Source organism: Streptomyces sp. NPDC031225 (genome assembly GCF_055570355.1).
The window spans coordinates 1-57,671 of record NZ_JBVIHJ010000023.1; the positions used below are offsets into that span (position 1 = coordinate 1).

Consider the following 57,671-nt stretch of genomic DNA (forward strand, 5'->3'; position numbering starts at 1 on the left):
CCCCCCCCCCCCCCCCCCCCCCCCCCCCCCCCCCCCCCCCCCCCCCCCCCCCCCCCCCCCCCCCCCCCCCCCCCCCCCCCCCCCCCCCGGGCCGGGTTCTGGCACAGTCGGCCCATGAGCGACTTCTCCGCCAAACCCGTGCTGACCGGCGACAGGACCGTGCTGCGACCGTTCACGGAGGCGGACGCCGAGATCATGGCGGAGATCATCGAGGACCCCGAGGTCGTCCGCCTCACCGGGCCGCCCACCGGCGACCTCACCCTGGAACGCCTGCGCTCCTGGTACGGCTCCCGGTCCGCCCAGCCCGACCGGCTCGACCTCGCCGTCACCGACCGCGCCGACGGCGAACTCGTCGGCGAGGTCGTCCTGTACGAGTACGACGCCCACGCCCGCAGCTGCACGTTCCGCACCCTCATCGGCCCCCGGGGGCGCGGGCGCGGCCTGGGCACCGAGGCCACGCGGCTCGTGGTCGGATACGGCTTCGAGCAACTCGGCCTGCACCGGATCGAGTTGGAGGCCTACGGCCACAACGCCCGTGCCCTGCGGGTCTACGAGAAGGCCGGGTTCGTGGTCGAAGGGGTGCGGCGGGAGGCCGATCTGCGGGACGGCGAGTGGGTGGACTGGGTGGTCATGGGCATCCTCGACCGCGACTGGGCCGCCCTCAGCGCCACGGCTCGATGACCGTCACCCCCGCTCCCGGTGCCGTGCCCATCGCCGCCAGGGCGTCCGGGACCTCGTCCAGTGAGATCGTGGACGTGACGAGCAGGTCCGGCCGCAGGACACCCGCCCGGACCAGTTCCAGCATCGGCGGATAGGCGTGGGCGGCCATGCCGTGGCTGCCGAGGAGTTCCAGTTCCAGGGCGATCGCGCGGGCCATCGGGACCGGGGTCGTACCGTCCGCCGAGGGCAGCAGGCCGACCTGGACGTGCCGGCCGCGGCGGCGCAGGGAGTTGACCGAGGCCGCGCAGGTACTGGGTGAGCCGAGGGCGTCCAGGGAGAGATGCGCGCCGCCGCCGGTCAGGTCGCGGATCGCCGCGGCCGTGTCCTTCACGCCGGTCGCGTCCACGCACTCCGTCGCCCCGAACTTCCTTGCCAGGGCGAGGGCCTGGGGCGACACGTCCACCGCCACCACCCGGGCTCCCGAGGCCGCCGCGACCATCACCGCGGACAGGCCCACCCCACCGCAGCCGTGCACCGCGACCCACTCCCCCGCGGTGACTCCGCCCTGCTGCACCACCGCTCTGAACGCCGTGGCGAAACGGCAGCCCAGCGAGGCCGCCGTGGTGAAGGACATGTCCTGCGGTACGGCCACCAGGTTCACGTCGGCGTGGTCCAGCGCCACGTACCGGGCGAAGGAACCCCAGTGGGTGAAGCCGGGCTGGGTCTGGTGCTCGCAGATCTGGTGATCGCCCGCGGCGCACGAGGCGCAGGTGCCGCAGGCGCAGACGAAGGGGACGGTCACCCGGTCGCCGGGCCGCCAGGAGCCGACCAGGGGGCCGACCGCTTCCACGACACCGGCGAGTTCATGGCCCGGGACGTGCGGGAGGACGATGTCCGGGTCGTGACCCTGCCAGCCGTGCCAGTCGCTCCGACACAGGCCGGTGGCCTCCACGCGGACCACCGCACCGTGGTCCGCCGGGTGGGGGTCGGGGACCTCACGCACCTCCGGAGGCTCGCCGTACCGTTCGAAGACCACCGCTCGCATGTGCCGTCCCCTCTCCGTTTTCGTCTGCGGGTCCATGGTCGCCGGTCGCGCGGGCCGTGCGCGCTGTCATGCCGGTGCGGTCGCCGGGCGGGCGGGACCTCGCTTGGAGAAATACCCCCTAGGGGTATAGGGTGTGCATCATAGACCTTGCACACCTCTCATGAGTCATGAGGAGAACGACATGACCGCACAGACCGACACCCCGGGTTCCGTCACCGCCGTCTACAAGGTGAGCGGGATGAGCTGCGGACACTGCGAAGGAGCCGTCTCCGGTGAGATCTCCGAGATCGACGGGGTCGAGTCGGTGAAGGCGGTCGCCTCCAGCGGGGAGGTCACGGTGGTCTCCTCGGCACCGCTGGACGAGGAAGCCGTACGGGCCGCGGTGGACGAGGCCGGGTTCGAGCTCGTCGGGCGGGCCTGAGGCCACCGGCCCGAGAGCCGCGGGAGGCCGCCGGGCGACTGCCGGCCTCGTCGTGGCCTGTCCTGCAGTTCCCCGCGCCCCGAAGGCGTAGCTCAACCGTCTGTGGAGAGTCACCCGACATGTCCAGCACCACTCAGGCTCCGGCAACACCGGTCACCGATGTCGAGCTCGTCATCGGCGGGATGACCTGTGCCTCCTGTGCGGCCCGGGTCGAGAAGAAGCTCAACCGGATGGACGGGGTCACTGCCACCGTCAACTACGCGACCGAGAAGGCCAGGGTCAGCTACCCGGCCGGGGTGGAGGTCGCCGATCTGATCGCGACCGTGGTGAAGACCGGGTACACGGCCGAGGAACCCGCGCCGCCCGCACCCCAAGAGGCCGCGGAGGTCCAGGAGGCCCCCGAGCTCACCGCTCTCCGTCAGCGGCTCGTCGTCTCCGCCGCTCTGGCTGTCCCCGTCGTCCTGCTCTCCATGATCCCCGCCCTCCAGTTCGACAACTGGCAGTGGCTCGCGCTCACCCTCGCCTCGCCCGTCGTCGTGTGGGGCGGATGGCCCTTCCACCGGGCCGCCTGGACGAACATGAGGCACGCAGCGGCCACCATGGACACCCTGGTCTCGGTCGGCACCCTCGCCGCGTTCGGCTGGTCGCTGTGGGCGTTGTTCTTCGGGGACGCGGGGATGCCGGGCATGCGGGAGGGGTTCGAGTTCACCGTCGGCGGCATGGACGGCGCCTCGACGATCTATCTCGAGGTCGCCGCCGGAGTCATCACCTTCATCCTGCTGGGCCGCTATCTGGAGGCCCGCGCCAAGCGGCACGCGGGGGCCGCTCTCAGGGCGCTGCTGGAGCTGGGCGCCAAGGACGTCTGCGTGCTGCGCGACGGGCGTGAGGTGCGGATCCCGGCGGAGCGGCTGGGCGTCGGGGACCGGTTCGTCGTACGGCCCGGGGAGAAGATCGCGACCGACGGCACCGTCGTCGAGGGCGTGTCCGCGGTGGACGCGTCCATGCTGACCGGCGAGTCGCTGCCGGTGGACGTCGGCGTCGGCGACGTCGTCACCGGCGCGACCGTCAACGCCGGCGGGCTGCTCGTCGTGGCGGCGACCCGGATCGGGGCCGACACCCAGCTCGCGCGGATGGCGAGGCTGGTGGAGGACGCGCAGAACGGCAAGGCGGAGGTGCAGCGGCTGGCCGACCGGGTCTCCGCGGTGTTCGTGCCGGTCGTCATCGTCATCGCGGTCGCCACCTTCGGCGGGTGGCTCGGCGCCACCGGGGACACCGTCGCCGCGTTCACGGCCGCCGTCGCCGTGCTGATCATCGCCTGCCCGTGCGCCCTCGGGCTGGCCACGCCGACCGCGCTCATGGTGGGCACCGGGCGCGGCGCCCAGCTCGGCATCCTGATCAAGGGGCCCGAGGTCCTGGAGTCCACGCGGCGCGTCGACACCGTCGTCCTGGACAAGACCGGCACGGTCACCACGGGCCGGATGGCCCTCCAGGAGGTCCACGTCGTCCCGGACGCCGACGAGAAGCAGGTGCTGCGGCTCGCGGGCGCCCTGGAGCACGCCTCCGAGCACCCGGTGGCCCGCGCGGTCGCCGCGGGCGCCGAGGAGCGGGTCGGGCCGCTGCCGCAGGCCGAGCGGTTCGAGAACGTCCCCGGGAAGGGCGTACGCGGGCGCGTGGAGGGCCGCGAGGTGGCCGTGGGGCGACTGTTCGACGTGCTGCCCGTCGAGCTGGCCCGGGCGAAGGAGGAGGCCGAGCGGGGCGGTCGTACGGCTGTCGTCGTCGGCTGGGACGGCGTGGCCCGGGGCGTCCTGGCCGTCGCCGACACGGTCAAGGAGACCAGCGCGGAGGCGGTGCGGTCACTGCGGGCGCTGGGGCTCACGCCGGTGCTGCTGACCGGGGACAACCGGGCGGTGGCCGAATCCGTGGCCCGGGCCGTCGGTATCGACCGGGTGGTCGCCGAGGTGCTGCCCGAGGACAAGGTCGACGCCGTACGGCGGCTTCAGGGCGAGGGCCGTGTCGTCGCGATGGTCGGTGACGGGGTCAACGACGCGGCAGCGCTCGCCGCCGCCGACCTGGGCCTGGCGATGGGGACCGGGACCGACGCGGCGATCGAGGCGGGGGACCTGACCCTGGTGCGCGGGGATCTGCGGGTGGCCGCGGACGCGATCCGGCTCTCCCGGCGCACCCTCTCCACCATCAAGGGCAATCTCGTGTGGGCCTTCGGCTACAACGTGGCCGCGCTGCCGCTGGCGGCGGCCGGCCTGCTGAACCCGATGATCGCGGGGGCCGCGATGGCGTTCTCCTCGGTGTTCGTGGTGACCAACAGCCTGCGGCTGCGTGCCTTCCGTTGAGGATCCTTTGACGGACCCCCTCTGGAGTCCCGGGCCACGCTCACATAAGCTCTTCACAAGACTCGCGCATCGTCCTTACGCTGGGGTCCCGTTCGCTGTACCCGGGCTCTTGCGTATCTAACGGACATTTGCAAGAGACGCAGATCACAGTGATGCGAACGTAACCATCGAAGGGCTTCGAAGGTCTAAGTTGGCGATGTCAGACAGCGTCTTGGGGGGCGTTGGCTGGCGTCTGAGGATGTCTTGGGGGACTTCCTCGGAGATGCGTTGCCGGGGCACGCACTTAGGGAAGCTTTGAGCGGCCCTCCCGACCGTGCGCTGTCCCGGCAGACCGCACACTGGAGTAGTACGAGGAGTTTTGCTCGTTCTGCTCAAACAGCGGTACCAGCAGTATCAAGAACAGCGATTCAGGCGCTGGTCTCTCAGACGCCCGGCCGGATCCCGTGGGGGGAATCCGCACCGGGACATGGGAAGGCGCCCTGGACGCCGGCCCGTGGGGGGACCGTCGCCAGGGCGCCTTCCGCTTTTCATTTCTACGAGCGCACACCGCACCCACCCAAGGGGCGCGGGGAACTGCGCGACCAGCCACAACCGGCCCGCAGCCGCCCACGCTCCTCAGACGGCAGTCTCCGGGGCGTACCGCACCCCCACCGGCAAGGTGTCAGCGCTCCTCGACCGGGACGAAGTCCCTCTCCACGACACCCGTGTAGATCTGGCGCGGGCGGCCGATGCGGGAACCCGGCTCCTTGATCATCTCGTGCCACTGGGCGATCCAGCCCGGCAGGCGGCCGAGGGCGAACAGGACCGTGAACATCTCGGTCGGGAAGCCCATGGCGCGGTAGATCAGGCCCGTGTAGAAGTCGACGTTCGGGTAGAGGCTGCGCGAGACGAAGTAGTCGTCGGAGAGCGCGTGCTCCTCCAGCTTGAGCGCGATGTCCAGCAGCTCGTCGGACTTGCCGAGGGCCGAGAGGACGTCGTGCGCCGCAGCCTTGATGATCTTGGCGCGCGGGTCGAAGTTCTTGTAGACCCGGTGGCCGAAGCCCATCAGCCGGACGCCCTCCTCCTTGTTCTTCACCTTGCGGATGAAGGAGTCGACGTCACCGCCGGAGGCCTGGATGCCTTCCAGCATCTCCAGGACGGACTGGTTGGCGCCGCCGTGCAGCGGGCCCCACAGGGCGTTGATGCCGGCGGAGATCGAGGCGAACATGTTCGCCTGGGACGAGCCGACGAGGCGGACCGTCGAGGTCGAACAGTTCTGCTCGTGGTCGGCGTGCAGGATGAGCAGCTTGTCCAGGGCCGCGACGACGACCGGGTCCAGGTCGTACTCCTGGGCGGGGACCGAGAAGGTCATGCGCAGGAAGTTCTCGACGTAACCGAGGTCGTTGCGCGGGTAGACGAACGGGTGACCGATCGACTTCTTGTACGCGTACGCGGCGATCGTCGGAAGCTTGGCGAGCAGCCGGATCGTCGAGAGGTTGCGCTGCTTCTCGTCGAAGGGGTTGTGGCTGTCCTGGTAGAACGTGGACAGCGCGGACACGACCGACGACAGCATGGCCATCGGGTGGGCGTCACGCGGGAAGCCGCGGTAGAAGTTCTTGACGTCCTCGTGCAGCAGGGTGTGCTGCGTGATGTCGTTCTGGAACACGGTGAGCTCGTCGGCCTTCGGCAGCTCGCCGTTGATCAGCAGGTAGGCGACCTCCAGGAAGGTCGAGCTCTCGGCCAGCTGCTCGATCGGGTAGCCGCGGTACCGGAGGATGCCGGCCTCGCCGTCGAGATAGGTGACGGCGGATTTATAGGCGGCGGTGTTGCCGTAGCCGCTGTCCAGGGTGACCAGACCGGTCTGGGCACGGAGCTTCCCGATGTCGAAGCCCTTGTCGCCGACGGTGCTGTCGATCACCGGGTAGGTGTACTCGCCATCGCCGTACCGCACTACTACAGAGTTGTCGCTCACGTCATCCCTCACCGACGTTGTGCCTCTTCTTCGAGGTTGCCCTGACTGTCTCTACCATCCCCCATTTGGCGCAGGAGAGTGCACTCGGGGTCGGCCGTTGGGCGTATCGGCGGCACTGAGTGCCGCCAACTTGCTCATCCTGCCCCTCCCCTGCCCCTTCCGGAAGAGCTCTGTGACCCACATGACTCATTTGATCGATCATTTTTTGTGAAGGCCCGACATTGACGGACCTCACCGGCCCGCGAGCCGGAAGTCCAGCGCCGTGCAGCGCCGTCCCGCCGACACCGTGCGCACCGCCTGGCCGATCGCCTTGCGGGAGCCGACGAGGACGACCAGCTTCTTCGCCCGGGTGACCGCCGTGTAGAGCAGGTTCCGCTGCAGCATCATCCATGCACTTGTGGTGACGGGGATCACCACCGCGGGATATTCACTCCCCTGGGAACGGTGGATGGTCACCGCGTACGCGTGCGCCAGTTCGTCCAGCTCGTCGAAGTCGTACGGCACCTCCTCGTCCTCGTCCGTCAGCACGGTGAGGCGCTGGTCGACCGGATCGAGCGAGGTGACCACGCCCACGGTGCCGTTGAAGACGCCGTTGGCGCCCTTCTCGTAATTGTTGCGAATCTGGGTGACCTTGTCGCCGACCCGGAAGACCCGGCCGCCGAACCGCTTCTCCGCGAGGTCGGGGCGGCCCGGGGTGATGGCCTGCTGGAGCAGGCCGTTGAGCGTGCCGGCGCCCGCGGGGCCGCGGTGCATGGGGGCGAGCACCTGGACGTCCCGGCGCGGGTCGAGCCCGAACTTGGCCGGAATCCGACGGGCCGCCACATCCACGGTGAGCCGGCCGACCTCCTCCGTGTCGTCCTCGACGAAGAGGAAGAAGTCCTTCATGCCGTCGGTCACGGGATGCTGTCCGGCGTTGATGCGGTGCGCGTTCGTCACGACGCCGGACTGCTGGGCCTGGCGGAACACGCGCGTGAGGCGCACCGCAGGCACCGGGCCGCCGTCGGCGAGCAGGTCGCGCAGGACCTCTCCGGCGCCGACGCTGGGCAGTTGGTCCACATCGCCGACGAACAGCAGATGGGCCCCGGGCGGCACGGCCTTCACCAGCTTGTTGGCGAGCAGCAGGTCCAGCATGGACGCCTCGTCGACCACCACCAGGTCGGCGTCGAGCGGGCGGTCCTTGTCGTAGGCCGCGTCGCCGCCGGGCTTCAGCTCCAGCAGGCGGTGGACGGTGGAGGCCTCGGCGCCGGTGAGTTCGGCGAGGCGCTTGGCGGCCCGGCCGGTCGGGGCGGCGAGGACGACCTTGGCCTTCCTGGCGCGGGCCAGCTCCACGATCGAGCGGACCGTGAAGGACTTGCCGCAGCCGGGGCCGCCGGTGAGGACGGCGACCTTCTCGGTGAGCGCGAGCCGGACCGCGGCCTCCTGCTCGGGGGCGAGTTCGGTGCCGGTGCGGGACCTCAGCCAGCCCAGCGCCTTGTCCCAGGCCACGTCACGAAAGGCCGGCATGCGGTCCTGGTCGGTGCGCAGGAGGCGCAACAGCTGGGCGGAGAGGGAGAGTTCGGCGCGGTGGAAGGGGACGAGGTAGATCGCGGTGACGGACTCCGAGCCGCCCTCGGGGCCCGGCACCTTCTCCCGTACGACCCCTGGCTCGCCGGAGTCCTCGTCGGGCAGGGCGAGTTCGGCCAGGCACTCGATGACCAGGCCGGTGTCGACCTGGAGGAGCTTGACCGCATCGGTGATCAGCCGCTCCTCGGGGAGGTAGCAGTGCCCCTGGTCGGCGGACTGCGAAAGGGCGTACTGCAGGCCCGCCTTGACGCGCTCCGGGCTGTCGTGCGGGATGCCGACGGACTGGGCGATCTTGTCGGCGGTGAGGAAGCCGATGCCCCAGACGTCGGAGGCGAGCCGGTAGGGCTGGTTCTTCACGACGGAGATCGAGGCGTCGCCGTACTTCTTGTAGATGCGCACCGCGATGGAGGTGGACACCTCGACGGTCTGGAGGAAGAGCATGACCTCCTTGATCGCCTTCTGTTCCTCCCAGGCGTCGGCGATCTTCTTGGTGCGCTTGGGGCCGAGGCCGGGGACCTCGATCAGCCGCTTCGGCTCCTCCTCGATGACCGTCAGGGTGTCCACGCCGAAGTGCTGGGTGATGCGGTCGGCGAAGACGGGTCCGATGCCCTTGACGAGGCCCGAGCCGAGATAGCGGCGGATGCCCTGAATGGTGGCCGGCAGGACGGTCGTGTAGTTCTCGACGGTGAACTGCTTGCCGTACTGCGGATGGGAGCCCCAATGCCCCTCCAGCCGAAGGGACTCGCCCGCCTGGGCGCCGAGCAGCGCGCCGACGACGGTCAGCAGATCGCCGCCGCCCCGGCCGGTGTCGACCCGGGCGACCGTGTAGCCGTTCTCCTCGTTGGCGTATGTGATCCGCTCCAGGACGCCCTCGACTACGGCCAGTCGTCGCTCGCCCGTGGAAGCCCCCGCCTGATTGGACATGATCCGACGCTACATGCGCGGTCTGACAGCCGGGAGCCCCGTTCGGCAATGCTCTCGCGCATCCTTCAGTGATGAGGGGAGCGCATCACCGACTCCAGCGGTGCCGGGCCGGGCCGGGCGGCGGGGGCGACGAGGGCGCGGAAGCGGTCCCACTGCACCGGCGGCCGGGACAGGCCCCGGCGCTCCAGATACCGGTCTGTTGCGCGCTGGGTGCGGCGCAGGACCCGTATGGCGTCGCTCGGCCGTCCCGAGCCCATGGGCTCCAGCACCCTTTCGGGAGCCAGCAGCCAGCCGTCGTCCGTCCGGGTCAGCCGTCCCCGGACCAGCGCGTTGCGCAGGGCGTTGATCCGCTCGTCGTGCCGGTGTACCAGCAGCGAGGCGGGGCCCGGGGTCACCTCGCAGTCGTCCGGCGGCGTCACCAGGAAACCGCCGGCCGTCGGCACCGGGCGGGTGCGGGCGAGCACAGGGGCTCCGGAGGCGTCCCGGGCGGCCAGGACCGCGGTGTCGTACCGGGCGAGTTGGAGCGCGCCGAGCAGCGGCGCCGAGGGGGCGGGCGCCTCGGGGAGGGGTGGTGGTGCGGCGGACCGTACGACCAGCTGGTCCGGGGTGACGGTGATGAGGAGGCGCAGGTAGTACCAGTCCGTCAACCGCCTCATGGGGCGGGAGAGATAGGCGCGGCTGTGCGGCTGCCGTTCGAACAGCATCCGCCAGTAGTCCTCCAGGTCCTGCGGGCCTGTCCTGATGTCGTCGGGGCACTCCGCGCGGCCGCCCACGAAGAGCTGCGGGGCGTCGGTGAGGCCGCTGCCGGTGGGGTCGGAGAAGAGCAGGGCGACCCGGCCGTCGCGGCGGATGTTCAGCGCCTTCTGCGCGAAGGCGAGGGATGTGGTCAGCACCAGTGTCCCGTCCTCGCGCCGCCGCACCGCCGTCGGCCAGGCCAGCGGTGTCCCGTCCCGGCCCAGGGTGACGAACTCGCAGGTCCGGTAGGCGTCGAGGACGGCCTGCGGGGCGGAGTCGAGCACGCTCATCGCCCTGTCTCCCCGGTCAGCGGGGCCCGCAGGGTGCGGCAGGCCGCGGTGTACTGCCGCCGCCCCACCAGCTTCCAGGCCAGCCGTCCGAGCAGCGGGGCCCTGCCGAGGAAGTGGGCCCGCTCCTGTGCGGTGGCGTCCTCCAGGATCGCGCCGATGGCGATCATGACCTTGTTCTTGGGGAGGTTCTCCAGCCCGCGGCGGCCGACCAGGTCCCACTCGTCGACCGTCAGGTGCTCGGCGACCAGGGGAAGGACCAGGCGTTCCTCGTCGTCGAGGTGGTCGAGGAGGGCGAGGCGATGCTCTTCGAGGGCCAGCGCGAGTTCCTGCCCGGCGACGCTGTCCGCCGAGTGCCGCCAGTGCGGCTCCCACGCTGCTACGGCCTCCAGGGTGCTGTCGATACGGTCGTGCTGCTCCTCCATTCGGGCGACCAGTGCCTCGGCGTCGGCGGCCCGGGCGCGCAGCAGCGGCCAGATCAACTCGTCCTCAAGGGTGTGGTGGTGGTGCAGTCCCGACATGTAGTCGGTGAGGTACGCCCCGACCTGCGCGGCCCGCGCCGACGCCCCGTCGGGTACGGCCCGGACTGTTCGGGGCAGCAGCGCCGACTCCCGGCGGAAGACGCGGTGGACCACGACCATCTCGTGGGTGTGGGGGCGGCCGGCGGTGGGAGGCCCGGACGGTGTACTGCTGCGGGGCACGCTCTGTCCTTCGGTGTTCGGGTGGTGGACGACGGTCGCTCACGCTGCCGTCGTCCGCTTGGTGACGACTTGGCGTCCCGCTTGGCGTGCGCTTGGAGCGGCCCGTGAAGCCGTGCCGAACAGGGCGTTTACCGCTCGTTGACGGGATGCGGGCACCGCTCGGATAGATTCCGGCGACGTGCTGCGTATTCGAGTGCTGGGACCGTTGGGTGCCGAGGTCGCGGGTGCACCGGTGGGACTGGGCACCCCGCGGCAGCGTGCCGTTCTCGCGCTGCTGGTCGCGGCTCGTGGGGCGGTGGTCTCCGTGGACCGGATGGCGGACGAGCTGTGGCGCGGGGCGCCCCCGGCGCGGGCGACCGCGTCCCTTCAGGTGTACGTGTCGAACCTGCGGCGGCTGCTCGAACCGGAGCGGCCGCCGCGCGCCCCCGCCGCCGTCCTGGTCTCCTCGGCCCCGGGTTACGCGCTGCGGCTGCCCGAGGACGCGGTGGACGCCTGGCGTTTCGGGGCCCGGGTAAACCATGCCCGGCACGCATCGGCCGCGCCGGCCCGGGAGTTGCTGACGGAGGCGCTGGGGTGGTGGCAGGGGCCCGCGTTCCAGGAGCACGCGGACGAGACCTGGGCGGCGCCCGAGGTGGCCCGGCTGAGCGCGCTGCGCGCCGAGGCCCGTGAACTCGCCGTGGCCTCAGGTCTGTTCACCGGGCACGCCGCCGAGGTCGCGCCGACCGCCGAGGCCATGGTGCGGGAACAGCCGTTGCGGGAGGAGGGCTGGCGGCTGCTGGCCCTCGCGCACTGGGCCACCGACCGCCGCAGCGACGCCCTCGCGGCACTGCGGCGGGCCCGGAAGGCACTCCGCGACGAACTGGGCTGCGACCCGTCCCCGAAGCTGGCCGAGTTGGAGCAGGCGATCCTGGCCCAGCGGGTGGAGGTGTTGCGGGCGGCGGTGCCGGAGCGGGGGGCCGCCGTACCGGATCGGATCCTCGCCGCGACCCAACGGACGTGTGGCGGGGGCGGGTCGGCCCCCGCTGTTGCGGAACCGGACCTCGCTTCAGCGGAGTTGGCCCCAGCAGCGCCGCAACGACCCCGCACCACAACCTCGTCGGCTCCCGTATACCCCGGCCACGACCTCTTCGTGGGCCGCGTCGACGAACTCCGTGCCCTGGACTCCGCCGCCCGGGCCGCTCGTCGGGGCGGTGGGCTGGTGTTGGTCACCGGGGAGGCCGGGGCCGGCAAGAGCGCGCTGTTCGGGCGGCTTGGCGGGCGGTTGCGGAGCGACGGGTGGACGGTGGTCGTCGGGCGGTGCCCGGAGCATGAGGGGGCCCCGCCCGCGTGGGCCTGGGTGGAAGCGCTCGGTGCGCTCGCCCGGCTCGTGCCTCCGGCGCGGCCCGATGAGGTGGCGGCGCTGCTGCACGAACCGGACGGCACGGCCGCGACGACCCGGGACGAGGCGACCGCGGGACGGTTCCGGCTGCACCGTGCCTTCGCCGCGTGGCTGCGTGAGGCGGCCGTCTGCGGGCCCGTCGCCGTGCTCGTGGAGGATCTGCACCGGGCCGACGGGCAGACCCTCGCCCTGCTCGAAGCCGCAGCCGCGGTCACCGGTGTGCCGCTGCTGACCGTCGCCGGCTACCGCCCTGCGGAGGTCGGCGAACCGCTGGCCAAGACGCTGGCCCACCTCGCTCCCCGGCTGCCGCACCGGATCGCGCTGGCCGGTCTGTCGCCGCGGGACGTCGCCACGGTGGTCGACGCCGTCTGCGGCGAGCCCGTCGACGAGTCCACGGTGGCGATGCTCGCCGAACGCACCGGCGGCAACCCGTTCTACGTCCGGGAGAGCGCGCGGCTGCTGGCCGACGAGGGCGCCCTGGTGGCGGTGTCGGAGGTCCCCCAGGGCGTCCGGGACGTGCTGCGCAGGCGCCTCGCCCTGCTGTCCGCCGACGCCCGCGCGGCCGTGCAGCTCGCTGCGGTCGCCGGGCCGGAGTCCGAGGTCGCGCTGCTGGCGGACGCGGCAGAGGCGGACGAGGAGACCGTGCTGGCGGGCCTGGACGCCGCCGTGGCCGCCGATCTGCTGACCGAGCCAGGCCCAGGACGGGTCCGTTTCGTACACGCGCTGGTCCGCGACACCGTCTACACCGACCTGTCGGGGATCCGCCGGGCCCGGCTGCACGACCGCATCGCGCAGCAGCTGCGCGGGCACCGACCCGACGACCTGGCCGCCCTGGCCCACCACTTCGCCCACTCGGGCCGTACGGCGAACGCCCCGCTGGCCGTCGACTACGCGCTGCGGGCGGCGGAGCTCGCCGAGCGGCGGTACGCCCACGACGTGGCCGTAGGGCTCGTCCGGCAGGCGCTGGACGCGCACACCGCGGCGACCGCCGACCCCGAGGCCCGCCCGGACGGCACGGTCGCGCTGCTGGTGCGGCTGCTGGGCGCACAGGTGCGGGCCGGTGCCACGGGAGCCGCCCGGCACACCCGGCGGCAGGCGGTGGACCTGGCCGTGCGGGCCGGCCGGGACGATCTGGCCGCGGTGGTCTACGGCGCCTGGACCGAACCCTCGCCCTGGCGCAGCCGTCTGGAGGGCTTCCTGGACCGGACTTCGCTGGCCCACCTGGAGCGGCTGGCCGACGACCGGACGCTGGACGGTCCGACACGCGCGCGTGTGCTCCAGGTCCTGGCGGACGCGGTGGCGGGCGAGGACGCGCGGCGGGCCCGGGACGCGGCTCACGTCCAGCTGGAGCTGGCGCGGGCAGACGGCGAACCGCGGCTGCTGGCCTCGGCGTTGATGACGTCGGCCGGGCTGCCGCCGCACGAGGCGCAGGGCGGCGCGCGCACCCCGCTCGTCGACGAACTGCGCGGCCTCGCCCGGGACCACGACCTCCCCGCGCACCGCTGGGTGTGCGAGCACCTCGACACCCTGACCGCCGCCACCCGCAACGATCCCGACGCGGTACGCCGGCACACCGCCGCGGGCCTGGAGCTGGCGCACCGCTACCGGATGCGGTGGGCGCAGGGCATCAACACCGCGACGTCGGCCATGCTGGCCGCGGTCGCCGGGCGCTTCGAGGAGGCGGAGGCGCGGTACACCGAGGCGGACGGGCTGTTCCAGCGGGTGGGGGCGCACCACGCCACGGCCCCGCGGACGCTGGGCCTGTGGACCATCCGGCTCACCCAGCGCCGGGAGGCCGAGCTGGAACCGGCCGTCCGCGAGGTGTACGAGTCCGTCGGCACCCCGGTCGCGGTGGCGCACGCACTGGTCCTGGCCCGGCTGGGACGCCTGGAGGAGGCCGCGGCGGTGTCCTTCCCCGCCCAGCCGGTGACCGACCACCTGTACGGCATGGAGCTCGACTACCGCGCCGAACTGGCGGTCCTGCTGGACGACCGGGACACGGCGGAGTCCCTGATCGGGTCGCTGCTGCCGTTGCGGGAGCAGTTCGCCGGCACGGCGGGCGGGGCCTACGCCACCCGGCCCCTCGCCCACGCCCTCGCGGACCTGTACCGGTTCCTCGGGGAGCGGCGGCTCGCGGCCGACGCCTACGCCCTGGCCGCGCGGGTCGCCCGGGTCTGGGGCTCGCCGCACCACGGGGCGGCTGCGTGCCGGGCTCTCGCGGAGCTCGCCGGAACCTGAACGTCACGATCCGGTCTCGGGTCTTGCCAACCCGTCGTGTAATCGATTCCAATCCTCGGTACACAAGGTCGTGTAATCGATTCCACGAGGAGGTGGGGCGGCGATGGCGAGTATCAAGGACGTCGCTGCGGAGGCGGGGGTCTCCGTCGCCACGGTGTCGCGCGTCCTGAACGACCATCCGTCGGTCAGCGCGGACGCACGCACGCGTGTGCTGGCCGCCGTCGAGACCCTGGGCTACCGCCCGAACGCCGTCGCCCGCTCCCTGCGCACCGACCAGACCCACACCCTCGGCCTGGTCATCAGCGACGTCATGAACCCCTACTTCACCGAGCTGGCCCGCTCCGTGGAGGAGGAGGCCCGCGCGCTCGGCTACAGCGTGATCATCGGCAACGCCGACGAGCGGCCCGCCCTCCAGGACCACCACGTACGGAACCTGCTCGACCGCCGGATCGACGGCCTCCTGGTCTCCCCCACCGACGGCGGCTCCCCGCTGATGCTGGACGCCGTGCGCGCGGGGACGCCGATGGTCTTCGTGGACCGGTGGATCCCCGGCGTGGCCGTGCCGGTCGTCCGGGCCGACGGGCGGGCCGCGGTACGGGATCTCGTCGCCCATCTCCACGGGCTCGGGCACCGGCGGCTGGCGATCATCGCGGGCCCAGCGGCCACCACCACCGGCCAGGAGCGCGTGACCGTCTTCCGGGAGGCCCTTCAGGAGTACGGCCTCGACCTGCCCGACGCGTACACGGGCCAGGGCGACTTCCAGGCCGAGAGCGGGCGCCGGGTCACCGAGGGCTTCCTCGACCTGCCCGAGCCGCCCGAGGTCGTCTTCGCCGCCGACAACCTGATGGCGCTCGGTGCGCTGGACGCCGTACGCGCGCGTGGGCTGCGCGTTCCCGACGACCTCGCCCTGGCCGCGTTCGACGACATCCCGTGGTTCGTGCACACCGATCCGCCCATCACCGCGATCGCCCAGCCCACGGGCGAGCTGGGGCGGGCCGCGGTGCGCGCTCTCGTGGACCGCATCGAGGGGCGGCAGCCCGAGTCCGTCATCCTCCCCGCCCGTCTCGTCGTTCGCCGCTCCTGCGGTGAGGCCGCCCCGGAGAACGCCGAAGTGAACCCCGTAACGAACAGGAGCAGGCCGTGAGCAACCAGGACGAGTTGCTGCGCATCGAGGGCATCCGGAAGTCCTTCCCCGGCGTGATCGCGCTCGACGGCGTCGACTTCGATCTGCGCCGCGGTGAGGTGCACGTGCTGCTCGGCGAGAACGGCGCCGGCAAGAGCACGCTGATCAAGATGCTGTCGGGTGCCTACCACCCCGACGAGGGCCGCGTCCTGGTGGACGGCGAGGAGGTGCACATCCGCGGGGCGCAGGACGCCGAGCGGCTGGGCATCGCCACCATCTACCAGGAGTTCAACCTCGTCCCCGACCTCACGGTCGCCGAGAACATCTTCCTGGGCCGGCAGCCGCGCCGCCTCGGGATGATCGACCGCAGGACCATGGAGTCCGACGCCGAGGCGCTGCTCAAGCGCGTCGGGGTCGACGTCCCGCCACGCGCGCGTGTCCGCGAACTCGGCATCGCCCGGCTCCAGATGGTCGAGATCGCCAAGGCGCTCAGTCTGAACGCACGCGTGCTGATCATGGACGAGCCGACCGCGGTGCTCACCTCCGAGGAGGTCGACAAGCTCTTCGCGATCGTGCGCACGCTGCGCGAGGACGGCGTCGGCATCGTGTTCATCACGCACCACCTGGAGGAGATCGCCGCCCTGGGCGACCGGGTCACGGTCATCCGGGACGGGAAGTCCGTCGGACAGGTGCCCGCCACCACGCCCGAGGACGAGCTCGTACGCCTGATGGTGGGGCGCTCGATCGAGCAGCAGTACCCGCGCGAGCGCGGCGACACCGGAGAGGCCCTGCTGAAGGTCGAGGGCCTCACGCGCGACGGCGTCTTCCACGACATCGGCTTCGAGGTGCACGCCGGGGAGGTCGTCGGCATCGCCGGACTGGTCGGGGCCGGCCGTACCGAGGTGGTGCGGGCCGTGTTCGGCGCGGACCCGTACGACAAGGGGGCCGTGAAGGTCTCCGGGACGGCCCTGAAGGGGCATGACGTGGGCGCCGCCATGGCGGCCGGTATCGGGCTGATCCCCGAGGACCGCAAGGGCCAGGGCCTGGTGCTCGACCAGAGCGTCGAGGAGAACCTGGGCCTGGTGACCATGCGGGCCAGCACGCGCGCGGGGCTCGTCGACCTCAAGGGGCAGCGCGAGGCCGCCGCGCGGATCGCCGGGCAGCTCGGGGTCCGGATGGCCGGACTCCAGCAGCACGTCCGCACGTTGTCCGGCGGCAACCAGCAGAAGGTCGTCATCGGCAAGTGGCTGCTCGCCGACACGAAGGTGCTGATCCTCGACGAGCCGACGCGCGGGATCGACGTCGGCGCCAAGGTCGAGATCTACCAGCTCATCAACCAGCTCACCGCGGCCGGTGCCGCAGTTCTCATGATCTCCAGCGACCTGCCCGAGGTGCTCGGCATGAGCGACCGGGTGCTGGTGATGGCCCAGGGCCGCATCGCCGGCGAACTCGACGCCGACGAGGCCACGCAGGACTCCGTGATGGCACTCGCCGTCAGCACGAACACCGTAAAGACCGAGAAGGAGGCCCCCGGTGGCCACTGACACGCTCAAGGGCGGGGCGAGCGCGGGTGGTCTGCGCCGTCTCCTGCTCGACAACGGCGCACTGACCGCGCTGATCGTCCTCGTCATCGCCATGTCGGCGCTGTCGGGCGACTTCCTCACCACCGACAACCTGCTCAACGTCGGCGTCCAGGCGGCCGTGACCGCCGTACTCGCCTTCGGCGTGACCTTCGTGATCGTCTCGGCGGGCATCGACCTGTCGGTCGGCTCGGTGGCGGCCCTGTCGGCCACCGTCCTCGCCTGGAGCGCGACCTCGCACGGCGTGCCGGTGTTCATAGCGGTGGTGCTCGCCATCGTCACCGGCATCGCGGCCGGTCTCGTCAACGGCTTCCTGATCGCCTACGGCAAACTGCCCCCGTTCATCGCGACGCTGGCGATGCTGTCGGTGGCCCGCGGTCTGTCGCTGGTGATCTCCGAGGGCTCCCCGATCGCCTTCCCCGACTCCGTCTCGCACCTCGGTGACACGCTCGGCGGCTGGCTGCCGGTGCCCGTCCTCGTCATGGTCGTCATGGGGCTCCTCGCAGCCTTCGTGCTCGCACGGACGTACATCGGCCGCTCCATGTACGCGATCGGCGGCAACGAGGAGGCGGCCCGGCTCTCCGGGCTGCGCGTGAAGAAGCAGAAGCTCGCCATCTACGCCCTGTCCGGTGTGTTCGCCGCCGTCGCGGGTGTCGTGCTCGCCGCCCGTCTGTCGTCCGCGCAGCCGCAGGCCGCCGACGGCTACGAGCTGGACGCGATCGCCGCCGTCGTCATCGGCGGTGCCTCGCTGGCCGGCGGCACCGGCAAGGCGTCCGGGACGCTCATCGGCGCGCTGATCCTCGCGGTCCTCAGGAACGGCCTCAACCTGCTGAACGTGTCCGCGTTCTGGCAGCAGGTCGTCATCGGTGTCGTCATCGCGCTGGCGGTCCTCCTGGACACCCTGCGCCGCAAGGCCGGGGCCACTCCCGTGACCGGTGCCTCGCAGGGCGGCAAGGGGCGCCAGGCGGCGACGTACGGTCTCGCGGCCGTCGTCACCGTGGCGATCGTCGGCGCGACCTCCTTCCTGCACAACGGCTCGTCCTCAACGGCGAACCCGAAGATGGGTCTGTCGCTGTCCACCCTCAACAACCCCTTCTTCGTGCAGATCCGGGCGGGCGCCCAGGCCGAGGCGAAGAAGCTGGGCGTGGACCTGACCGTCACGGACGCCCAGAACGACGCCTCCCAGCAGGCCAACCAGCTGCAGAACTTCACCAGTTCGAGCCTCGGCGCGATCATCGTCAACCCGGTCGACTCGGATGCGGCGAGCAACTCCGTGAAGGCCGCCGACAAGGCGAAGATCCCGGTCATCGCGGTGGACCGGGGCGTCAACAAAGCCTCGGTGGACGCTCTCGTGGCCTCCGACAACATCGCAGGCGGCGAGCTCGCCGCGAAGACCGTCGGCGAGAAGCTCGGCGGCAAGGGCAAGATCGTGATCCTCCAGGGGCAGGCCGGTACGTCCGCCGCCCGTGAGCGCGCGCAGGGTTTCGCGCAGGGACTGAAGGCCTACCCGGGCATCCAGGTCGTCGCGCAGCAGCCCGCCGACTTCGACCGCACCAAGGGCCTCGACGTGATGTCGAACCTGCTCCAGGCCCACCCCGACGTCCAGGGCGTCATCGCCGCCAACGACGAGATGGCGCTCGGCGCGATCAAGGCACTGGGCTCCAAGGCCGGCACGTCGGTCTCGGTGGTCGGCTTCGACGGCACGCCGGACGGCCTGACCGCGGTGAAGAACGGCACGCTGTACGCATCCGTGGCGCAACAGCCGTCGCAACTGGGCAAAATCGCGGTGGACAACGCGCTGAAGGCCCTCCAGGGCAAGAAGGTCGAGGAGACGATCAAGGTGCCGGTGAAGGTGGTCACGAAGGAGAACGTGGCCGGGTTCACGGGCTGACGACGACGGGTGGGCGGGCGGTTCCGGGTACGGGCCGCCCGCCCCGTGTCACCGACTAGGGGAGTCAATTCATGTACGACTACGACCTACTGGTCGTAGGGTCGGCCAACGCCGACCTGGTGATCGGCGTAGAGCGGCGGCCCGCGGCCGGCGAGACGGTACTCGGCTCGGACCTGGCCGTGCACCCGGGCGGCAAGGGCGCCAACCAGGCGGTCGCGGCGGCCCGGTTGGGCGCGCGTACGGCCCTGCTCGCCCGGGTCGGCGACGACGGCCACGGCCGGCTGCTCCTGGACTCGCTGCGGGCGGCCGGTGTCGACACGGTGGGCGTGCTGGTGGGCGGGGCGCCGACCGGCGTCGCGCTGATCACCGTCGACCCGTCCGGGGACAACAGCATCGTGGTGTCGCCGGGCGCCAACGGGCGGCTCACCCCGGGTGACGTACGGGCCGCGACCAGCCTCTTCCACGCCTCCCGGGTGGTGTCGACCCAGCTGGAGATCCCGCTGGAGACGGTCGTGGAGGTCGTACGGAACCTGGCGCCGGACAGCCGCTTCGTGCTGAACCCGTCGCCGCCGCGGCCGTTGCCCACCGAGGTGATGGCCGCCTGCGACCCGCTGATCGTCAACGAGCACGAGGCGAAGGTGATCCTCGGGGACGCGTGCGTGAGCGACGCGCCGGAGGACTGGGCGCGGCTGCTGCTCGCGAAGGGGCCGAAGTCGGTGGTCGTGACGCTGGGCGCGGAGGGCTCCCTGGTGGCGTCCTCCTCCGGGGGTGTGACCCGGGTGGCGTCGGTGAAGGTGGACGCGGTGGACACGACGGGCGCGGGGGACGCCTTCACGGCGGCACTGGCGTTCCGGCTGGGGGCCGGGGCCGGACTGGCGGAGGCGGCTTCGTACGCGTCCCGGGTCGGGGCGGTCGCGGTGACCCGGGAGGGCGCGCAGGACTCCTTCCCGACGTCGCAGGAGGTCGAGGCGCTGTGAAGCGGGCCGGGATACTGAACCGTCATCTGTCCGGCGCCCTGGCCGAGTTGGGGCACGGGGACGGGGTGCTGGTGTGTGACGCCGGTATGCCGATTCCCGACGGGCCGCGGGTGGTGGACCTGGCGTTCCGGGCCGGGGTGCCGTCGTTCGCGGAGGTGCTGGACGGGCTGCTCGCCGAGCTGGTCGTGGAGGGGGCGACGGCGGCGGAGGAGGTGCGCGGAGCCAATCCGGCGGCCGCGGATCTGCTGGACGCCCGCTTCCCCGGGCTGGACCTGGTCTCCCACGAGAAGCTCAAGGAGCTGTCGGCCGGCGCACGGCTCGTCGTCCGCACCGGCGAGGCACGGCCGTATGCGAACGTGCTGCTCAGGTGCGGGGTGTTCTTCTAGGAGGTCGTCGCAAGCGGCGGCGGGTGTGTGCGCTCGGCGCGGACGCGGGCCCTCGTACTGCTTCTCACGGCGGTCCTGACGGGATGTGCTGTGTCGCGGGCGCGGCCTGCGACTTGATGTGGCGGCGGGCCGGCCTGGCGGTACGTGAGTCTGCGCGCACCGGCACCGCGGCACAGCTCCAGCGTTGCCGGGCCGGGCCGGGGCTGCCGCTGTCCGCGCGCTGCGCCGCACCGACGCCGTGCCCCGGGGCCGCCGGTTCTCCGAGCCCGCCTCCCGGCGCGACGCCTCCAGCAAGGCGGACGCCCAGCGGGACCCGCTCGACTGCTTGGTCGGGCCACGGCGTCAGGGCCCGCGACGACCAGACCTCCGGGGCCGTGACCCAGCCCCGTGAGGGCCGTGCCGCCCCTCTTGATCTCCCGGGTGTGGAAAGGGAGTTGGGCCGTGTCCACGCCGACGGCAGGCATCCGGTGGTGGCCGTCCGCGACGCATCCCGTGGCGTCCCGGACGCTGGATCCGATGCGATGCGATCCGGCGTGCTCCGGTCCGATGCGATCCGATGCGTCGCCTACGTACGGGCCCGATCCGTGGTGTGCCGGATCAGCCATGCGGCCGCCGCCGCCGTACGAGCGCGACGGTCACTCGGTGGCGGCCTGCCGCCCGGAGGGGGAGCTCCGGGCGGAGGACGCACACGGCGTAGCGGCCAGGGACTCCGCAACGCTCCGCGGAGGGGGCGCCTCGACAGCGGTCACTCCCCGCGGCGATTCATCGAACCGGTTCGATCACGCTAACAGGAGGACCCGGCCGGCAATACCCCCTGGCACCCGGTTTCCCGGCCGTGCGCGGCCGACCGTCCGGGCAGGGGCATGGCGTCGCCATGGCGTCCACCGTCCGCAGATTCAGGCATCCGGCTCCTAGCCCAAACGGATGCACATCCAGCAAAACGCGACAATGCACCTCGGCACACCGACGTTTCCGGGCCGTTACGAGAATTTCGACAGGAGGCGTTGACACCCGCCCGGGTTGCTCCTACCTTCACTTCACGCGAACCGGTTCGACGATCGGCATCCGGCCGGTTTCGTTCCCCGGAATCCTCGAACCGGTTCGACCCATGTCGGCAAGGAGCCCCCGTGAACATCGGTGAGATCGCCCAGCGGGCCGGTGTCTCGCGGAGCACCGTGTCGTACGCCCTGAGCGGGAAGCGCCCCGTGTCCGAGGAGACCCGCGACAAGATCCAGCGGGTCATCGACGAGCTGGGCTACCAGCCCAACGCGAGTGCGCGGGCCCTGGCCAACGGCCGGACCAACACCATCGGTCTGGTCTTCCCGCCGGCCGGGAACCACTACACCGGCATGCAGCTGGACTTCATCGGCAGCGTCACCGAGGCCGCCGCGGCCCACGACTACGACGTGCTGCTCTCCCCCAGCGGAGTGGACAGCGACCGCTCGTTCCAGCGGCTGCTGGGCGAGCGGCGGGTCGACGGCGCGATCCTGATGGAGATCCGGCTCGAGGACGACCGGCTCGACCACCTCACCGCGGTCGGTTTCCCCTCGGTCGCCATCGGACGGACCGCCCACCCGGAGGGCACCTGGTGGGTGGGACTGGACCACACGGCGCTGGCGGCGGCCTGCGTGCACCACCTCGCGGACCTCGGTCACCACCGGGTCGCCTTCGTCAACCGGCCCGAGCAGCTCCTGCGGGCCGGCTACGAGTCGGCCCACCGGGGTCTGGACGGCTTCACCAAGGCCGCGGCGGAACGCGGGCTCACCGTCCGGACGTACTGCTGCGGGGACGACGCCGCCTCGGGCCTCGCCTGCCTGGAGCGGATCCTGCACGACGACCCGGCCACCACGGCCCTTGTCACCCTGAACGAGTCCGCGCTGGGCGGTCTCTACCGCGGCCTGGCCCAGGCCGGTCGCCATGTACCGCGCGACTTCTCCGTCACCGGGGTGGTGGCCGGCCGGTGGGCGGAGACGGTGACCCCGCAGCTCACCGCCGCGGACGTGCCGGCGGAACAGATGGGCCGCCTTGCCGTCGACCTGTTGGTCAAGCGGCTCGACGACCCCGACGCACCGGCCCGGCACCACCTGCTCGTCCCACCCATCTCCCTGCGCGCGAGCACCGCACCTGCCGGCACCAGGCCCGCCGACCCCGCTCCCGGCCCCGGCCCCGGCACCCCCATGCACCCCTGACCGCCACCCCGCACCCACCACTTCACCCTCCGCACCCCGTACCGGCCGGCCGAGCGACTCGCCGCCCGGGTCCGGCGAGCCCAGCGGCCCGCATGCACCCCTCCCAGGGCACACCTGTGCCGATTCCCGGGGCACACCTGTGCCACAACCCATGAGGAAGACGCCATGAACCGATCTGCCGGACGGCATCTCACCGCCGCAGTCCTGACCGTCGTCGCCGTCACCACCGGCGCCACCGCCTGTTCGTCGAGTTCCGGCAGTTCCTCGGCGAAGGGCGCGGACGGCAAGACGTACACCGTCTGGGACCCGTACCCGCAGTTCGCCAAGGGCTCGGCCTGGACGAACCTGCTGGACAAGTGCGGCACCACGGCGGGCGTGAAGATCAAGCGGACCGCGTTCGACACCAGCGACCTGACGAACAAGGCGCTGCTGGCGGCGCAGCAGGGCAACTCCGCGGACGTCCTCATCGTCGACAACCCGGTCGTCTCCACCCTGGCCGAGGCGGGCGTGCTGACCACGACCGGCGACAACAAGCTGGACACCTCGGAGGTCGACCCCAACCTCCTCGCCGCCGGCCAGTCGGGCGGCAAGACCTACGGCACGCCGATCGGCGCCAACACCCTCGCCCTCTACTACAACAAGGCGGTCCTGAAGAAGGCCGGGGTGGACATCGCCTCGGTCAAGGACTGGGCGTCACTGACGGCGGCGCTGGAGAAGGTCAAGAAGGCCGGGAAGAAGGGCATCACGTTCTCCGCGATCGGCACCGAGGAGGGCAGCTTCCAGTTCCTGCCCTGGTACTGGGGTTCGGGTGCCGAGCTGACCGCGCTCGACTCCGGCCAGGCGGTCTCCGCGCTGTCTCTGTGGAAGAACTGGCTGGACAAGGACTACGCCCCCAACTCGGTGATCAACAACACCCAGACGACCAGCTGGCAGGAGTTCGCCACCGGCGACTACGCCTTCGCGGAGAACGGCACCTGGCAGCTCGCCAACGCCGACAAGGCCGGCTTCGAGTACGGCGTCATCCCCGTCCCCGCCGCCACGGGAGGCAGCGCGGCCGCCCCGACGGGCGGCGAGTTCGTCACCCTCCCGGTGCAGGACGACACCGGCCGCTACGCCACCTCGCAGAAGCTCGTGTCCTGCCTGACCAACGGCCAGAACCTGCTCGCCACCGACACGACGCTGTCCTATGTGGCCCCCACGAGCGAGGTCCAGGACAAGCAGGTGGCCGCGAACGCCGAGCTGAAGCCGTGGGTCGACGCGGTCAAGGCCGCCAAGGGACGCACCAGCGACGACCTGGGCACCAAGTACCCCAAGATCTCCGAGCAGTTGTGGAAGGCGGTCCAGTCCGCGCTGAGCGGGTCCCAGTCGCCGAAGGACGCCCTCACGGCCGCCCAGTCCGCAGCCAAGTAACCGGTGCCAGAGGCCCGTTGATGAACCCCACGACACGAGCGCCGGATGCGCTGCCGGTCCGCGACGGGGACGGGGCGGCGACCGCCGCCCCGCCCCCGGCCCGGCGCCGTCCCGCCTCCCCGCAGTGGGCCGCCTGGGCGTTCCTCGCCCCGGTGACCCTCTACCTCGCCCTCTTCTACGCCTATCCGCTCTACCGCAACCTCGACCTGAGCCTGCGCAACTACACCGTGCGCTCCTTCGTGCGGGGTGACGCGCCGTTCACCGGCCTGGCGAACTACCGGAAGGTCTTCGACGACCCGACCTTCGCCCCCGCCCTGCTGCACACCGTGGTGTTCACCGCCGTGTGCCTGGTCTTCCAGTACGCGATCGGGCTGGCGCTTGCGGTCTTCTTCAACCAGAACTTCCGGCTCTCCGCCACCCTGCGGGCCCTGTTCCTGGTGCCGTGGCTGCTGCCTCTGATCGTGTCGGCGTCCACCTGGTCGTGGATGCTCAACAGCGAGTCCGGTGTCGTCAACGCCGTCCTGCACGCGGTCGGCATCGGCCCGGTGAACTGGCTGACCTCGCCGTCCTGGTCGCTGGCCTCGGTGATCATCGCGAACATCTGGATCGGCGTCCCCTTCAACCTGGTCGTCCTGTACAGCGGCCTGCAGTCGATCCCCACCAGCCTGTACGAGGCCGCCGCCCTGGACGGCGCGAACGCCTGGCAGCGCTTCCGGAGCATCACCTTCCCCCTGCTGCGCCCGGTCTCCGCGATCACCCTGCTCCTGGGCCTCGTCTACACCCTCAAGGTCTTCGACATCATCTGGATCATGACCAAGGGCGGCCCGGCAGACTCCTCCACCACCTTCGCCACCTGGTCCTACCAGCTCGGCTTCGGCAACCTGCTGCCCGCCTTCGGCCCCGGAGCGGCCGTCGGCAACCTGCTCGTCGTCGCCGCCCTGGCCTTCGGACTCGTCTACCTGAAGGTCCAGCGAAAGCAGGCCCTGTCATGAACCCAGGCACCAGCCGTACGTGGTGGAAGACGACCACCGGTGTCCTGCTCACCGCGGTCATGCTCTTCCCGGTCTACTGGATGCTCAACGTGTCCTTCACCCGCGACCAGGACATGCGCAAGTCCCCACCCGACCTGTTCCCCGCCCACGGCACGCTGGAGGGCTACCGGGCCGTCCTGGACCAGCAGCTGCCCTACCTCGGCACCAGCCTCGTCATCGGCCTGGGCACCGTGCTGCTGACCGTGGCCCTGGCCGCACCGGCCGGCTACGCGCTGGCCAAACTCCGCCCGCGCGGCGGCGGCGCGCTCAGCTTCCTCCTGCTGGTCGCCCAGATGATCCCCGGCATCATCATGGCGATGGGCTTCTACGCCATCTACCTGCAGCTGGGCCTGCTCCAGTCCGTCCCCGGCCTGATCGTCGCCGACTCCACCCTGGCCGTCCCCTTCGCCGTCCTCATCTTCACCGCGTTCATGTCCGGCATCCCCGGCGAACTCCTCCAGGCCGCGCAGATGGACGGGGCAAGGGCGCTGCGCACCTTCTGGTCGATCGTCCTGCCGATGAGCCGCAACGCGATCGTCACCGTGTCCCTGTTCGCGTTCCTGTGGTCGTGGTCCGACTTCATCTTCGCGAGCACCCTTGCCAATGGCGGGGCGCACGAGCCCATCACCCTCGGCATCTACCACTACATCGGCAACAACAACCAGCAGTGGAACGCCATCATGGCCACCGCCGTCGTCGCCTCCCTGCCCGCCACGGTCATCCTCGTCCTCGCCCAGCGCTATGTCGCCGCCGGCGTGACCGCCGGTGCCGTCAAGGACTGACCCTGCCGCGCGGACGAGCCGTCGTGCGCGCACCGTCACCCCGCCCGGCAGACCACCGACCGTCCCCCCTCAAGAAACGAGTACCGCCTCCATGACCGCCGCCCCGTCCGGACCGGCCTTCTCTCTCCACGACATTCCCTTCAGCACGCACGGATCCTGGTTCGGCATCTCTCCCGTGGTGGCGGAGAAGACGTACGCCGAGGACCTCCACCTCGTCTCGCATCAGAACGGCATGCACGCCGTCCTGCGCCTGGTCCCCCTCGACGCGGCGACGGGCGACCGCGCCGAGACCCGCGTCGAGGCGACACCGGGCCTGCTCAGCTGGACGGGGACGGACGGGCGCGTCGACCTCGCCTACGAGTCGCCGGACACCGTACGGCTGCGCGGTGCGGGTCTGTCGCTGCGCGTCGCCGCCGCGGCCCCGGCACTGACCCCGTTCAGCGGCACCTACTTCTACCGCGACCCGGTGGACGGAGCCCACACGTTCACCTCCTACGAGACCGGGCGCCGCTACCGGATCACCGTGCTGTCCGGCACGGTCGCCGAGGTGTCCGGCTCGCAGGCCCTGGGCGCCGGGGACCGCGGACTCACGGTCGCCGCCGGGGCCGACGGAACCTGGGAGGTCGCGGTCGAGGAACTCGACAGTGCGCGCCGGCCCTACCGCGCCTCGGCGTCGTTCGGCGAGGTCGTGGAGGCCGCGCGGCGATCGTTCGCCGAGTTCGCCGACACGGTCGCCCCCTGGCGCTCGGACGACACTCCGGCCGCCGAACTCGCCGCCTACGTGGTGTGGTCGGCGACCGTGCGCCCGGCCGGCCTGGTCACCCGGCCCGGTGTGCTGATGTCCAAGCACTGGATGGACAAGGTGTGGAGCTGGGACCACTGCTTCAACGCCCTCGCGCTGGCCCCGGGAGCCCCCGGCCTAGCCTGGGACCAGTTCTCGCTGCCCTTCGACCACCAGGACGAGAGCGGAGCCCTCCCCGACTCCGTCACCCACTCCGAGGTCCTCTACAACTTCGTCAAACCGCCCATCCACGGCTGGGCCCTGGGCCACCTGCGCACCCGGCTCACCGAACCGCTCGACCCGGCCCGACTGGCGGAGGCGTACGACAGGCTGACCCGCTGGACGGACTTCTGGCTCACCGCCCGGCGCGCACCCGGCACCGCCCTGCCCCACTACCAGCACGGCAACGACAGCGGCTGGGACAACGCCACCACCTTCGACCCCGGACGCCTCGCCGTCACCGCCGACCTCACCGCGACGCTGATCCTCCAGCTCGACGAACTGGCCCGGCTGGCCGGCGAACTCGGCTTCGCGGACGACGCCCGGCGCCGCACCGAGACAGCCGACGCCCTCCAGGTGGCCCTGCTGGACGAACTGTGGGACGGCGAACGGTTCCTGAGCCGCCCGGCCCACGGCGGAGCCCTCTCCCCGAGCGCGAGCCTGCTCGACCTGATGCCGATCGTGCTCGGCGACCGCCTGCCCGCCAAGGTCCACAACCGGCTGGCCGAACGGATCGAAGCCCACCTCACCGCGTACGGCCTGGCGACCGAACACCCCGGCTCCCCCCACTACGAGTCCGACGGCTACTGGCGCGGCCCGATCTGGGCCCCCGCCACCGTCCTCATCGAGGACGGCCTGCGGCGCGCCGGGCACGACCGGCTCGCGGACGAGATCAGCGCCCGCTTCCGCGCCCTGTGCGAGATCTCCGGCTTCGCCGAGAACTTCGACGCGCTGACCGGCGAGGGACTCCGCGACCGCGCCTACACCTGGACCGCGAGCAGCTATCTGATGCTCGCCCGCGACCACCGGCAGCGCCGTGCGCAGGCCGCGGCCGACACCGCTGTCGCCTGACAACCTCATCGAGGGGATGGGGCTGAAGACCACCAACACCAAGTACCAGGACGGTCAGCAGCACCCCGGCTCGGACGCCAGATCTGGCGCCTGCTCGGCAAGAGCTGACCAGCGGCGGATCGACCACGCGGGTACTTCGAAGGGGCCCGGTCTGATGACCGGACCCCTTCGGCTTTTCCCTCCCCGTCAGAACCCCCGCGATCCCCCCGGATCCCCCTCCAAGAGTCCTGATGCCAAGTACGACCGGCCAGGTGGGGAAAGGGTTGTACGGGTCTTCGGAATTCTTTTGTCCGCGTCCGCCCCCGCGATCACCTCACCTCACGCGGTGTGGGCCACGAAGCGTTCGGCGGTCTCGGCGAGGACCTCACGGCCGTCGCGGGCCCACAGGGCGTCGTTGAACAGTTCGACCTCGATGGCGCCCGTGTAGCCGGCCGCCTCGACGTACCCCTGCCACTCCCGCATGTCGATCGAGCCGTCGCCGATCTGGCCGCGGCCGTTGAGGACGCCCTCGGGGAGCGGGGTCGTCCAGTCCGCGAGCTGGAAGGTGTGGATACGGCCGCCGGCGCCCGCCCGGGCGATCTGCTCGGGCGCGTTGTCGTCCCACCAGATGTGGTACGTGTCCACCGTGACGCCGACCTGCCGGGCGGGGAAGCGCTCCGCCAGGTCGAGGGCCTGGGTGAGCGTGGAGACCACGCAGCGGTCGGAGGCGTACATGGGGTGCAGCGGCTCGATGGCCAGCCTCACCCCGTGCTCCTCCGCGTACGGGCCGAGGACGGACAGGGCGTCCGCGATGCGTTCGCGGGCGCCGTGCAGGTCCTTCGAGCCCGCCGGGAGGCCGCCGGAGACCAGGACCAGCGTGTCGGTGCCCAGCGTCGCTGCCTCGTCGACCGCGCGCCGGTTGTCGTCCAGGGCGGCCGCCCGCTCGTCGGCGTCGATCGCCGTGAAGAAACCGCCGCGGCACAGGGTGGTGACCGTCAGGCCCGCGTCGCGGACCAGCTTGGCCGTCTCCTCGACGCCGTACGACTGGACCGGCTCGCGCCACAGGCCGACGTTGCCGATGCCCAACTCGCGGCAGGCATCGACCAGTTCCGGGATCGACAGCTGCTTGACCGTCATCTGGTTGATGGAGAAGCGGGACAGGTCGCCGGTCACTGGGTCACTCCGTACAGCGAGAGCAGGTTCTTCATGCGCTCCTCGGCCGTCTTCGGGTCGGGGAACAGGCCCAGGCCGTCGGCGAGTTCGTAGGCGCGCGCGAAGTGCGGAAGGGAACGGGCCGACTGGAGGCCGCCGACCATCGTGAAGTGGCTCTGGTGGCCGGCCAGCCAGGCCAGGAAGACCACGCCCGTCTTGTAGAAGCGGGTGGGCGCCTGGAAGAGATGGCGGGACAACTCGACGGTGGGGTCGAGGAGTTCGCGGAAGCCCTTGGCGTCGCCGGTGTCCAGGACGCGGACCGCCTCGGCCGCGAGCGGGCCCAGCGGGTCGAAGATGCCGAGCAGGGCGTGGCTGAAACCCTGGTCGTCGCCCGCGATCAGCTCGGGGTAGTTGAAGTCGTCGCCGGTGTAGCAGCGGACGCCCTGCGGGAGGCGGCGGCGGATGTCGATCTCGCGCTGGGCTTCGAGGAGCGAGACCTTGATGCCGTCGACCTTGTCCGGGTGGGCGGCGATGACCTGGAGGAACGTGTCCGTGGCCGCGTCGAGGTCACTGGAGCCCCAGTAGCCCTCCAGGGCCGGGTCGAACATCGGGCCCAGCCAGTGCAGGATCACCGGCTCGGTGGCCTGGCGCAGGAGGTGACCGTAGATCTCCAGGTAGTCCTCGGGGCCCTCGGCGGCCGCCGCGAGCGCCCGGGAGGCCATCAGGATGGCCTGGGCGCCGGACTCCTCGACGAGGGCGAGCTGCTCCTCGTAGGCCGCGCGGACCTCCGCGAGGGTGGCCGGGCCGGTGAGCTGGTCGGTTCCCACGCCGCAGGCGATGAGACCGCCGACCGACCTGGCCTCGGCGGCGCTGCGGCGGATGAGCTCGGCCGCACCCGCCCACTCCAGTCCCATTCCGCGCTGGGCGGTGTCCATCGCCTCGGCGACGCCGAGTCCGTGCGACCACAGGTGGCGGCGGAAGGCGAGGGTGGCGTCCCAGTCGACGGCGGCCGGGGAGTCCGGCGTGCTGTCGGCGAACGGATCGGCGACGACGTGCGCCGCCGAGAAGACCGTACGGGAGGTGAAGGGGGTGCCGGGGATGGCGGCGAGGGGTTCCTTGCGGGGCTCGTAGGCCCTGAAGCCCCCCTGGAAGTCGGGGAGTCGGATCGTCACAGCGAGATCTCCGGGACGTCGAAACGGCGGCCCTCGGCCGAGGACTTCAGGCCCAGTTCGGCGAGCTGGACACCGCGGGCACCGGCGAGCAGGTCCCACTGGTAGGGGGCGTCGGCGTAGACGTGCTTGAGGAAGAGCTCCCACTGGGCCTTGAAGCCGTTGTCGAACTCGGCGTTGTCGGGCACTTCCTGCCACTGGTCGCGGAAGACCTCGGTCGCCGGGATGTCCGGGTTCCAGACGGGCTTGGGGGTGGCGCTGCGGTGCTGGACACGGCAGTTGCGCAGACCGGCGACGGCGGAGCCCTCGGTGCCGTCGACCTGGAACTCGACGAGTTCGTCGCGGTTGACGCGGACGGTCCAGGAGGAGTTGATCTGGGCGATGGCGCCGCCGTCGAGCTCGAAGATGCCGTAGGCGGCGTCGTCGGCGGTGGCGTCGTAGGGCTTGTCGTTCTCGTCCCAGCGCTCGGGGATGTGGGTGGCGGTGAGGGCCTGGACGGACTTCACACGGCCGAAGAGCTCGTGGAGCACGTACTCCCAGTGCGGGAACATGTCGACAACGATGCCACCGCCGTCCTCGGCCCGGTAGTTCCAGGAGGGGCGCTGGGCGGTCTGCCAGTCGCCCTCGAAGACCCAGTAGCCGAACTCGCCGCGGATCGAGAGGATACGGCCGAAGAAGCCGCCGTCGATGAGCCGCTTCAGCTTGAGCAGGCCGGGCAGGAAGAGCTTGTCCTGGACCACGCCGTGCTTGATGCCCTTCGCCTCGGCGAGGCGGGCCAGCTCCAGGGCGCCGTCGAGGCCGGTGGCGGTGGGCTTCTCGGTGTAGATGTGCTTGCCGGCGGCGATCGCCTTCTTGATGGCCCCCTCGCGCGCGGAGGTCACCTGGGCGTCGAAGTAGATCTCGACGGTCGGGTCGGCGAGGACCGCGTCCACGTCGGTGGAGATGTTCGCCGGGTCCAGGCCGTGCTGCTCGGCGAGGGCCTTGAGCGCGTGCTCGCGGCGGCCGACGAGGATCGGCTCGGGCCACAGCACGTCGCCGTCGCCGAGGTCGAGCCCGCCCTGTTCACGGATCGCGAGGATCGACCGGACGAGGTGCTGGCGGTAGCCCATGCGCCCCGTCACACCGTTCATGGCGATACGCACCGTCTTGCGTGTCACGTCATTCCCTTCATAGGCGTCGTACGCGGTTGTGCGCGCCGCGCACGCCCCCCACTGATGAGCGATACAGCAAGCGCTTTCTATCTCCGTAGAAGCTAGCCTCTGACCAGCGGTCTGGACAAGACTGCGGGAGGGGCGAGTTGTTCGAGGGGGCGAACAACTGAGGTTAATGGGCTTAGGGTCGGTCTTTCGGATCAGGTCGGCTGTGACATACGGCTCCTCTCGACTGGTCGGGCGGGGTCCGGTGCGGGCTCCACTCGACCGACCGGGCGGGGTCCCGTGCGCGCAGCTGCGACGACCAGGCCTTGGACGCGTGTGCCGGGGCCCGCCGCGCCGACGTGATCCGCAGGGCCGGCCCCGAGGCCGGTCCGGAACCGGGCCCCGGATGCCCGCGTGTACGACGGAGTACGACTGAGATGCGCTGCGGCGCGCGACCGGAGGACGACGAGATGACGGTGACCCTGGCGGACGTGGCGGCCCGCGCCCAGGTCTCCCCCGCGACGGTGTCGCGCGTACTGAACGGGAACTACCCCGTGGCCGCGACCACCCGTGAGCGGGTGCTGCGGGCCGTGGACGAGCTGGACTACGTACTGAACGGTCCGGCGAGCGCCCTCGCCGCCGCCACCTCGGATCTCGTCGGAATCCTGGTGAACGACATCGCCGACCCCTTCTTCGGGATCATGGCCGGCGCCATCCAGTCCGAGATCGGGGGGCCGGGCGGGCGCGCGGGCGGTGAACGGCTCGGCGTCGTGTGCAACACGGGAGGCTCTCCCGAGCGGGAGCTGACGTATCTCACCCTGCTGCAGCGGCAGCGGGCGGCGGCGGTCGTACTGACCGGCGGAGCCGTGGAGGACGCGCCGCACCAGGCCGCGATGTCCGCCAAGCTGCGCAAGCTGGCGGACGCGGGCACCCGGATCGTGCTGTGCGGGCGGCCGCCGGCACCGGATGCCGGGGCGGTCGCGCTGACCTTCGACAACCGGGGCGGAGGCCGCGAGCTGACCGAGCACCTCATCGGGCTCGGGCACCGGAAGCTCGGCTACATCGCCGGGCCGGAGGAGCGGACGACGACCCGGCACCGGCTGGAGGGACACCGGGCGGCCCTCGACGCGCACGGCATCGCCGAGGACCCGCGGTGGACCGTCCACGGCCGCTACGACCGACGGTCCGGGTACGAGGCCACGCTGGAGCTGCTGCGCCGGGATCCGTCGCTGACGGCTGTCGTCGCCGCGAACGACTCCGTGGCGCTGGGGGCGTGCGCGGCGCTGCGGGACTCCGGGCTGCGGATTCCGGACGACGTGTCCGTCGCCGGGTTCGACGACCTGCCGTTCAGCATCGACGTGGTGCCCGCGCTGACGACGGTGCGGTTGCCGTTGGCGGAGGCGGGGGCCCGGGCGGGGCGGATCGCGATGGGCCGGGAGGAGCCGCCGCCCGGGGGGATCGCGACGGTGCGGGGGGAACTGATGGTCCGGGGGTCTTCGGGGGTTCCTCGGGGCTGAGGCGGTCTGGGCGGGTGCCGGCCGGTGGGGGGTGGTCGCGCAGTTCCCCGCGCCCCTTGCGTGGGTGCGGTTGCCCCGGTTTCCCAGGCTCGCTCCCGCCTGACGGATGTCGTGGCGGTGGGCGGGCCGTGCCGCGGAGATTCGGGCCACCGTGATTCTCACCGATGACTTCCGCGGCCCGCCCCGGTCTGTACTGCCGTCGTCGCCCACGCGGGAAGCAATCCCGAGCGTGCAGCAACCAGGAACTGGAGTGAGTCCCATGCGCATCGTGATCAGTGAGTTCATCAGTCTGGATGGTGTCGTGCAGGCCCCGGGCGGGCCGGAGGAGGACACCGACGGTGGGTTCGCGCACGGCGGCTGGTCCCATCCGTACTTCGACGAGGAGGTGCTCGGCACCGCGTTCACGGAGGGCATGGAGCGGGCCGAGGCGCTGCTGTACGGGCGGCGGACCTATCTGACGATGGCCGGGGCGTGGCCTGAGCGGGCCGGGGATCCGTTCGCCGACCGGCTGAACTCCCTGAAGAAGTACGTGGTGACGGACACCCTCGGTGATGACGAGCTGACGTGGAACAACACCGAGCGGATCCCGGGCGGCCAGGCCGTCGCGCGGATCCGTGAGCTGCGGGCCCGCGAGGGCGGCGAGCTGGCGATGATGGGCAGCCCGACCCTGGTCCGCACCCTCATCAGCGAAGGGCTGGTCGACGAACTCCAGCTCATCGTGATGCCGGTGATCCTCGGCGGCGGCAAGTCGATCTTCCCGGAGGACGGCGGGAAGCGGCCGTTCGAGCTCGTGTCCACGGTCGCCGGGAAGACGGGCGTGCAGCTGTGCGTGTACCGGCCCGCGCCGCCCGACGCCGGCCAGGCTCAGGGGTAGCCGCGGAGGGCGCGGTCGTCCTACGCTCGGTCCAACGATATCTCTGACTGAGTCAAGTATCCGGGGGTCGACCGAGCATGACCGTCCAGGACATCCGCGCCTTCAACCGCTTCTACACGAACGTGATCGGCGCCCTCGACTACAGCCGCCACCTCTACGCCCCCTTCACCCTCACCGAGTCCCGCGTCCTGTACGAGCTCGCGCACTCGCCCCGCACCGACGCGGCCGATCTGCGGACCGAACTCTCGCTGGACGCCGGGTACTTGAGCAGGATCCTGAACAAGTTCGAGCAGGACGGGCTGATCGAGCGGGCGGCCTCACAGCAGGATCCGCGCCGCCGCCATGTCACGCTCACCGCACGCGGCCGGGAGACCGCCGCGCTGCTCGCCGAGCGCGCGGACGAATCCGTGGGCGCGCTCCTCGCGAGCGTGCCCTCCGCCGAACGGCCCCGGCTCGCCGAGGCGATGCACACCGTCCGCGCCCTGCTGTCCGAAGGCCGCCCGCCGCGCCGCGAGGACGTCCTCCTGCGGGAGCCCGCACCCGGCGACCTCGGCTGGATCGTGGCACGCAACGCGGCCCTGTACTCCGCCGAGTACGGCTTCAACGCCGACTACGAGGGCCTGGTCGCGAGGATCGTCGCCGACTTCGCGCAGGACCACGATCCGCATCTGGAGCGGGTCTGGATCGCCGAGCTGGACGGCCGGCCGGTGGGCTGCGTGATGTGCGTACGGGACGACGCGCCCGGCACGGCCCGGCTGCGGCTGCTCCTCGTCGAGCCGGACGCGCGCGGACTCGGCATCGGCGACCGGCTGGTGACGGCCGTCGTCGACTTCGCGCGCCGCGCCGGCTACCGCGACCTGGTGCTGTGGACCAACGACGTCCTCACCGCCGCCCGCCGTGTCTACCAGCGCCACGGGTTCGTCCTCGCCGCCGAGAAACCCCACCGTTCCTTCGGAAGGGACCTGAACGGCCAGGACTGGCGGCTGGACCTCACCGGCTCGACCGGGTGAGAGTAGAGCCCATGAAACTGGCGTTCTCCACCCTCGGTGTCCCCGGCCTCCCCCTCTCGGACGTGCTTCGGCTCGCGACCTCGCACGGCTATCACGGCGTAGAACTGCGCGCGCATCCGGAGGAGCCGGTGCACCCCGGTATCGGGCTTGCGGAACGGGCCGACGCGGTGGCCGAGTTCAAGGCGGCCGGAGTCGAGGTCCTCGGTGTCGCCGGGTACACGCGTGTGGCCGCGCCGGGCGACGACGAGCCCGTGATCGAGGAGATCCACCGTCTCCTGGACCTGGCCCGTGACCTCGGCGCCGGTTTCGTCCGCGTCTTCCCCGGCGCCGCCTCCGACCAGTCCCGCGAGGAGGCCGACGCCACGGCCGCCCGGCGGCTCGGTACGGCCGCGGAGTACGCCGGCGACCTCGACGTACGCATCCTTCTCGAAACCCATGACTCGCATCGCACGGGCGCCGAGGCGATCCGGGTCCTCGGTCCGGTCGGCCACCGCCAGGTCGGCGCGCTCTGGGACGTCATGCACACCTGGCTCGGTGGCGAGCAGCCCTCCGAGACCTACGCGGCCCTCGCCCCGCATCTCGGATACGTGCAGGTCAAGGACATCGCGTCCGCCGAGGACACCACCCCGGTCGCGCTCGGCGCCGGTGTCCTGCCGCTCGCGGAGTGCGTGGAGGTCCTCTCCCGGCACAGCTGGGACGGGTGGCTGTGCTGGGAGTACGAGAAGCGCTGGTACGAGAAGGCGGCGCCCCTGGAGGAGCTGCTGAGCGCGGGCCGCGAGCACCTGGCCCGGCTGCTCAACGACTCGGCGTAGGAGCGCGGGAGGGGGTCGCGCGGATCCGCGCGAGGCCCGCGAGGCGGAGCCACAGGCGGGATCCCCGGCCGGACCGCGGCCGGTGCCGCACCGGCCGTCCGGTCCGGGGGGTGTCGGCGACGACCGGTGCGTCCGGCAGCGCGGACAGGACCCCGGCCTTCGCCTGCCAGCCGCTGAACACGCCCTGGAACAGCGGGTGTGCGGCCTGGACGGGCAGCGACTTCCTCAGTACGGCCATGACTGCTTCCTCCTGCTCGTGTCTGCTGAAGCTCACTGTCGACGTTAGGGAGAAACGGCTCGCTGCTACCGTCCAATGGCATGCGGGTATCACAGACCAATCTGGTGGGCGATCTCCTGATCGACCTGGGTCGGCCCGGCGACGGCCTCCTGCACGAGCGGGTGAAGCGGGCGCTGCGCTCGGCGATCCGCAGTGGGCGCATCGAGGTCGGCGCCGCCCTGCCGCCCAGCCGGCAGCTCGCCGGTGACCTCGGCTGTTCCCGCTGGGCGGTCACGGAGGCGTACGGCCAGCTCGTCGCCGAGGGCTACCTGGAGGCCCGCAGCGGTTCCGCGACCCGGGTGCGCTGGTCCGGCGACCGGGACGGCGACGTCGAGCGGCCCGCGGCCCGCCGGGCTCCCGTGGCCCGTTTCGACCTCGCGCCGGGTCTGCCGGACCTGCGGGCCTTTCCGCGCCGCAGGTGGGCGGAGGCCGTGCGCGCGCAGGTGACGACCACGGCGTTCACGGAGTTCGGCTACCCGCCGCCCGGCGGCCACCCGCGGCTGCGACGGCTGCTCGCCGAGTACCTGGGCCGTTCCCGCGGTGTCTCGACGACCGCGCAGGACGTGACGGTGTGCACGAGCGTGACCGACGGGGTGCGGCGCGTCTGCCATGCCCTGCGCGCCCAGGGCGTCACCGCCGTCGGCTGCGAGGAGCCGGGCTGGACACGGCTGCGCCAGGTGATCGTCGCCGCCGGTCTGGAGCCGGTGCCGGTCCGTGCGGACCACGGCGGCCTGCGCGTCGACGACCTCGTCGGACACACCGGTCTGCGGGCCGTGCTGACGGCTCCGGCGCACCAGTTCCCGCTGGGGACCGTGCTCGTGCCCGAGCGGCGCGCGGCGCTGCTGGACTGGGCCCGCCGGGTGGACGGTGTCGTGCTGGAGGACGACTACGACGCGGAGTTCCGCTACGACCGCCGACCGGTCGCGGCCCTCCAGGCCATGGACCCGTCCCGGGTCGTGCTGCTGAAGTCCCTGAGCAAGACCCTGTCCCCGGCGCTCGGCATCGGCTGGCTGGTGGCGCCGTCACGCTGGACCGACGCCCTGCACCGGACCGGCCAGGCGGCGACCGCGCCCCCGCTCCTGGACCAGCTCGCGTTCGCCGCCCTGCTGGAGTCGGGTGCCTACGACCGTCACCTGCGGGCCTGCCGTAGGCGTTACCGCGACCGGCGCGACGCGCTCGTGGGGGCGCTGGCCGAGCAGCTGCCCGGCGCCCCGGTCTCGGGCATCGCGGCGGGACTCCACCTCATCCTGCGGCTGCCGGCCGGCGTGGACACCGCGGCCGTGGTCAGGGCGGCGGCCGCCCGGTCGCTGTCGGTCGCGGACCTCGCCGCCTATCACGCCACCGACGACCACGCCGATCACGGGCTGGTCCTCGGCTACGGCAACCTCGCCGACGGCATGGTGGAGGAGTCGGTACGCCACCTCCGTACGGCGATCGAGGAGTGCCGTTGACGAGGGCCCCGCGGTAATTCGGTGGCCGGGGCGACGCCGGGCGGTTAACGTCCCGGGGTGCATCAGCCCCCTCCTCTCCCGGTCCTGACCCCGTGAGCCTCAGTCGCACGTTCCTGGATGTACGACCGCTCCGCACCTCCCCCGTCTTCCGGCGGCTGCTGTTCGGACGCACCGTGTCCACGCTCGGCACCTTCATGACGATGGTGACCGTCATGTACCAGATCTGGGACATGACCCACAGCGCGCTCTGGAGCGGCGCGGTCGGCATCGCGCAGGCGGTGCCGATGGTCGGGGTCAGTCTGTTCGCGGGGGCCTGGGTCGACCGGGCCGACCGGCGCCGCGTGTACCTGACGGGCACCGTCGGCTCAGCGGTCTGCTCGCTGCTGCTGACCGTGCAGGCTTTCGCCGGGCGCGCGCCGGTGGCCGTCGTGCTGCTGCTGGTCGCGGTGCAGACGTCGTTCGCCGCGCTCGGCGCACCCGCGGCGGGCGTGTTCGTGCCGCGGCTGCTGCCCAGGGAGCAGGTGGCCGCCGGTCTCGCGCTCCAGCAGGCCACCGGCCAGGCGATGATGCTGGTCGGCCCGGCCGTCGCCGGGGTCGTGCTCGGCTGGTGGGGCATCGGCGTCTGCTACCTCCTGGACACCCTCAGCTTCACCATGTCCTTCTACGGCGCCTACGGGCTGCCCGCGCTGCCGCCCGAGGGCGAGAAGTCCCGGCCCGGGGTGAGCGGCGTCCTGGACGGCCTGCGCTTCCTGGTCGGCCACCGGGTGGTGCGCGGCGCGCTCGTGACCGACCTGGCCGCGACCGTCCTGTCCATGCCGGTGAGCCTGTTCCCCCTGGTCAACGAGGAACGCTTCGGCGGAAACCCGCGCACGCTCGGCCTGTTCCTGTCGGCGCTCGCCGTGGGCGGGGTCGCCGCGACGGTCCTCTCCGGCCCGGTGACCCGCCTGGCCCGACCCGGTCCCGTGATGCTGTGCGCGTCGGCGACCTGGGGCGCGGCCCTCGCCCTGTTCGGCCTGACGACCAGCGCCTGGGCGGGCCTCGGCATCCTGGCCGTGGCCGGCGCGGCGGACAGCCTGTCCGTCCTCTCCCGCACCACCATCGTCCAGACCCACACCCCCGACGCCCTCCTCGGCCGCGTCACGGCCGCCGAGACGATCGTCGGCCAGGCGGGCCCCCACCTCGGCAACCTGCGCGGCGGCCTGGTCGCGGGCTGGAGCTCCGGGGCGACCGCGCTCATCACCGGCGGGCTGCTGTGCGTGGCGGCGGTGGGATATGTGGGCGCGAGCACACCGGAGTTGCGGGCGGTTCCGGCTACGGGCGCGGCGTGATGTCGGCGTCCGGGTCCAGACACCACTCCAGTACGGCCGGCCAGGAGCCGTAACCGGCGTCCAGGTCGAGGTGGGCGGCGCCGGGGAGGATGTCGGCGGGGATACCGAGTGGCTCGGCGAAGGTCTGCCGTGCCCCCTCCGGGCAGTACGGGTCGTCGTCGCCGGCGACCAGACGGGTGGGACCGGGGAGGGTGAAGTCGAGGGCGGGCGGGGCGAATTCGGCGATCTCCGGGTGCCGTACGACGACGGACGCGGACGGCGGGGAGACGAGCAGCACGCGATCGACGGAGCCGGGCTTCACGAGCCCGCGCGCGACTGCGTGCATCCACAGCAGGGCGGAGGCGCTGTGGGCGAGGACGACGCGTTCGCCCGCGGGCAGGTCACCGAGATGCCCGGTGAGCTCGGTGAGCCAGGTGTCCAGGTCGGGGTCGTCGGGGGCGGGCAGTTGGGGGTAGGTGACGTGGTGGCCGAGACCGGTGAGGCGGTCGGCGAGCCAGTGCTGCCAGTGCTGTGCGGGCCGGTGGTTCTGCCAGCCGTGGAGGATGAGGTAGGCGGTCATGACGTCGATGGTTTCCGACCTTGTGTGGCCAGGTCCAGCGAATCTTTTACCGTGGAACCGGTGAGCGAACCATGACGGGATCGCAGCGCATCCGGACGTAGGCGTCCACCTCGTCCAGCGTGACATCGCGCAACAGCAGCGATCAGCCTCTCCGCGCCGCGAAGCCCGCCACCCGCTCCTCCAGCCGCTTGCGGCACTGCGGCCACTCCTCCGCCGTGATGGAGAAGATCGCGGAGTCACGCAGCTGCCCGTCCTCGCCCGGTGCCCAGGAGCGGGACCAGTTGCGCAGGACGCCCTCGAAGCGGGCGCCGACGCTTTCGATGGCCGCGCGGGAGCGGTCGTTGCGGGCGTCCGTCTTCAGGTCGACGCGGGAGACGTGCCACTCCTCGAAGGCGTGCCGGAAGAGGAGCAGCTTGGCCTCGGCGTTGATGCCGGTGCCCTGGGCGGGCCCCGCGAGCCAGGTGAAGCCGATCTCCACGGCGTCGAGTCGGTCCTCGGCCCGCCAGCAGCGCGGTTCCCAGTACGAGGTCGCTCCCACCGCCCGCCCCGTCGCGACCGACACCTGCGCGTACGGTGCGAGTTGCCCGGTCGCCGCCCGCGCGAGTTGCGCGTCGATGTAGGCGCCGACCTCGGCGGCCCTGGGCACCCAGGTGAACTCGTACGTACCGCGGTTCTCCTCCGCCGCCACGGCCAGGTCCGCCGCGTGTCTGTGGTCCAGCGGTTCCAGGCGCACCAACCCGCCCGTCAGTACCGGCCCTTCCAACTGGAGACCCACCGCCCGATCAACCCCCGATGCCCCGTCGCAACTCCGCGAACGCCTCATGGAAACCGGGGAAAGTCTTCCGTACGCACGCCGGGTCGTCGAACGAGATTCCCGGTACCCGCAGACCGGTGACCGCGAAGGACATGACGATGCGATGGTCGCCGTAGGACGTCACCCGAGCCCCGGTGGGAGCGGCCTCCGGGTGGATCTCGATCCAGTCCGGGCCCGTGGCCACCGTCACGCCCAGCCGCCGCAGGTTCTCCGCGCAGGCCTCCAGGCGGTCGCACTCCTTGACCCGCGTGTTCGCCACGTCCTCGATTCGGACGGGGGCGGACGCGAAGGGCGCGATCGCCGCCAGGGTCGGCATGGTGTCCGAGATGTCCCGCATGTTGACGGTCAAGCCGCGCAGTTCGCCCGTGCCGCGGACCGTGGTGGCGTCGGCGCCGACGGACACCTCCGCGCCCATCCGCCGCAGTACGTCCACGAAACCGAGGTCGCCCTGGAGGGCGCCCGTGCCCAGGCCGGGGACCGTCACCTCGGCGCCCGGCGTGATCGCCGCCGCCGCGAAGAAGTAGCTCGCCGTGGACGCGTCCGGCTCGATCGCGTAGGTCGTGGCGCGGTAGCCGCCCGGCGGAACCACGAAGACGTCGCCGTCCCTGACGACCTCCACGCCGAAGGCCCGCATCATCGCGATGGTGATCTCGACGTACGGCGCCGACACCAGGTCGGTGACGCGGATCCGCAGGCCCCGGCGGGTCAGGGGACCCAGCAGCAGGAGCGCGGTGAGGTACTGGGAGGACTGGCCCGCGTCCAGGACCACGTCTCCGCCCTCGACGCCCGCCGCCCGCACGGTCAGCGGATGGTGGCCCTCCGCCTCCTCGTGCCGCAGGTCCACGCCCAGGTCCCGCAGGGCGCGCGACAGGGGCAGCAGGGGGCGCCTGCGCATCTGCGGCGACGCGTCGAAGCGGTACATGCCGTGGCCCGCGGCGGCCAGGGTGGGCAGGAAGCGGGCGGTCGTGGCGCCGTCACGGCAGTACACGTCCGCCTCGGCGACCGCCGGTCCCTGCGGGCGGCCGTCCACCTGCCAGGCGTCCGGAGCGCGGCCGACCCGGTAGCCGAGCCGTACCAGGCCCTCGGCGAAGCCCTCCGAGTCGTCCGAACGGAGAGGGCGTACGAGGGTGGTGACCCCGTCGGCCGCTGCGGCGAGGAAGAGGGCGCGGGCGGTGATGGACTTCGAACCGGGCAGGGAGAGGGACTGCGGGGCGGGCGCGTGGGCTGCGGGCATACCCGTCATGATCGCCCCACGACCGCCTCCGGTGCGCGGACGTCCATGGGATGGACCCGATCGGCGGTCAGCGCGGGCGGCGCTTCCAGCGGTCGTCCGGCAGGGGCGCCCTGCGGTTCGTCTGCTCCTGGATCTCGCAGTACGAGTCCGCCGCCGTGCCGTGCCACACCTCGTCGTGCGCCGCCAGCGCCCCGCGCAGACCCGCGCCCGCCGTTCCGCGGCGACGGACGTGCCGGGCCAGGAGGGCGAAGAGGGCGAGGGTGACGGCGAGTCCGGCGAGGACGGCCAGAGGCGGCAGCAACGGGCTCATGCACCGACCGTACGCCGGCTGCGCGGACGGCACCGAGGCGTCGGCTCATCCGCCCCGTTGGCCCCGGCCTCACCAACTTCGGGAAAACGGGGCCCAGCCGGGAACCCCGCCCCGTCCCCGCTCGTCCAATCCGCACGTTGCCGGAGAGTCACCGTAGTGCGGCGTCGGCCTCGCTGCTGGCTGCGATCGCTGACCCAACCCTCTCCTCCGTACTGCGGCCGGCAGCACACGCCGCCATCGGCGCGCCCCCCTCCACAGCGCCGATGGCGGCGTCCCATGTCGCGTTACTGTGCACTCCCTTGACTGGCAGAAACTTCCCGGTTATTGGTGACTTCTCGGAAGTTTCCTTCAGCGGATCACCTCCGGAAGGAGCGCACGTGCCCTCCAGACGTACCGTCCTCGCCGCGACGACAGGTGTCGCCGCCGCACTCGCCGTGAGCGGGGCCGCCTCCGCGGACGACAAGCAGCACGAGAAGCAGGACGACAGGAAGCTCCGCTCCCTCATCTCGCGGATGACCCTGCCGGAGAAGGTCGGCCAGCTCTTCGTGATGCGGGTCTACGGCCACTCCGCCACCGCCCCCGACCAGGCGGACATCGACGCCAACCTCCAGGAGATCGGCGTCCGTACGGCCGCCGAGATGATCGCGAAGTACCGGGTGGGCGGGATCATCTACTTCACCTGGGCGCACAACACCCGTGATCCGCACCAGATCGCCGACCTGTCCGACGGCATCCAGAGGGCGTCGCTGCACCAGCCGCGCGGACTGCCCGTCCTCGTCTCCACCGACCAGGAGCACGGGATCGTGTGCCGGGTCGGCGCGCCCGCCACGCTCTTCCCGGGCGCGATGGCGATCGGCGCCGGCGGCTCGCGCACGGACGCCCGCACCCTCGGCATCGTCGCCGGGCAGGAGCTCAGGGCCGTCGGCATCCGGCAGAACTACTCCCCCGTCGCCGACGTCAACGTCAACCCGGCCAACCCGGTCATCGGCGTGCGCTCGTTCGGGGCCGACCCCCAGGCGGTCGCCGGACTCGTCGCCGCGGAGGTCAGGGGGTACCAGGGCGCCGGGGTGGCGGCGACCGCCAAGCACTTCCCGGGGCACGGCGACACCGCCGTCGACAGCCACTACGGCTTCCCCGTCATCACCCACAGCCGGGAGCTATGGGAGAAGCTGGACGCCGTGCCCTTCCGGGCCGCGATCCGCGCGGGCATCGACTCGGTCATGACCGCGCACATCCAGTTCCCGGCCCTCGACGACTCCGGCGACCCGGCCACCCTCTCCCACCCGATCCTCACCGGCATCCTGCGCGGCGAACTCGGCTACGACGGGGTCGTCGTGACGGACTCCCTCGGCATGGAGGGCGTCCGGCAGAAGTACGGCGACGACCGCGTGCCCGTCCTCGCCCTCAAGGCCGGTGTCGACCAGCTCCTCAACCCGCCCTCCCTGGACGTCGCGTGGAACGCCGTCCTCAAGGCCGTGCAGGACGGCGAGCTCACCGAGGCGCGGCTCGACGAGTCGATCCTGCGGATCCTGCGGCTCAAGACCCGGCTGCGGCTGATCGAGGCGCCTTACGTCGGTCAGGGCGGTGTCACCCGGACCGTCGGCACCCCGGCGCACCTCGCGGCGGCCGACCGGATCGCCGAGCGGACCACGACGCTGCTGGTCAACGAGAAGCGGCTGCTGCCCCTGTCCCGGCGCACCCACCGCAAGCTGCTCGTCGTGGGCGCCGACCCGGCCTCACCGTCCGGTACGACGGGCCCGCCCACCGGGGTCCTCGCCTCCGCCCTCACCGAACTGGGCTTCACGGCCACCGCCCTGTCGACCGGTACGGCACCCTCGGCGGCCACCGTCGCCCGGGCCGTCATCGCCGCGCAGGAGGCGGACGCGGTGATCGTGGGGACGTACAACATCACGGCCGCGCAGAAGAGTCTCGTCGAACAGCTCGTGGCGACCGGGAAGCCGGTGGTCGCGGTCGCCATCCGCAATCCTTACGACGTGGCCCACCTGCCCACCGTCCCGGCGTACCTGGCGACCTACTCCTGGACCGACGTCGAACTGCGGGCCGCCGCGCGGGTGATCGCCGGGAAGACGGCACCGCGCGGGAAGCTGCCGGTGCCGGTGCAGCGGGTGGACGATCCGGCGAAGGTGCTGTACCCGGTCGGGTACGGGCTGTCGTACGGCCGATAGCGCGCGGGGCGTAGTCGTCGTACGGCGCGCACGCCGCGCACCACCCCCGAAAGGCGCAAAGGACCCCACACGTCTGGCGTGGCCCCGCCGCGACGGTCACGCTGGACGGCGGGGGTAGTCCGGGGGGATCGCGATGCGCGAGAAGTGTTCCACGGGGGTGGTGTGCGTCCTGCTGGCGCTGCTCACCGCCCTGTTGACGGGGTGTACCCAGCAGGCGGCCGGCACCGACGGGGGCGGGCGGTCCGGCGCCGCCGCCTCGGTCTCGTCGTCCGCCGGCCGGGCCTCCGGTTTCGGCGCGGTGTTCCTCGCGGTCGACGAGTGCAGTTCCTTCGGCAAGTCCACCTTCACCGAGGTGCCCTGCACCGGTGAGCGGGCGGCGGCACGGGTCGTGGCCCGGCACGACGGTACGACGGCCGACGGACCGCCGTGTCCGGCGACCACCGACTTCGTGCTGCACATCAGCGAGCAGAGCCAGATCTCCGACGAGGACGGCGACGGGGCGGTGCCGCAGGGGTACGCCTGCATGCGCAACCTGGAGCCGCCGCATCCGGGCGACCCGGGCGGCGGGGGCGGGCCGCGGACCATCGTCGGCGACTGTGTGTACGGCTCGGGCAGCGGACAGGTCCGGGAGACCGCGTGCGACGGCAAGGGCGCGAGGAAACCGCAGTTCAAGGTGGTGAAGGCGGTCGCCGAGCGCAGCCTGTGCCCGCTGTCGACGGCCCTGTACGTCCAGCTCGGCGGGGCCCGGCCGGTGGGGTGCGCCCGGCCGCTGTGAGCGACGGCCGGGCGCGGTGAGCGGGTCAGGGACGCAGGGTGGGCTCCCTCTCCGCGTTCCGGACGTCCAGCTTCCTGTCGAAGGCCGCGAGCGGCTTCGCCCGGGCGACGGCCGTGTCGGAGACGCCCGCCCAGTCGAGGATCCTGGCCGTGGCCAGGGCCTTCTGGTCGGCGGCCAGTCCGGCCACGTTCGCGCCGTGGTTCATGCCGGGCGCGGTGAGGACGTACGCGTCCTTCGCCCCCTTGCCGACGCGGAACCGTTCCGCGCCCCACGGGTCGTTCTGGCCGTAGACGTAGAGCATGTGGCGGGCGTTGGTGCGCACCCAGTTGTCCACGTCCCGCATCGCGTACGGCTGGAACTTCGTCGGGATGTCCCTCGGGATGAAGTTGCGCGGCGGCTGGTAGCCGTAGCGGACGTACTTCTTCTCGATGTGCGGGAAGCGGATCGTCGGGGCGCCGAGTTGGGTGGCCGCCTGGTAGTAGTACGGCGTGTACGGCGCGAGGCCCTGGTCGGTGTAGAAGGAGAACCCGGAGATCGTGTCGATCGAGTTCCAGATCTGGTCGTCGGTCGCGGTCCTGGCGTCCGGCGGGATCAGTTCGTCGTCACCGCAGTTGGCGAGCAGGTTGTACTGCCAGAACCCCCACACGTAGTCGAGGACGACCGCCTCGTACGCCTTGTCGAGGCTGCCGACCGTGGAGAAGGTGAAGCCCTCGGCGGCCGCGTACTGCGCGTACTTCTTCTCCAGCGGCTCCCGGCGGACCAACGCCTCGCGCTGCACCGCGTTCAGGCGGTCGCGGCACTCCTTGGAGCCGACCTTCTCGAAGAAGCGGTCGTAGGCGGAGTCCTCGTTGTTGACCACGTCGTTGGGGGCGACGTACGCGACGACGCCGTCCATGTCACGCGGGTAGAAGCGCTCGAAGTAGGTGGCGGTCATGCCGCCCTTGGAGCCGCCCGTGGCGATCCAGTTCCTGGTGTAGATCTTCTTCAGCGCCTTGAAGACGCGGTGCTGGTCGCTGGCGGCCTGCCAGATGTCCAGCTTGCTCCAGTCGGCCGGGGCCGGCCGGGAGGGCGTGAAGAAGCGGTACTCCAGGGAGACCTGGTTGCCGTCCACGATCCGGGTCGGCTCGCTGCGGCTGGGGTTCGTGGAGACGTTGTAGCCGCTGGTGTAGAACACCGTCGGGCGGCTGACGTCCTTGTGCAGCACGGTGATCCGCTGCTGGAACGTGCCCTTGGACGGATGCCGGTGGTCGACCGGCTGGGTGTAACCGAGTACGAAGTAGCGGTACCCGGTGTACGGCTTCTCCTCGATCAGGCTCATCCCCGGAATGGAGAGCAGCTGGTCCTTGATGTCGGCGGTGGCACCGGTGCCGTGGGCCTCCGGCTCGGCGGCGGTGGCCGCCCCGGCCGTACCGACCGTGCCGATGAGCACGACCAGCGTGAGAAGCCATCTGAGCGCCTTGCGCATGCACCCTCCCCTGTGAGTACAGATGTGCGCCGGACGCTAGCGGCGCAAGTCCGTTCCGCACCAGGGGAGATGACGTCTTCGTGGGGAAAACCCTGTGGGGATTCTGTGACTCAGAGCCGGATCCAGCCCTCGGAGTCGTACTTCCCGCGGCCCACCTCGCCCTTCACCCACACCTTGCGCTGCCCGGCGTGCACGGTGACGGGGCCGGCCCGGTACTTGAACCGCCCGGCGTCCTCGACCGGCCGCAGTCCGTACGCGCGCAGGCTCACCCGCATGTGCTGCGGGGCCCCGGGACGCTTGGGGAGGGTGACCGCGCACACGTAACCGCGCCGCTTGTACACCTCCACGGTGCCGGTGGAGAACGGGAAGGACCGGACCTTGCGCCCCTCGCACGACGAGGCCGCGGCCTGCGCCTGCCCCGGCACGGCCACCCCGATCACTCCGGACACCATCAGAACGGCCAGCCCCACCGCCAGCCGCCGTATCGCTCCACTCTTCACTGCCGTCCCTCCCGCAGCTGTTGGGCGTACGGATGTACGGACGCAGGACATGTGTCGGACGGTTGCACGACCGTCAGCGGGACACCTCGGCCGGCTCCCCCACGAACGTCCGCCACAGCGAGGCGTATCGGCCGTCCCGCGCGAGCAGTTCGTCATGGGTGCCGTCCTCCACCACCCGGCCGTGAGCAGAACCTCCCGATGTCGCCCTCGCACCGCTCGGCCCTGACGGGCCTCCCCGGCTTCGGACGACTGGCCGGACTCCGTCCGGCGCTCGAAGTGGTCGCAGGTCTGGGCCCCGGGATCCGGTCAGGCCGGGGCAGGCGCGTCCTCACCCACGAACGTCCGCCACAGCGAGGCGTATCGGCCGTCCCGCGCGAGCAGTTCGTCATGGGTGCCGTCCTCCACCACCCGGCCGTGATCCATCAGCACGACCCTGTCGGCGCGGGCCGCCGTGGTGAGACGGTGGGCCACGACGAGGGTGGTACGGCGGCCCGCGAGGCGGTCGGTGGCCTGGTTGACCTGGGCCTCCGTGGCGAGGTCGAGGGCTGCCGTGGCCTCGTCGAGGAGCAGGATGTCGGGGTCGACCAGCTCCGCGCGGGCCAGTGCGATCAGCTGGCGCTGGCCGGCCGAGAGGTTGCGGCCGCGCTCGGCGACCTCGTGGAGGTAGCCGCCCTCCAGCGTGGCGATCATCTCGTGGGCGCCGACCGCGCGGGCCGCCGCCTCGACCTCGGCGTCCGTGGCGTCCGGGCGGCCGTAGGCGATGGCGTCGCGGACGGTGCCCTGGAAGAGGTACGCCTCCTGCGGGACCACGCCGAGGCGGTGCCGGTAGGAGGTGAGGTCCAGGGTGCGCAGGTCGGTGCCGTCGACCGTGACCCGGCCGGCGGTCGGGTCGTAGAACCGGGCCACCAGCTTGACCAGGGTGGACTTGCCCGCGCCCGTCTCGCCGACGAAGGCGACCGTCTGCCCGGCGGGGATCTTCAACTCGATGCCGCCCAGGGCCTCTTCGTCGTCCGCGTAGGCGAAGTGCACGTCCTCGAAGGCCACGTCGCCGCGCAGGGACAGGACCTCCAGCGGCTCGTCGGGCGCCTTCGTGGACGTCGGCTCCTGGAGCAGCTCCTGGATGCGTCCCAGCGACACGGTCGCCTGCTGGTAGCCGTCGAAGACCTGCGAGAGCTGCTGGACCGGGGCGAAGAACAGGTCGATGTACAGGAGGTAGGCCACCAGGGCGCCGGTCGTCAGGGTCGCCGCGTCCACCCGGCCCGCGCCCGCGATCAGTACGGCCGCCGCGGCCACCGAGGAGAGCAGCTGGACGAAGGGGAAGTAGATCGAGATCAGCCACTGGCCCCGGATACGGGCCTGGCGGTAGCTGTCGCTGCGTTCCGCGAACCGCGCCCCGCCGTCCAGCTCCCGCCGGAACGCCTGCACGATCCTGAGCCCGGACACCGACTCCTGGAGGTCGGCGTTGACCGACGAGACGCGCTCACGGGCGAGTTCGTAGGCCTTCACGCTCGCCTTGCGGAAGAAGTACGTGGCGACGACCAGCGGCGGCAGCGTCGCGAACACGACCAGCGCCAGCTGTACGTCGATCACCAGCAGGGCGCCCATGATGCCGAAGAAGGTGACGACCGAGACGAACGCCGTGACCAGGCCGGTCTGCAGGAAGGTCGAGAGGGCGTCGACGTCCGTCGTCATCCTCGTCATGATCCGGCCGGTCAACTCCCGCTCGTAGTAGTCGAGTCCGAGGCGCTGGAGCTGGGCGAAGATCTTCAGCCGGAGGGAGTAGAGGACCCGCTCCCCGGTGCGCCCGGTCATGCGGGTCTCGCCGATCTGTGCCACCCACTGGACGCCCACCGCGAGGAGGGCGAGGAGGGACGCCGTCCAGATCGCGGCCATCGCCATCTTCGAGACACCGTCGTCGATGCCGTGCCGGATCATCACCGGGAGCAGCAGGCTCATGCCGGCGTCCACGGCGACCAGGCCCAGGCTGATCAGCAGCGGGGCGCCGAAGCCCCGCAGCAGCCGTCGCAGTCCGTAGGACTCCTCGGGCGTGACCGCGCGTGCCTCGTCGATGTCCGGGGTGTCCGTCGCCGGGGGCAACGCGTCGACCTCGGCGAGGAGTTCGGGGGTGGCCGGAGTACCGGCCAGGGCCGCGTCCTTGGGCTCGCGGTCGCCGGTCCACAGGCGGGGCGTGACACCGCGCTCGGCGTCGAACTCGGCGTCCAGCTCGTCGCGTACGGAGGTGTCCTCCCGCACGGCGACCGGGCGGGCGTGGCCCGGGGAGACACCGCCGAGGCCGTCGGGGTCGGTGAGCAGTCGGCGGTAGAGGGCGGAGCGCTTCTCCAGCTCGGCGTGGGTGCCGAGGTCGGCGAGGCGGCCGTTGTCCAGGACGGCGATGCGGTCGGCGAGGTTGAGGGTGGAGCGGCGGTGGGCGATGAGGAGGGTCGTGCGGCCCGCCATGACCTGCTTGAGGGCCTCGTGGATCTCGTGCTCGACCTGCGCGTCCACGGCGGAGGTGGCGTCGTCCAGGACGAGCAGGCGCGGGTCGGTGAGGATCGCGCGGGCCAGGGCGACGCGCTGGCGCTGGCCGCCGGAGAGGGTGAGGCCGTGTTCGCCGACCGTGGTGGCGTAGCCCTCGGGGAGCTCTGCGATGAAACGGTCCGCCTGGGCGGCTCGGGCGGCCTCCTCGACCTGGGCGTCCGTGGCGTCGGGGCGACCGTACGCGATGTTGTTGCGGACCGTGTCGGAGAAGAGGAAGGAGTCCTCGGGGACCAGGCCGATCGCGGCCCGCAGCGAGTCGAGGGTGAGCTCGCGGACGTCGTGGCCGCCGATGAGGACGGCGCCGTGGGTGACGTCGTAGAAGCGCGGCAGGAGGAGGGAGACGGTGGACTTGCCGGAGCCGGAGGAACCGACGACGGCGAGGGTCTCACCGGGGCGGATCTGGAAGGAGAGGCCGTCGAGGACCTTGCGGCCGTCCTCGTAGCCGAAGGACACGTCGTCGAACTCGACGGTGGCCGGGGCGTCGGCGGGGAGTTCCTTGGTGCCGCCCGTCAGGTACGGCTCGGTGTCGATCAGCTCCAGGACGCGCTCGGTGCCCGCGCGGGCCTGCTGGCCGACCGTGAGGACCATGGCGAGCATCCGGACCGGGCCGACGAGCTGGGCGAGGTAGGTGGAGAAGGCGACGAAGGTGCCGAGGGTGATGTGCCCGTGGACGGCGAGCCAGCCGCCGAGCGCCAGCATCGCGACCTGACCGAAGGCGGGGACGGCCTGGAGGGCCGGGGTGTACTTCGAGTTGAAGCGGATCGTGCGCAGCCGGCCCGCGAAGAGGCGGCGGCCGACCTCCCTGAGCTTCCCGGTCTCCTGGTCCTCCTGCCCGAAGCCCTTCACCACGCGTACGCCGCTGACGGCGCCGTCGACCACGCCCGCTACGGCGGCGGCCTGGGCCTGGGCGTACCAGGTGGCGGGGTGCAGCCTGGAGCGGGAGCGCTTGGCGATCCACCACAGGGCCGGGGCGACCGCCATGGCGACCAGGGTGAGCGGGACCGACAGCCAGGCCATCACGGCCAGGGAGATCACGAAGAGGGCGACGTTGCCGATCGTCATCGGCAGCATGAAGAGCAGGCCCTGGATCAGCTGGAGGTCGCTGGTGGCCCGGCCGACGACCTGGCCGGTGGACAGCTCGTCCTGGCGGCGGCCGTCGAGGCGGGTGATCGTGCCGAACATCTCGGTCCGCAGGTCGTGCTGGACGTCCAGGGCGAGCCGCCCGCCGTAGTAGCGGCGGACGTAGGTGAAGGCGTAGACGAGGACCGCCGCGACGATCAGGGCTCCGGCCCAGGGCGCCATGTCCCGGCTGTGGTCGCCGATGACGTCGTCGATGATCACCTTGGTGATCAGGGGGACGACGGCCATGACGGCCATACCGGCGAGGGAGGAGCCCAGGGCCAGGACGACGTCCTTGGGGTAGCGCCAGGCGTACCCGGCCAGTCGTCGTGCCCATCCCCGTTGCGGTGTCACTCGGGTGCCCTCCGGTTTGTTCGTCTGATCCGTGCGCCTGATCTACCGGAAGGCACCAACGCGAATGGAAGCGGATTTCATCCCTCCGCAACAAAACGCTCCGCTTGGTTCGGCCGCTTTCGAGTGCGGGCGCGCTGTGGCTGGTCGCGCTCACGCGGCGGTAGCCGCAGTTCGACACAGCCCCGCGGCCCCTAGTGGGTCACCTGCACCTGGACCCGCAGGTAATAGAACCGCGTCGTCTGCACCGCGTTCTGGTTGTCGTCGCTGACCAGGAGGACCTTGAGGCGGCCCTTGTCGTGGCCGGTGACGACCATGCCCTCGATGTTGTCCAGGAGCGGGTTCGGCTGGGGCTGCTTCGCCGTGGCGCCCAGGGCCGGGCAGCTCGCGATGTCCGTGAGCAGGGTCTTCCTGATCAGGCGCACGTCCGCCTGGCCGGTCAGGTTCTCGACGCCGCTGGTGTCCGTGGCGTGGCGGGGGTCGGCCAGATAGAGGCGGACCGTGTTGCCGACACCGGAGGTGAAGCCGCGTTCCAGGACGAGGAGGCGGCCGTCGGGGAGGGCCTGGACCTCGGGGACGCCGAGGAAGGCGGCGTCGGTGCGGTAGGCGTACTGGGCGGCGGGCTTCCAGCTCTTTCCGTGCCGCTGCCAGGTCTGGAAACGGACGGTTCCGGCGGTGTCGCCGGAGATCGCGTACTCCATGGAGGCAAGGAGGGTACGGCCGCCGTTCATGAGGGTCAGGCCCTCGAAGGTCTGGTTCGACGTGGCACGGCCGGCCGGGGCCACCTGGAGGGCGGCCGGGACGGGGAGCCGGTCGAGGATCCTGTCGTCCTTCGCGTACCGGCGGATCGACGGCTCGGTCTCCGACGTGACCAGACGGGTGCCGTCCCGGTCGACCACCAGGCCCTCGGAGTCCAGTGCGGCGCCGTTCTCGTCGGCGAGCGGGACGACCGACTTCGGCGCGAGGGTCCTCGCGTCCAGGCCGAAGAGCGCGGAACGGTCCGAGAGGGCGACGAGCGAGCCGTCCCGGTCCAGCGCGAGCGCGGAGAGGTTGCCGACGAAGGTGCCGTCGTACGTCGTCTTGTCGAGCGCGTCGGAGAAACGGTCGAGGGTGACGGACGGCGAGCAGGCGTGGCTCACCGGGGCCGGGGCCGAGGCGACGGCGGGTCCTGCCACGGTGAGACAGGCCGCCGCCGCCAGGGCCGCGGTGGTGGTCGCGAGTACGGTTCTGAGCTGCATGGCGTCACCGTAGGGTGGCACGGTGACGTGCGGGAGTCCGGCAGGCGTCAGCTCGCCGCGAGATCCCGGTGAACGACCTTCGCGACACCCTGGATCGTCGTGATGCCGTAGTTCATGGTGCTGTTGCCGTGGGTGAGCACCGTGATCGTGTAGTCGTGGCCGCCGCCCTTGAAGGTGCCGACGCTGTGCACCCGCCAGCCGTGCGTGGAGCGCTGGAGCCAGCCGTTCTTGACGTGCCAGGCGATCCCCGAACCGGCGCCGTACGGTGTGCCCCAGCGCTGCGACGAGATGACCTGGCCCATCAACTTGAGGATGTAGGCGCGGGCGTTGTCGCTCAGGACCGTGTTCGTCGCGGTGAGCAGCTTGAGCAGCTTCTGCTCGTCGGTGACGGTGATCTGCGTCAGGCCCCAGTAGTTGTTCGCCCCCGGCTTGGTCTGGGTCATGCCGGCCGCGGTGAGGAAGCCCTTGATCTTCGTCAGGCCGAGCTGCTTCCACAGCTTGGTCGTCGCGTCGTTGTCCGACTTGGTGATCATGGCCTTGGCGAGGGTGTTCTCGGTGTCGGTCAGATACCTGTTGTGCTTCTTGGCGTCCCACAGCAGCGTGGCGAGGACGGTCACCTTGACGACGCTCGCGGAGTCGTAGGCGGTCGAGGAGCGCAGGGTGCAGGTGGTCTTGGTCGTACGGTCGTAGACGCCCACGGCGATCGTGCCCGACCGGTTCGTGACGGCGGACGTGATGTCCCGCTTGAGTTTGTCGGCGAGGCCCGCCTTCGCGGACGTGCAGCTGACGGCCGGTGCGGTCGCGGCGGCGGTCGGCGTGACGGTGGCGACGCAGGCGGCCAGCGTGCCGACGGCGATCCACTTCGCGTGTCTTGATATCCCCCGAGTCATGCCCAGTTGACTCGCGACTTCAGGTGAATGGTTGTACGCATGGGGAATGGTTGTGCGAGTCGTTACCTAACCCGTGGCACTTTCACAGAAAGGCGCCAGGTACGTCACAGCCCTCACCCAAGTCCCCTCCGCACGATGCCCGGGTGACATCTGCCACCGATCCCCACCCCCACGCCGAGACCGTGTCCGCCGACTGGGCGCCGCCTGCCCCACCCGCGGCACCCCCGGACCAGGCCCCGCGCTGGTCACTGCCCGCACTGATCGCGATCCTCGCCCTCGCCGGGGTCCTGTACGGCTGGAACCTGAGCGGGAGCGGCCTCAACGACTTCTACAGCTCCGCCATCTACAGCGGCACGCAGAGCTGGAAGGCCTGGTTCTTCGGTTCGCTCGACGCGGGCAACTTCATCACCGTCGACAAGCCGCCGTTCGCGCTGATGGTCATGGGCCTGTCGTGCCGCGTGTTCGGCTTCGGCACCTGGCAGATGATGGCGCCCGAGATCGCGGCCGCCCTCGGCACGATCTGGATCCTGCACGCCTCGGTGAAGCGGGTCTTCGGACACGTGGCGGCCACCATCGCCGCGCTCGTCCTCGCGCTGACCCCGATCACCGTCGCGATCAACCGTGACAACAACCCCGACACCCTCCTCGTCCTGCTGATGGTCGGCGGCGCGGCCCTCGCCCTGCGCGCGGTGCGCAACGACAGGCTGCTGCCGCTGATCGGCTCGGCGGTCCTGTTCGGGCTCGCCTTCAACACCAAGATGCTCCAGGGCTACATCGCCCTGCCCGCCGTCTTCGCGGTCTACCTCTACGCGTCGAGGCTCGGCTGGCGGAAGAAGGCCGTCAACCTGGCCCTCGCGGCTGTGGCGTTGGCGGTCGCCAGCTTCTGGTGGGCCACCGCGGTCTCCCTGGTCCCCGCCGACGACCGGCCCTACATCGGCGGTTCGACGGACGGCAGCGCCTGGAACCTGATCATGGGCTACAACGGCCTGGGCCGTGTCCTCGGCGGCGAGGGCAACGGCGGAGGCGGTGGGGGCGGCGCCACCTTCGCCGGCAGCGCGGGCGTCGGCCGGATGTTCAACGACGTCCTCGGCGGCCAGATCTCCTGGCTCATCCCCTTCGCCTTCATCGCCCTCGTCGCCGGTCTGGCGCTGTGCGGGCGGGCCCCGCGCACCGACGCCACCCGCGCCGCGCTCGTCATGTGGGGCGGCTGGCTGGTGCTGCACTACCTGACCTTCGCGATGGCCGAGGGCACCATGCACCCCTACTACACGACCGCGCTCGCCCCGGGCATCGCGGCGCTGACCGGCGCGGGCGGCGTCATGCTGTGGCGCGCCTTCCGCGGCGCGGACGCCCGCTGGTCCTGGGTCCTGCCGACCGGGCTCGCGGTCACCGGCATCTGGGCGATCGTGCTGCTGCGCCGGGCCACCGGCTGGAACACCTGGCTGTGGCCGGTCATCGGTGTCCTCATGGTCCTGGCGGTCGTGGGTCTGTTCGTCTTCCGTACGGCGGGCTCGGGGACGAGGCTCCGGCTGCTCGGGGTGTCCGTCGCGGCGGCGGTCGTCGCGGCCCTCGCGGGTCCGACGGCGTACGCGGCCTCGCCTGCCTTCGGCTCCTCCAGCGGCATGATGGGCGGCACCAACCCGACGGCGGGCCCCTCGACCGGCGGCGGCATGGGCGGTCCCGGCGGCGGTGGCGGCCGGGGCGGCTTCGGCGGCAACGGTGGCGGGCCGGGTGGCCGGCAGGGCGGCCAGGCGAACGGTGAGCTCCCGGGTGGTGGCAACGGCCAGATGCAGCCGGGTGGCGGCAACGGTGAGCTGCCCCAGGGCGGCGGCGCGCCGAGCGGCACGAACGGGGAACTCCCGGGCGGCGGCACCGCTCCCGGCGGTACGTCCGGCGGCCAGAACGGCCAGTCCGGCACGGCTCCCGGCGGCAGCGGCACCACGAGCGGCGGCCCCGGTGGCGGTGGCATGGGCGGTGGCGGCAGGGGAGGCAGCGTCGACAGCGCACTGGTCTCGTACCTGGAGAAGCACCAGGACGGCGCCACCTGGCTGCTCGCGGTGTCCAACTCGCAGAGCGCCGGCCAGCTGATCCTCAGCACGCACAAGCCCGTCATCTCCATGGGGGGCTTCACCGGCTCCGACGCGGCGATGACCCTCGCCAAGCTCAAGGTGCTGGTGAAGAAGGGCGAGTTGCACTACATCCAGCTCGGCGGCGGTGGCATGGGCGGCAACAGCAGCCTCAACCAGGAGATCTCCAGCTGGGTGCAGAAGAACGGCACGGCGGTCAAGGAGAGCGACTACAGCACGGACAAGAGCTCGACGTCGGGGTCGACTTCCACGTCGACGTCCACATCGACCATCTACCGCCTGGACGCCTCGGACGTCGGCTGACCGAGTCCAGGAGACCAAGTCCCGGCAAAACGGCCCCCGGTCCCGAACCGGGGGCCGTTGGCGCGTGTCAACTCGCGTAGACACGGCCCGATTTGCCGTTTCAGGTCACCCAATGGACACGCGCCGTCCATTTACAAGGCAGCATGCTCATGCCACGCTCCCATCTGCCGCCTCCGTTCAACCCGCGTAGATGGGACCCCCTTTATGCTGGCGACACGCATCCACAGCTGGAAGTCGGTGGCGCTCACCACCGCCGCCGTGCTGGTCGGGCTCGCCGCCCCGGTCGTGACCACGACCCCGGCCGCCGCCACCACGACCGCGTACGACGCGACGTACTACAAGAACGCGATCGGCAAGACGGGGACGAGCCTCAAGTCGTCCCTGCACACGATCATCAGCGCCAACGTCACGAAGATCTCGTACTCCGCGGTCTGGGACGCGCTCAAGGTCACCGACCAGGACCCGAACAACAGCAACAACGTGATCCTGCTGTACAGCGGTGTCTCCCGCGCCAAGTCCCTCAACGGCGGTGACGTCGGCGACTGGAACCGCGAGCACACCTGGGCCAAGTCCCACGGCGACTTCGGCGAGGTGGTCGGCCCCGGCACGGACCTGCACCACCTGCGCCCGGCGGACGTCCAGGTCAACAGCATCCGCGGCAACCTGGACTTCGACAACGGCGGCAGCGCGGTCACCAACGGCGGCGGCAGCACCGTCGACTCCGACTCCTTCGCGCCGCGCGCGGCGGACCGGGGCGACGTGGCCCGCATGATCCTCTACATGGCCGTGCGCTACGAGGGCGACGACGGCTTCGCCGACCTGGAGCCCAACGAGAAGGTCGGCAACGGCTCCAACCCCTACATGGGCAAGCTCGCCGTCCTCAAGGCCTGGAGCGAGGCGGACCCGCCCAGCGCCTTCGAGGAGAAGCGCAACCAGGTCATCTACGACACCTACCAGCACAACCGCAACCCGTTCATCGACCACCCGGAGTGGGTCGAGGCGATCTGGTAGGACGCCGGCCATGTGACGCCCCCTGACGCCGGCATGCCGTTCCCCACGGACGGCATGCCGGCGGACGGGGGCACTCGCGTACGGAAGGCACCTGAGCCGAGCCGACGCCCGTCAGCCGTCCAGGTGCGTCGGCGCGAACATCCGCAGCACCGCCGGGAGGACGACCACCGAGGGCCCGGGTGAGGCCAACGCCTTCGACAGGTCGTCCGCGAGGGCGGAAGGCGTCGTACGCACCCCCGGCACCCCGAACGACTCCGCCAGCGCCACGAAGTCGGGCCGGGTCAGTTCCGTCGCCGTCGCCATCGGCTCGCCGAACGCGTCCGTCATGTACTCGCGCAGGATGCCGTAGCCGCCGTCGTCGACGATCAACCAGGTGACGTTCAGGTCGTACTGGCGGGCCGTGGCGAGTTCGGCGACGGAGTACAGGGCGCCGCCGTCGCCGGAGACCGCCAGGACCGGGACCGAGGGATCGGCCACCGCGGCACCCAGCGCCGCCGGGAAGCCGTAGCCCAGGCCGCCCGCGCCCTGCGCCGAGTGCATCCGGTTCGGGCCCTTGGCGTCGAAGGCCGACCAGGCCCAGTAGGCCAGGATCGTCATGTCCCAGAAGGAGGGGGCCTCGGAGGGCAGAGCCCGGCGGATCGACGCCAACAGCTGCTGCTCCAGGGTGAGTTCCTGGGCGGCGATACGGTCCGCGACGCGAGCCAGCACCTCACGCACCCGCTCCGGCGCCTCCGCGTCCTCCCTCGGCGACACCGTCTCCAGCAGCGCCTGCAACGCGAGGCGCGCGTCCGCGTGGATGCCCAGCGCCGGGTGGTTGGACTCCAGCTTGCCGAGGTCCGCCTCGATCTGGACGACCCGGCCGCGCGGCTTGAACGTGTGGTAGTTCGAGGAGAGTTCACCCAGTCCCGAGCCCACCACGAGGACGACGTCCGCGTCCTCCAGGAAGTCCGTGGTGTGCCGGTCCTCGATCCAGGACTGGAGGGACAGGGGGTGCGTCCAGAGGAACGCGCCCTTGCCGCCGGGGGTCGTGACGACGGGTGCCTGAAGGGTCTCCGCCAGCTGTCGCAGTTTGCGGGACGCGTCCGCCCGTACGACTCCCCCGCCCGCGATGATCGCCGGGCGTTCGGCGCGGGACAGCAAGTCGGCTGCCACCGCCGTGAGTTCGGGGCGGGGCGGCAGTTCCTCGGGGAAGGCGTCGCCGCCCGTCACCACGGGGATCAGGGTGGGGGCCAGGAGGACGTCCTGCGGGATCTCCACCCACACCGGGCCGTGCGGGGCGGTCAGCGCCGACTTCCAGGCCGCCTCGATCGCGGAGGGGATCTGGGACTGGGTGCGGACGGTGTGGACCGACTTGACCACACCCCTGAACGAGGCCGACTGGTCCGGGAGTTCGTGCAGATAGCCGTGGCGTCCGCCGCCCAGCCCGGCCGTCGGGATCTGGCTGCTGATCGCCAGCACCGGCGCCGAAGCGGCGGCCGCCTCCTGGAGGGCCGCCAGGGACGTCAGCGCGCCAGGGCCCGTCGACAGGAACAGCGGGGCCGCCTCGCCGGTGATCCTGCCGTACGCGTCCGCCGCGAAGCCCGCGTTGTTCTCGACCCGCAGTCCGATGTACCGCAGGTCGGAGCGCCGCAGCGCGTCGAACACGCCGAGCGCGTGCTGGCCGGGCAGCCCGAAGACGGTGGTCGCGCCGAGCGCGGCCAGGGTCTCCACGACCAGGTCTCCGCCGTTGCGGCCGGGAGGAGGGTTGAGAGCAGCGGAAATCTGCGCCTCCGTCGGACGGAGCACCAGGTCGTGGTCGTGAGTCACTGCGGGCGGGCCTCTGCAATCTGGCGGGACATGATCGTGGTCAGTTCGTAGGCGGTGTGGGAGGCCGCCACCGACGTGATCTCCGCGTGGTCGTACGCGGGGGCCACCTCGACGACGTCCGCCGACACCAGGTTGCACGATGCCAGACCCCGCAGGATCTCCAGCAGCTCCCTCGACGTCATGCCGCCCGCCTCCGGCGTCCCCGTGCCGGGCGCGTGTGCCGGGTCCAGGCAGTCGATGTCGATGGAGATGTACAGCGGACGGTCGCCGATGCGCTGCCGGAGCTGGTCGGCGACCTCGTCGACACC

At 71.6% G+C, this 57,671-nt stretch carries 44 protein-coding genes (1 of these 44 running past the window's edge); 24 read left to right on the forward strand and 20 right to left on the reverse strand.

Going from position 1 to position 57,671, the window contains the following annotated elements; translation table 11 throughout:
* Positions 1–114 precede the first annotated feature (114 nt).
* Positions 115–681, forward strand: a complete 567-nt coding sequence (locus tag ACZ48Z_RS32620; RefSeq protein WP_468739496.1) for a GNAT family N-acetyltransferase — start codon at positions 115–117, stop codon at positions 679–681.
* On the opposite strand, the gene ACZ48Z_RS32625 is transcribed toward ACZ48Z_RS32620, so the two are convergent.
* Positions 662–1,705 (reverse strand): zinc-dependent alcohol dehydrogenase family protein, encoded by a 1,044-nt coding sequence (locus ACZ48Z_RS32625; RefSeq protein WP_468739497.1) that lies wholly within the window; start codon positions 1,703–1,705, stop codon positions 662–664. The genes ACZ48Z_RS32620 and ACZ48Z_RS32625 overlap by 20 nt on opposite strands.
* A gap of 181 nt (positions 1,706–1,886) precedes the next feature.
* Between ACZ48Z_RS32625 and ACZ48Z_RS32630 the strand changes: the two genes are divergently transcribed.
* Positions 1,887–2,126: a heavy-metal-associated domain-containing protein gene (locus ACZ48Z_RS32630; RefSeq protein ID WP_468739498.1), complete on the forward strand. Its 240-nt coding sequence runs from the start codon at positions 1,887–1,889 to the stop codon at positions 2,124–2,126.
* Between the two features lie 119 nt (positions 2,127–2,245).
* Positions 2,246–4,474 (forward strand): heavy metal translocating P-type ATPase, encoded by a 2,229-nt coding sequence (locus tag ACZ48Z_RS32635; RefSeq protein WP_468739499.1) that lies wholly within the window; start codon positions 2,246–2,248, stop codon positions 4,472–4,474.
* 661 nt (positions 4,475–5,135) lie between these two features.
* Here the strand turns inward: ACZ48Z_RS32635 and ACZ48Z_RS32640 are convergent.
* The 4 genes from ACZ48Z_RS32640 to ACZ48Z_RS32655 all read right to left on the reverse strand — a co-directional run bounded on the left by ACZ48Z_RS32640 (position 5,136) and on the right by ACZ48Z_RS32655 (position 10,635).
* Complete coding sequence (locus ACZ48Z_RS32640) at positions 5,136–6,425, reverse strand: citrate synthase (protein WP_389111109.1); 1,290 nt, start codon at positions 6,423–6,425, stop codon at positions 5,136–5,138.
* A 231-nt stretch (positions 6,426–6,656) separates the two neighbouring features.
* A complete protein-coding gene (gene recD2, locus ACZ48Z_RS32645; RefSeq protein WP_468739500.1) occupies positions 6,657–8,912 on the reverse strand; it encodes an SF1B family DNA helicase RecD2 in 2,256 nt (751 codons plus the stop codon).
* 65 nt (positions 8,913–8,977) lie between these two features.
* Entirely contained in the window at positions 8,978–9,937 is a 960-nt protein-coding gene (locus tag ACZ48Z_RS32650) for a pyridoxamine 5'-phosphate oxidase family protein (protein WP_468739501.1), read from the reverse strand.
* Positions 9,934–10,635 carry a hemerythrin domain-containing protein gene (locus ACZ48Z_RS32655; protein WP_468739502.1) on the reverse strand — a complete coding sequence of 234 codons (702 nt, stop codon included), beginning with the start codon at positions 10,633–10,635 and terminating at the stop codon, positions 9,934–9,936. The genes ACZ48Z_RS32650 and ACZ48Z_RS32655 overlap by 4 nt, the downstream gene beginning before the upstream one ends.
* A gap of 178 nt (positions 10,636–10,813) precedes the next feature.
* On the opposite strand from ACZ48Z_RS32655, the gene ACZ48Z_RS32660 reads away from it, so the two are divergent.
* The 11 genes from ACZ48Z_RS32660 to ACZ48Z_RS32710 all read left to right on the forward strand — a co-directional run bounded on the left by ACZ48Z_RS32660 (position 10,814) and on the right by ACZ48Z_RS32710 (position 27,472).
* A complete protein-coding gene (locus ACZ48Z_RS32660) occupies positions 10,814–14,251 on the forward strand; it encodes a BTAD domain-containing putative transcriptional regulator (RefSeq protein ID WP_468739503.1) in 3,438 nt (1,145 codons plus the stop codon).
* 103 nt (positions 14,252–14,354) lie between these two features.
* Positions 14,355–15,395 (forward strand): LacI family DNA-binding transcriptional regulator, encoded by a 1,041-nt coding sequence (locus ACZ48Z_RS32665; protein ID WP_468739504.1) that lies wholly within the window; start codon positions 14,355–14,357, stop codon positions 15,393–15,395.
* Complete coding sequence (locus ACZ48Z_RS32670; protein ID WP_468739505.1) at positions 15,392–16,918, forward strand: sugar ABC transporter ATP-binding protein; 1,527 nt, start codon at positions 15,392–15,394, stop codon at positions 16,916–16,918. The genes ACZ48Z_RS32665 and ACZ48Z_RS32670 overlap by 4 nt, the downstream gene beginning before the upstream one ends.
* Positions 16,908–18,845 carry an ABC transporter permease/substrate-binding protein gene (locus ACZ48Z_RS32675; protein ID WP_468739506.1) on the forward strand — a complete coding sequence of 646 codons (1,938 nt, stop codon included), beginning with the start codon at positions 16,908–16,910 and terminating at the stop codon, positions 18,843–18,845. Before ACZ48Z_RS32670 ends, ACZ48Z_RS32675 begins: the two co-directional genes overlap by 11 nt.
* A 71-nt stretch (positions 18,846–18,916) precedes the next feature.
* Positions 18,917–19,822 carry a ribokinase gene (locus tag ACZ48Z_RS32680; protein ID WP_468739507.1) on the forward strand — a complete coding sequence of 302 codons (906 nt, stop codon included), beginning with the start codon at positions 18,917–18,919 and terminating at the stop codon, positions 19,820–19,822.
* Complete coding sequence (gene rbsD, locus ACZ48Z_RS32685; RefSeq protein ID WP_468739508.1) at positions 19,819–20,208, forward strand: D-ribose pyranase; 390 nt, start codon at positions 19,819–19,821, stop codon at positions 20,206–20,208. The genes ACZ48Z_RS32680 and rbsD overlap by 4 nt, the downstream gene beginning before the upstream one ends.
* A gap of 1,127 nt (positions 20,209–21,335) precedes the next feature.
* Entirely contained in the window at positions 21,336–22,397 is a 1,062-nt protein-coding gene (locus tag ACZ48Z_RS32690) for a LacI family DNA-binding transcriptional regulator (protein WP_468739509.1), read from the forward strand.
* Positions 22,398–22,562: 165 nt separating this feature from the next.
* Positions 22,563–23,807, forward strand: coding sequence for a sugar ABC transporter substrate-binding protein (locus ACZ48Z_RS32695; protein WP_468739510.1), 1,245 nt, complete (start codon positions 22,563–22,565; stop codon positions 23,805–23,807).
* A 20-nt stretch (positions 23,808–23,827) separates the two neighbouring features.
* Positions 23,828–24,799, forward strand: coding sequence for a carbohydrate ABC transporter permease (locus tag ACZ48Z_RS32700; RefSeq protein WP_468739511.1), 972 nt, complete (start codon positions 23,828–23,830; stop codon positions 24,797–24,799).
* Positions 24,796–25,620 (forward strand): carbohydrate ABC transporter permease, encoded by an 825-nt coding sequence (locus ACZ48Z_RS32705; protein ID WP_468739512.1) that lies wholly within the window; start codon positions 24,796–24,798, stop codon positions 25,618–25,620. Before ACZ48Z_RS32700 ends, ACZ48Z_RS32705 begins: the two co-directional genes overlap by 4 nt.
* Positions 25,621–25,711: 91 nt before the next feature.
* Entirely contained in the window at positions 25,712–27,472 is a 1,761-nt protein-coding gene (locus ACZ48Z_RS32710; RefSeq protein ID WP_468739513.1) for an amylo-alpha-1,6-glucosidase, read from the forward strand.
* A gap of 318 nt (positions 27,473–27,790) precedes the next feature.
* On the opposite strand, the gene ACZ48Z_RS32715 is transcribed toward ACZ48Z_RS32710, so the two are convergent.
* The 3 genes from ACZ48Z_RS32715 to ACZ48Z_RS32725 are packed head-to-tail and all read right to left on the reverse strand — an operon-like array spanning position 27,791 to position 30,929.
* Positions 27,791–28,588, reverse strand: a complete 798-nt coding sequence (locus tag ACZ48Z_RS32715) for a sugar phosphate isomerase/epimerase family protein (protein WP_468739639.1) — start codon at positions 28,586–28,588, stop codon at positions 27,791–27,793.
* Between the two features lie 32 nt (positions 28,589–28,620).
* Positions 28,621–29,775: a dihydrodipicolinate synthase family protein gene (locus ACZ48Z_RS32720; protein WP_468739514.1), complete on the reverse strand. Its 1,155-nt coding sequence runs from the start codon at positions 29,773–29,775 to the stop codon at positions 28,621–28,623.
* Positions 29,772–30,929, reverse strand: a complete 1,158-nt coding sequence (locus ACZ48Z_RS32725) for a Gfo/Idh/MocA family protein (protein ID WP_468739515.1) — start codon at positions 30,927–30,929, stop codon at positions 29,772–29,774. Before ACZ48Z_RS32725 ends, ACZ48Z_RS32720 begins: the two co-directional genes overlap by 4 nt.
* 449 nt (positions 30,930–31,378) lie before the next feature.
* On the opposite strand from ACZ48Z_RS32725, the gene ACZ48Z_RS32730 reads away from it, so the two are divergent.
* The 4 genes from ACZ48Z_RS32730 to ACZ48Z_RS32745 all read left to right on the forward strand — a co-directional run bounded on the left by ACZ48Z_RS32730 (position 31,379) and on the right by ACZ48Z_RS32745 (position 35,121).
* Positions 31,379–32,425: a LacI family DNA-binding transcriptional regulator gene (locus ACZ48Z_RS32730; protein WP_468739516.1), complete on the forward strand. Its 1,047-nt coding sequence runs from the start codon at positions 31,379–31,381 to the stop codon at positions 32,423–32,425.
* Positions 32,426–32,684: 259 nt separating this feature from the next.
* Complete coding sequence (locus ACZ48Z_RS32735; RefSeq protein ID WP_468739517.1) at positions 32,685–33,299, forward strand: dihydrofolate reductase family protein; 615 nt, start codon at positions 32,685–32,687, stop codon at positions 33,297–33,299.
* A 77-nt stretch (positions 33,300–33,376) separates the two neighbouring features.
* Positions 33,377–34,309: a bifunctional helix-turn-helix transcriptional regulator/GNAT family N-acetyltransferase gene (locus ACZ48Z_RS32740; protein ID WP_468739518.1), complete on the forward strand. Its 933-nt coding sequence runs from the start codon at positions 33,377–33,379 to the stop codon at positions 34,307–34,309.
* 11 nt (positions 34,310–34,320) lie between these two features.
* The gene (locus ACZ48Z_RS32745) at positions 34,321–35,121 is read left to right on the forward strand and encodes a sugar phosphate isomerase/epimerase family protein (protein ID WP_468739519.1); all 801 of its coding nucleotides are present in this window, start codon (positions 34,321–34,323) and stop codon (positions 35,119–35,121) included.
* On the opposite strand, the gene ACZ48Z_RS32750 is transcribed toward ACZ48Z_RS32745, so the two are convergent.
* Complete coding sequence (locus ACZ48Z_RS32750; RefSeq protein ID WP_468739520.1) at positions 35,105–35,359, reverse strand: hypothetical protein; 255 nt, start codon at positions 35,357–35,359, stop codon at positions 35,105–35,107. The two genes, ACZ48Z_RS32745 and ACZ48Z_RS32750, sit on opposite strands and share 17 nt — an antisense overlap.
* Before the next feature lie 80 nt (positions 35,360–35,439).
* On the opposite strand from ACZ48Z_RS32750, the gene pdxR reads away from it, so the two are divergent.
* Together pdxR and ACZ48Z_RS32760 are read left to right on the forward strand one after the other, a co-directional pair.
* Entirely contained in the window at positions 35,440–36,849 is a 1,410-nt protein-coding gene (gene pdxR, locus ACZ48Z_RS32755) for a MocR-like pyridoxine biosynthesis transcription factor PdxR (RefSeq protein WP_468739521.1), read from the forward strand.
* Positions 36,850–36,941: 92 nt separating this feature from the next.
* Positions 36,942–38,177 (forward strand): MFS transporter, encoded by a 1,236-nt coding sequence (locus ACZ48Z_RS32760; protein WP_468739522.1) that lies wholly within the window; start codon positions 36,942–36,944, stop codon positions 38,175–38,177.
* On the opposite strand, the gene ACZ48Z_RS32765 is transcribed toward ACZ48Z_RS32760, so the two are convergent.
* From ACZ48Z_RS32765 to ACZ48Z_RS32780, 4 genes are all read right to left on the reverse strand, one after another.
* Positions 38,161–38,736, reverse strand: a complete 576-nt coding sequence (locus ACZ48Z_RS32765; protein WP_468739523.1) for an RBBP9/YdeN family alpha/beta hydrolase — start codon at positions 38,734–38,736, stop codon at positions 38,161–38,163. The two genes, ACZ48Z_RS32760 and ACZ48Z_RS32765, sit on opposite strands and share 17 nt — an antisense overlap.
* A gap of 142 nt (positions 38,737–38,878) precedes the next feature.
* Positions 38,879–39,511: a GNAT family N-acetyltransferase gene (locus ACZ48Z_RS32770; protein WP_468739524.1), complete on the reverse strand. Its 633-nt coding sequence runs from the start codon at positions 39,509–39,511 to the stop codon at positions 38,879–38,881.
* Between the two features lie 7 nt (positions 39,512–39,518).
* On the reverse strand, positions 39,519–40,793 hold the full coding sequence (gene aroA, locus ACZ48Z_RS32775) for a 3-phosphoshikimate 1-carboxyvinyltransferase (protein WP_468739525.1): 1,275 nt from the start codon (positions 40,791–40,793) through the stop codon (positions 39,519–39,521).
* 58 nt (positions 40,794–40,851) lie between these two features.
* Positions 40,852–41,094, reverse strand: a complete 243-nt coding sequence (locus ACZ48Z_RS32780; protein WP_468739526.1) for a hypothetical protein — start codon at positions 41,092–41,094, stop codon at positions 40,852–40,854.
* 377 nt (positions 41,095–41,471) lie between these two features.
* Between ACZ48Z_RS32780 and ACZ48Z_RS32785 the strand changes: the two genes are divergently transcribed.
* Positions 41,472–43,280 carry a glycoside hydrolase family 3 protein gene (locus ACZ48Z_RS32785; protein ID WP_468739527.1) on the forward strand — a complete coding sequence of 603 codons (1,809 nt, stop codon included), beginning with the start codon at positions 41,472–41,474 and terminating at the stop codon, positions 43,278–43,280.
* A 133-nt stretch (positions 43,281–43,413) separates the two neighbouring features.
* On the forward strand, positions 43,414–44,055 hold the full coding sequence (locus ACZ48Z_RS32790) for a hypothetical protein (protein WP_468739528.1): 642 nt from the start codon (positions 43,414–43,416) through the stop codon (positions 44,053–44,055).
* Positions 44,056–44,080: 25 nt separating this feature from the next.
* Here ACZ48Z_RS32790 and ACZ48Z_RS32795 read toward each other — a convergent pair whose 3' ends face one another.
* The 5 genes from ACZ48Z_RS32795 to ACZ48Z_RS32815 form a co-directional block, all read right to left on the reverse strand.
* Positions 44,081–45,520: a S28 family serine protease gene (locus ACZ48Z_RS32795; protein WP_468739529.1), complete on the reverse strand. Its 1,440-nt coding sequence runs from the start codon at positions 45,518–45,520 to the stop codon at positions 44,081–44,083.
* Positions 45,521–45,630: 110 nt separating this feature from the next.
* Positions 45,631–46,020, reverse strand: coding sequence for a hypothetical protein (locus tag ACZ48Z_RS32800; protein WP_468739530.1), 390 nt, complete (start codon positions 46,018–46,020; stop codon positions 45,631–45,633).
* A 306-nt stretch (positions 46,021–46,326) separates the two neighbouring features.
* Positions 46,327–50,031: an ABC transporter ATP-binding protein gene (locus ACZ48Z_RS32805; protein WP_468739531.1), complete on the reverse strand. Its 3,705-nt coding sequence runs from the start codon at positions 50,029–50,031 to the stop codon at positions 46,327–46,329.
* Between the two features lie 191 nt (positions 50,032–50,222).
* Entirely contained in the window at positions 50,223–51,266 is a 1,044-nt protein-coding gene (locus ACZ48Z_RS32810; RefSeq protein ID WP_468739532.1) for an esterase-like activity of phytase family protein, read from the reverse strand.
* A 47-nt stretch (positions 51,267–51,313) separates the two neighbouring features.
* Positions 51,314–52,156, reverse strand: coding sequence for a serine hydrolase (locus ACZ48Z_RS32815; RefSeq protein ID WP_468739533.1), 843 nt, complete (start codon positions 52,154–52,156; stop codon positions 51,314–51,316).
* Between the two features lie 143 nt (positions 52,157–52,299).
* Here ACZ48Z_RS32815 and ACZ48Z_RS32820 point away from each other — a divergent pair, with 143 nt between their 5' ends.
* The gene (locus ACZ48Z_RS32820) at positions 52,300–54,546 is read left to right on the forward strand and encodes a mannosyltransferase YkcB-related protein (RefSeq protein WP_468739534.1); all 2,247 of its coding nucleotides are present in this window, start codon (positions 52,300–52,302) and stop codon (positions 54,544–54,546) included.
* Between the two features lie 204 nt (positions 54,547–54,750).
* Positions 54,751–55,557, forward strand: a complete 807-nt coding sequence (locus ACZ48Z_RS32825; protein ID WP_468739535.1) for an endonuclease I family protein — start codon at positions 54,751–54,753, stop codon at positions 55,555–55,557.
* A 111-nt stretch (positions 55,558–55,668) separates the two neighbouring features.
* Here the strand turns inward: ACZ48Z_RS32825 and ACZ48Z_RS32830 are convergent, their stop codons facing one another.
* Together ACZ48Z_RS32830 and speB are read right to left on the reverse strand one after the other, a co-directional pair.
* Positions 55,669–57,363, reverse strand: coding sequence for a thiamine pyrophosphate-binding protein (locus ACZ48Z_RS32830; protein WP_468739536.1), 1,695 nt, complete (start codon positions 57,361–57,363; stop codon positions 55,669–55,671).
* Positions 57,360–57,671 carry the end of an agmatinase gene (gene speB, locus ACZ48Z_RS32835; RefSeq protein ID WP_468739537.1) on the reverse strand. Its footprint extends 657 nt past the window's final position, so 312 of the gene's 969 nt are visible here — the last part of the coding sequence; its start codon lies beyond the right edge, outside the window; it ends in the stop codon at positions 57,360–57,362. Before speB ends, ACZ48Z_RS32830 begins: the two co-directional genes overlap by 4 nt.

Bases quoted from the DNA above. Each gene is read 5' to 3' on its own strand.
- ACZ48Z_RS32810 (WP_468739532.1), bottom strand. From the start codon at position 51,266: ATGCAGCTCAGAACCGTACTCGCGACCACCACCGCGGCCCTGGCGGCG.
- ACZ48Z_RS32740 (WP_468739518.1), top strand. From the start codon at position 33,377: ATGACCGTCCAGGACATCCGCGCCTTCAACCGCTTCTACACGAACGTG.
- ACZ48Z_RS32730 (WP_468739516.1), top strand. From the start codon at position 31,379: ATGACGGTGACCCTGGCGGACGTGGCGGCCCGCGCCCAGGTCTCCCCC.
- ACZ48Z_RS32735 (WP_468739517.1), top strand. From the start codon at position 32,685: ATGCGCATCGTGATCAGTGAGTTCATCAGTCTGGATGGTGTCGTGCAG.
- ACZ48Z_RS32680 (WP_468739507.1), top strand. From the start codon at position 18,917: ATGTACGACTACGACCTACTGGTCGTAGGGTCGGCCAACGCCGACCTG.
- ACZ48Z_RS32695 (WP_468739510.1), top strand. From the start codon at position 22,563: ATGAACCGATCTGCCGGACGGCATCTCACCGCCGCAGTCCTGACCGTC.
- ACZ48Z_RS32625 (WP_468739497.1), bottom strand. From the start codon at position 1,705: ATGCGAGCGGTGGTCTTCGAACGGTACGGCGAGCCTCCGGAGGTGCGT.
- ACZ48Z_RS32790 (WP_468739528.1), top strand. From the start codon at position 43,414: ATGCGCGAGAAGTGTTCCACGGGGGTGGTGTGCGTCCTGCTGGCGCTG.
- ACZ48Z_RS32700 (WP_468739511.1), top strand. From the start codon at position 23,828: ATGAACCCCACGACACGAGCGCCGGATGCGCTGCCGGTCCGCGACGGG.
- ACZ48Z_RS32825 (WP_468739535.1), top strand. From the start codon at position 54,751: ATGCTGGCGACACGCATCCACAGCTGGAAGTCGGTGGCGCTCACCACC.
- ACZ48Z_RS32635 (WP_468739499.1), top strand. From the start codon at position 2,246: ATGTCCAGCACCACTCAGGCTCCGGCAACACCGGTCACCGATGTCGAG.
- ACZ48Z_RS32780 (WP_468739526.1), bottom strand. From the start codon at position 41,094: ATGAGCCCGTTGCTGCCGCCTCTGGCCGTCCTCGCCGGACTCGCCGTC.
- ACZ48Z_RS32815 (WP_468739533.1), bottom strand. From the start codon at position 52,156: ATGACTCGGGGGATATCAAGACACGCGAAGTGGATCGCCGTCGGCACG.
- pdxR (WP_468739521.1), top strand. From the start codon at position 35,440: ATGCGGGTATCACAGACCAATCTGGTGGGCGATCTCCTGATCGACCTG.
- ACZ48Z_RS32665 (WP_468739504.1), top strand. From the start codon at position 14,355: ATGGCGAGTATCAAGGACGTCGCTGCGGAGGCGGGGGTCTCCGTCGCC.
- ACZ48Z_RS32745 (WP_468739519.1), top strand. From the start codon at position 34,321: ATGAAACTGGCGTTCTCCACCCTCGGTGTCCCCGGCCTCCCCCTCTCG.
- ACZ48Z_RS32750 (WP_468739520.1), bottom strand. From the start codon at position 35,359: ATGGCCGTACTGAGGAAGTCGCTGCCCGTCCAGGCCGCACACCCGCTG.
- aroA (WP_468739525.1), bottom strand. From the start codon at position 40,793: ATGACGGGTATGCCCGCAGCCCACGCGCCCGCCCCGCAGTCCCTCTCC.
- ACZ48Z_RS32650 (WP_468739501.1), bottom strand. From the start codon at position 9,937: ATGAGCGTGCTCGACTCCGCCCCGCAGGCCGTCCTCGACGCCTACCGG.
- ACZ48Z_RS32710 (WP_468739513.1), top strand. From the start codon at position 25,712: ATGACCGCCGCCCCGTCCGGACCGGCCTTCTCTCTCCACGACATTCCC.
- recD2 (WP_468739500.1), bottom strand. From the start codon at position 8,912: ATGTCCAATCAGGCGGGGGCTTCCACGGGCGAGCGACGACTGGCCGTA.
- ACZ48Z_RS32795 (WP_468739529.1), bottom strand. From the start codon at position 45,520: ATGCGCAAGGCGCTCAGATGGCTTCTCACGCTGGTCGTGCTCATCGGC.
- ACZ48Z_RS32630 (WP_468739498.1), top strand. From the start codon at position 1,887: ATGACCGCACAGACCGACACCCCGGGTTCCGTCACCGCCGTCTACAAG.
- ACZ48Z_RS32715 (WP_468739639.1), bottom strand. From the start codon at position 28,588: ATGACGGTCAAGCAGCTGTCGATCCCGGAACTGGTCGATGCCTGCCGC.
- ACZ48Z_RS32765 (WP_468739523.1), bottom strand. From the start codon at position 38,736: ATGACCGCCTACCTCATCCTCCACGGCTGGCAGAACCACCGGCCCGCA.
- ACZ48Z_RS32705 (WP_468739512.1), top strand. From the start codon at position 24,796: ATGAACCCAGGCACCAGCCGTACGTGGTGGAAGACGACCACCGGTGTC.
- ACZ48Z_RS32620 (WP_468739496.1), top strand. From the start codon at position 115: ATGAGCGACTTCTCCGCCAAACCCGTGCTGACCGGCGACAGGACCGTG.